Source organism: Halomonas sp. MS1 (assembly GCF_024182575.1).
In the GTDB taxonomy this organism is placed as follows: Bacteria; Pseudomonadota; Gammaproteobacteria; order Pseudomonadales; family Halomonadaceae; genus Vreelandella.
Genome location: NZ_CP098926.1, coordinates 4,425,592 through 4,483,262, shown reverse-complemented (window position 1 = coordinate 4,483,262; position 57,671 = coordinate 4,425,592). Strand labels below are relative to the sequence as shown.

36 protein-coding genes (2 of these 36 only partly in view) are annotated in these 57,671 nt (G+C 52.5%); 22 read left to right on the top strand and 14 right to left on the bottom strand.

Annotation, left to right across the window (positions count from 1 at the left end; genetic code table 11):
* Together NF683_RS20705 and NF683_RS20700 are read left to right on the top strand one after the other, a co-directional pair.
* Positions 1-767, top strand: partial view of a hypothetical protein gene (locus NF683_RS20705; protein WP_253920860.1) — the 3' portion only. The gene continues 139 nt to the left of window position 1, outside the view; 767 of the gene's 906 nt are visible here — the last part of the coding sequence; its start codon lies beyond the left edge, outside the window; its stop codon occupies positions 765-767.
* Between the two features lie 105 nt (positions 768-872).
* On the top strand, positions 873-3,113 hold the full coding sequence (locus NF683_RS20700) for a heparinase II/III domain-containing protein (protein WP_253921912.1): 2,241 nt from the start codon (positions 873-875) through the stop codon (positions 3,111-3,113).
* 43 nt (positions 3,114-3,156) lie between these two features.
* Here the strand turns inward: NF683_RS20700 and NF683_RS20695 are convergent, their stop codons facing one another.
* Positions 3,157-4,884, bottom strand: a complete 1,728-nt coding sequence (locus NF683_RS20695; RefSeq protein ID WP_253920859.1) for an SLC13 family permease — start codon at positions 4,882-4,884, stop codon at positions 3,157-3,159.
* Between the two features lie 136 nt (positions 4,885-5,020).
* Between NF683_RS20695 and NF683_RS20690 the strand changes: the two genes are divergently transcribed.
* The 14 genes from NF683_RS20690 (at position 5,021) to NF683_RS20625 (ending at position 27,397) form a co-directional block, all read left to right on the top strand.
* A complete protein-coding gene (locus NF683_RS20690; RefSeq protein ID WP_253920858.1) occupies positions 5,021-5,848 on the top strand; it encodes a helix-turn-helix domain-containing protein in 828 nt (275 codons plus the stop codon).
* Positions 5,849-5,976: 128 nt separating this feature from the next.
* On the top strand, positions 5,977-6,879 hold the full coding sequence (gene cysD, locus NF683_RS20685) for a sulfate adenylyltransferase subunit CysD (RefSeq protein WP_253920857.1): 903 nt from the start codon (positions 5,977-5,979) through the stop codon (positions 6,877-6,879).
* Positions 6,879-8,783: a sulfate adenylyltransferase subunit CysN gene (gene cysN, locus NF683_RS20680; RefSeq protein ID WP_253920856.1), complete on the top strand. Its 1,905-nt coding sequence runs from the start codon at positions 6,879-6,881 to the stop codon at positions 8,781-8,783. The genes cysD and cysN overlap by 1 nt, the downstream gene beginning before the upstream one ends.
* Before the next feature lie 98 nt (positions 8,784-8,881).
* Complete coding sequence (cysQ, locus tag NF683_RS20675; protein WP_253920855.1) at positions 8,882-9,652, top strand: 3'(2'),5'-bisphosphate nucleotidase CysQ; 771 nt, start codon at positions 8,882-8,884, stop codon at positions 9,650-9,652.
* 318 nt (positions 9,653-9,970) lie between these two features.
* Complete coding sequence (gene glmS / locus NF683_RS20670) at positions 9,971-11,818, top strand: glutamine--fructose-6-phosphate transaminase (isomerizing) (protein WP_253920854.1); 1,848 nt, start codon at positions 9,971-9,973, stop codon at positions 11,816-11,818.
* Positions 11,819-12,004: 186 nt separating this feature from the next.
* Positions 12,005-13,342 (top strand): phosphoglucosamine mutase, encoded by a 1,338-nt coding sequence (gene glmM, locus NF683_RS20665; protein ID WP_253920853.1) that lies wholly within the window; start codon positions 12,005-12,007, stop codon positions 13,340-13,342.
* Positions 13,343-13,388: 46 nt separating this feature from the next.
* Positions 13,389-15,059 carry a glycosyltransferase family A protein gene (locus tag NF683_RS20660; RefSeq protein WP_253920852.1) on the top strand — a complete coding sequence of 557 codons (1,671 nt, stop codon included), beginning with the start codon at positions 13,389-13,391 and terminating at the stop codon, positions 15,057-15,059.
* A gap of 45 nt (positions 15,060-15,104) precedes the next feature.
* Entirely contained in the window at positions 15,105-16,763 is a 1,659-nt protein-coding gene (locus NF683_RS20655) for a coiled-coil domain-containing protein (RefSeq protein WP_253920851.1), read from the top strand.
* Complete coding sequence (locus tag NF683_RS20650; protein WP_253920850.1) at positions 16,763-19,897, top strand: glycosyltransferase; 3,135 nt, start codon at positions 16,763-16,765, stop codon at positions 19,895-19,897. Before NF683_RS20655 ends, NF683_RS20650 begins: the two co-directional genes overlap by 1 nt.
* A gap of 161 nt (positions 19,898-20,058) precedes the next feature.
* Complete coding sequence (locus NF683_RS20645) at positions 20,059-21,375, top strand: alginate O-acetyltransferase AlgX-related protein (protein ID WP_232471451.1); 1,317 nt, start codon at positions 20,059-20,061, stop codon at positions 21,373-21,375.
* A gap of 36 nt (positions 21,376-21,411) precedes the next feature.
* Positions 21,412-23,724: a glycosyltransferase family 2 protein gene (locus tag NF683_RS20640; protein ID WP_089037482.1), complete on the top strand. Its 2,313-nt coding sequence runs from the start codon at positions 21,412-21,414 to the stop codon at positions 23,722-23,724.
* Between the two features lie 9 nt (positions 23,725-23,733).
* Positions 23,734-24,789, top strand: coding sequence for a glycosyltransferase (locus NF683_RS20635; RefSeq protein WP_089037483.1), 1,056 nt, complete (start codon positions 23,734-23,736; stop codon positions 24,787-24,789).
* Between the two features lie 27 nt (positions 24,790-24,816).
* Positions 24,817-26,412, top strand: coding sequence for a phosphoglucomutase (alpha-D-glucose-1,6-bisphosphate-dependent) (gene pgm / locus NF683_RS20630; protein WP_089037484.1), 1,596 nt, complete (start codon positions 24,817-24,819; stop codon positions 26,410-26,412).
* Between the two features lie 130 nt (positions 26,413-26,542).
* On the top strand, positions 26,543-27,397 hold the full coding sequence (locus NF683_RS20625) for a UTP--glucose-1-phosphate uridylyltransferase (protein WP_089037485.1): 855 nt from the start codon (positions 26,543-26,545) through the stop codon (positions 27,395-27,397).
* Between the two features lie 405 nt (positions 27,398-27,802).
* Here NF683_RS20625 and NF683_RS20620 read toward each other — a convergent pair whose 3' ends face one another.
* The 5 genes from NF683_RS20620 to NF683_RS20600 are packed head-to-tail and all read right to left on the bottom strand — an operon-like array spanning position 27,803 to position 33,048.
* Complete coding sequence (locus NF683_RS20620; RefSeq protein WP_253920849.1) at positions 27,803-28,786, bottom strand: Csu type fimbrial protein; 984 nt, start codon at positions 28,784-28,786, stop codon at positions 27,803-27,805.
* A gap of 14 nt (positions 28,787-28,800) precedes the next feature.
* The gene (locus tag NF683_RS20615) at positions 28,801-31,167 is read right to left on the bottom strand and encodes a fimbria/pilus outer membrane usher protein (RefSeq protein WP_089037487.1); all 2,367 of its coding nucleotides are present in this window, start codon (positions 31,165-31,167) and stop codon (positions 28,801-28,803) included.
* An 8-nt stretch (positions 31,168-31,175) separates the two neighbouring features.
* A complete protein-coding gene (locus NF683_RS20610) occupies positions 31,176-31,931 on the bottom strand; it encodes a fimbrial biogenesis chaperone (protein ID WP_089037488.1) in 756 nt (251 codons plus the stop codon).
* Positions 31,932-31,972: 41 nt separating this feature from the next.
* Entirely contained in the window at positions 31,973-32,494 is a 522-nt protein-coding gene (locus NF683_RS20605) for a Csu type fimbrial protein (RefSeq protein ID WP_198361442.1), read from the bottom strand.
* 8 nt (positions 32,495-32,502) lie between these two features.
* Entirely contained in the window at positions 32,503-33,048 is a 546-nt protein-coding gene (locus tag NF683_RS20600; protein WP_089037489.1) for a Csu type fimbrial protein, read from the bottom strand.
* Between the two features lie 467 nt (positions 33,049-33,515).
* Here NF683_RS20600 and gdhA point away from each other — a divergent pair, with 467 nt between their 5' ends.
* Complete coding sequence (gene gdhA, locus NF683_RS20595; protein ID WP_089037490.1) at positions 33,516-34,868, top strand: NADP-specific glutamate dehydrogenase; 1,353 nt, start codon at positions 33,516-33,518, stop codon at positions 34,866-34,868.
* Between the two features lie 128 nt (positions 34,869-34,996).
* On the top strand, positions 34,997-35,410 hold the full coding sequence (rnk, locus tag NF683_RS20590; protein ID WP_038485867.1) for a nucleoside diphosphate kinase regulator: 414 nt from the start codon (positions 34,997-34,999) through the stop codon (positions 35,408-35,410).
* 146 nt (positions 35,411-35,556) lie between these two features.
* Here the strand turns inward: rnk and NF683_RS20585 are convergent, their stop codons facing one another.
* Complete coding sequence (locus NF683_RS20585) at positions 35,557-36,234, bottom strand: IclR family transcriptional regulator (RefSeq protein ID WP_198361443.1); 678 nt, start codon at positions 36,232-36,234, stop codon at positions 35,557-35,559.
* A 204-nt stretch (positions 36,235-36,438) separates the two neighbouring features.
* Here NF683_RS20585 and NF683_RS20580 point away from each other — a divergent pair, with 204 nt between their 5' ends.
* Both NF683_RS20580 and NF683_RS20575 read left to right on the top strand, forming a co-directional pair.
* Positions 36,439-38,814: a cytochrome P450/oxidoreductase gene (locus NF683_RS20580; RefSeq protein WP_089037491.1), complete on the top strand. Its 2,376-nt coding sequence runs from the start codon at positions 36,439-36,441 to the stop codon at positions 38,812-38,814.
* An 87-nt stretch (positions 38,815-38,901) separates the two neighbouring features.
* Positions 38,902-39,963, top strand: coding sequence for a TRAP transporter substrate-binding protein (locus NF683_RS20575; protein WP_089037492.1), 1,062 nt, complete (start codon positions 38,902-38,904; stop codon positions 39,961-39,963).
* Positions 39,964-40,004: 41 nt separating this feature from the next.
* Here the strand turns inward: NF683_RS20575 and rfaH are convergent, their stop codons facing one another.
* Genes rfaH through NF683_RS20540 form a run of 7 tightly spaced genes read right to left on the bottom strand, consistent with a single transcriptional unit; the run spans position 40,005 to position 54,916 of the window.
* The gene (gene rfaH, locus NF683_RS20570; RefSeq protein ID WP_089037493.1) at positions 40,005-40,526 is read right to left on the bottom strand and encodes a transcription/translation regulatory transformer protein RfaH; all 522 of its coding nucleotides are present in this window, start codon (positions 40,524-40,526) and stop codon (positions 40,005-40,007) included.
* 3 nt (positions 40,527-40,529) lie between these two features.
* Entirely contained in the window at positions 40,530-41,864 is a 1,335-nt protein-coding gene (locus tag NF683_RS20565) for an aminotransferase class I/II-fold pyridoxal phosphate-dependent enzyme (protein WP_089037494.1), read from the bottom strand.
* A complete protein-coding gene (locus NF683_RS20560; RefSeq protein WP_253920848.1) occupies positions 41,861-49,177 on the bottom strand; it encodes a type I polyketide synthase in 7,317 nt (2,438 codons plus the stop codon). Before NF683_RS20560 ends, NF683_RS20565 begins: the two co-directional genes overlap by 4 nt.
* Positions 49,174-50,814, bottom strand: coding sequence for an LTA synthase family protein (locus NF683_RS20555; protein ID WP_089037496.1), 1,641 nt, complete (start codon positions 50,812-50,814; stop codon positions 49,174-49,176). Before NF683_RS20555 ends, NF683_RS20560 begins: the two co-directional genes overlap by 4 nt.
* A 1-nt stretch (position 50,815) precedes the next feature.
* Entirely contained in the window at positions 50,816-51,634 is an 819-nt protein-coding gene (locus tag NF683_RS20550) for an SDR family NAD(P)-dependent oxidoreductase (RefSeq protein WP_253920847.1), read from the bottom strand.
* The gene (locus NF683_RS20545) at positions 51,631-52,866 is read right to left on the bottom strand and encodes a capsule biosynthesis protein (protein ID WP_253920846.1); all 1,236 of its coding nucleotides are present in this window, start codon (positions 52,864-52,866) and stop codon (positions 51,631-51,633) included. Before NF683_RS20545 ends, NF683_RS20550 begins: the two co-directional genes overlap by 4 nt.
* A 1-nt stretch (position 52,867) precedes the next feature.
* Positions 52,868-54,916, bottom strand: a complete 2,049-nt coding sequence (locus NF683_RS20540) for a capsular polysaccharide biosynthesis protein (RefSeq protein ID WP_253920845.1) — start codon at positions 54,914-54,916, stop codon at positions 52,868-52,870.
* Positions 54,917-55,241: 325 nt separating this feature from the next.
* On the opposite strand from NF683_RS20540, the gene NF683_RS20535 reads away from it, so the two are divergent.
* Positions 55,242-57,239: a sensor domain-containing diguanylate cyclase gene (locus NF683_RS20535; protein ID WP_089037500.1), complete on the top strand. Its 1,998-nt coding sequence runs from the start codon at positions 55,242-55,244 to the stop codon at positions 57,237-57,239.
* Between the two features lie 138 nt (positions 57,240-57,377).
* Positions 57,378-57,671 carry the start of an AEC family transporter gene (locus tag NF683_RS20530; RefSeq protein WP_089037501.1) on the top strand. 654 nt of this gene lie beyond the right edge of the window, so only the first 294 of its 948 coding nucleotides appear in the window; it begins with the start codon at positions 57,378-57,380; its stop codon lies off the right edge, out of view.

The following is a 57,671-nucleotide window of genomic DNA, read 5'->3' as shown; positions in this document are numbered from 1 at the left end:
GGAATAAGAATATAGCGAATCCTAAGTGTGATTTCTGTGGCCTGGAGTGTAAGTACTGGTCAAGAAAACTTCTAATGGAGTTGAAAGAGAACAAAGTCGATACGCTTCAAGGTATATATGATGTTTTTGAGAGTCATCATCCTGAGGTATCTGTTTTTGTAGATGGATCAAAAAAATTAGATTTTTTCCATGATACTGAAGTTGACTATACGCTAATAGCCTCTAAGCACCCTGTAAGGTTATTAGCTTCTCGATTTTATAATAAGCGTGAGTCTTTAGGTGTTAAGGGGGAAGAGCTTTCCTCAGTATATAGTGCCATCCAACGTGATAAAGCTAAGTTTTTAGATTATGCAAAAGGAGAAATCAATTACCTTTATCTAGCTTACTCTGATTTTTTTAAAAATTCAGCTAATGGTATGCTCGTAAAAATGGATGAAATCGTATTTAGTGAGAAGCATAAAAATGATTTTTTAGATTTTTTAGATTTAAATTATGATGATGTTTCATTTGATGGTTTTACAAATTATGAGATTCATTCCATTGGTGGGAATAGAGCACCTTATTGGGCTAGGCTAGAGAAAAGTACGGATAAATTAGTAAGTAATCCCAGGCATGAATACTATAAAAGTGCAGAATCAGTCGGAGATTTTAAAGTTGATGATAAGTATAAGGAGATATTTGATGATGACTTTTTGTCTGAAATTGAAATGCTTGTGGAATATCAGGAGCTTTTGAAGATTCTTGGGTACAAAAGGATGCTTGTTTAGGGTTTTGATTTTTCTTTATGGTGATATGGATTCTTTTTTTTAATGTTGAACTGTCTACAATTTTAATTATATAAGGCGAGTAATGTGGCAATTAGTTTGAACTCTATGCTGAAGCGGGAGTCCAGTGTTGCTGGTAAGTTGATCTATGTTTTAAAGGCATCTGCGAATCTTGTTCTCGGCAAAGACCTTTTCATAAACCGAGTTTTGACACTAGGCCCTTTTAAACCTGTTAATTTCAATAGCTGGGGAGACTGGGAGCAAGATCCCCTTAATAACCGCAGCTGGCAGTGGCGATTAAACTGGCTGTCATTTTTATCCTATCTGATGGCTTATCATCGTGCATCTGAGAATGATGCTGTATTGGATTTTGCTCGCGAAGCAGTTGAGTCGTGGTTAGATACCTATTTGGAAACCGATACGACGTATCCTTTTGAGTTTATCTGGCACGACCATGCCACCGCACTGCGTGCCGAACAGCTGGTGTTGCTAGTTTATTACTGCCGTGATTATGCGCCGGAATGGGCAACAACGAACGCTCAATTTCTAACTTATGTTGAAAAGGCTGTCAGGGTACATGGTGAATGGCTAGCCAAGGACAGTTTCTATTCCGAGCATACTAACCACGGGTTGGAGCAAGCCCGTGTGCTGTTGTTGCTTGGCACTGTATTTGAAGGTGAGCAGGCCTTAAAGTGGCAGCAGGTTGCTAAACAGCGAATCAGCAGTGAATTGGCGTTTTCATTTACGGACGAAGGTGTCCACGTCGAGAATAGCCCTGCCTACCATATTTTTGTCTTCAAGGTTTTTCTTGGAATCATTAAGGATTATCCCGATGAGGTGCTAGGAGGGCTCGCTAGCCAGTTCGATGTATTTGCCCACAAAGCACTGCGTTTTATTACCTATATACTCCGGCCCGATGGCCTTTTGCCGCCGATAGGTGATACAGAGCAACTGCCTACTTCTAATATGTATCGCGATGCTTTCGGCCACATGCCGGAATATCAACATCTATTATATGCTCTGACCAGCGGCAAGCAGGGTGAGCCGTCAGCAGACACTAATGCTGTCTTTCCGCGTTCGGGTTACGCAGTCTTTCGTGATCAGTGGCCGTCTCGGGGGGATTATGCCAATGCGCTTCAGTGCATTATAAAAGTGGGCTGCTCCAGCCGCTATCACCATCAGCAGGATGAAGGGCATATTAGCCTTTATGCGGGTGGTGAAGATTGGCTAATTGACTCAGGTTTATATAACTACAGCGGTAAAGATCCAGTTCGCCGCTATATGCGTAGTCGGGCAGCTCACAATATCCCGCTGGTATCAGAGGCAGATTATGATGCGGACTTTGAGCATCGCCTGAGTGCCTGGGAAGTAACCGCGTTTGATGACTCGCCCTCTTTTCCATTTGTCGAAATGGCCTTGAACGTTCTTCCGCAAGTTGATCATCAGCGGCGTGTAGCCCTCAATGCGGCACAGCATGAACTAAGTGTGGTTGACCGATTCCACTGCGACGATACTCAGCCTCGTGAAGTGATTTTACAGTGGCACTTTCCGCAAGATAAGCAGATCAGTATTCAAGGAAACCGGGCGATCATCAGCAGCGCGACTGGCAGCCAGCTGTTAATGGAGATCCAAGGTGCCCAGCCTGATAGCGTGTCGGTGGTAAAAGGTTGGAAGGGCGAGCGTGTCTTCAGCGCTTTTTCTGTTAAAGCAAACCAGCTTGAGTCTAGTCAGCTATTGCGAGTTGTGTTTGCGCCGAGCAATTCATTGGAAGTGACGACTCGGTTCCATCTTTCGTTGTCCCCACTACGTAAACTTGCCGCTTCCGATGCTCAGTTGAGCAGGGGGGATTCGCTTGAAACACTCGCCGCCGTGATGGACCGAACGGGAGTGTGGCAGCACACACTGCTGGTGGGCAATGCATCCTTAGCGACTACGTTGGGCAGGCTGCACCAGGACAAGGGGCGTGGTTTTGTGACGGTAATGACTGATGATGACAGCGCTAGTCAGCAGGTAGAAGCTCAGTTGGTTGGTGAAGGGCTGGGGCTATGGGCGCAATCGTTATCGCTAAGAGATTCGGTTGATCGTGATGCGGCGGCAGGAGCTGTCTCAGACCGTGCCTTAAGTGGTCTTAAAGGCATCAGCTTGTTGATTATTGGTACATCAGATTTTTCAGACGAATATCTAGAAGTGTTACTCAGTAAGCTTTTGCCCACACTGTTGCCACGCTTAGCATCTACCGCACAGGTGTGGCTGGCGGATACTATGAATGTATCCTTAAAAGCTTTGTGTCAGCAGTGGGCAAAGCGGCATGGCTTTAAAGTAGCCGAATTGGCTAGTAGATGTGGCTAGTTAAGATGGTTAGTTGATGTCACGTACTCCTAACCAAAATACTCTAAAAAGGAAACACCATCGGGGTAATCACTAAGACTGCGGCCGAGTAGGTGATGCTGACGGGTAAACCAATCTTGAAGAAATCAGTAATCTTATAGCGCCCCGGTGAATACACCATCAAGTGGGTCTGATAGCCAAAGGGAATTAAAAAGCAGGCGCTGGCTCCGTAGGCAACAGCCATCACAAACGGCAAAGGGTCGGCACCAAAGGCCTGGGCGGTGCTCCAGGCAATAGGAAAGGCTAGGGCGGCAGCGGCGTTATTGGTGACTGTCTCGGTTAGCAGTAGTGTTAGTAGATAGCAGCCAATAAAGGCAGCGTAAACGCCGTAACCGCTAAACATCCACTGCATTCCCCCTGCCAGAACAGCGGCGGCTCCTGAGTTTTCTAACGCTTGCGCTATCCCTAAGGCTGAGCCAATAATCAGCCAAAGTTCAAACGGAAAGCGGCGGCGTAATTCTGCCAAGCTAATTACTTTTAATAGCAATAGGCCGCCCAGCAACAGTAGCAAGCCATGAAACAGCGGCAGTAAGTTGGCCGTCGCCAGTGCGATAACCGCTGCAAACCCGCCTAGTGTCATGATGCTCTCTTTTCGCGTGAGCTGCGGGCGAGTGAAACTGCCGCTAAGCAGATGAAAGTTACGGTCTATATTGCGGTGTTGACGAAAATCAGCACTCACGGCCAGGAGCAAGCAGTCGCCCACCCGCAGGGGGATTTTGCCAAGCTGCCCCTCCAGGCGTTTGCCGCCACGGCGTATGCCGACAACTCCCGCACTAAACATACTGCGGAAATCGACATCCTGCAGTGTTTTGCTGGAAAGTTCCGATTCGTGGGAAATAACCACTTCTACCAAATTGGTGGCGAGCAGGTTATCGGCTTGGTGGCCAAATAGATTGAGCCCGGGAAAGCGCTGTAGCGCCTGAACTTTGCTTACTTCTCCGGTAAACACTAGTGTATCGGCCGCTTGAAGGCGTTCATCTGGCGCAACGGGGCTGATTAGGCGGCCTTGGCGTTCAATTTCTAGTAGATACAGCCCGTTTAGGCTTCTTAAACCGTTTTCTTCAATGCTCTTGCCAATCATCGGTGAGTCGGCTTCTACATCTGCTGCAAGGAAGTAAGAGAGCTTTTCGTCGGTGTCTTCCAGGCGATGGTGAGGTAAGGCATTCGCCCTCCATAGCAGTATGCATAGCGTAATTAATGCGACAGGCACCCCCACTAAGCTGAATTGAAACATGCCTAGCTCACTACCGCTGGCGCTAAGGTTGAATGAGTTCACCACCAAGTTGGTGGATGTGCCGACTAGCGTAGTGATCCCTCCTAAAATTGAGGCGTAGGAGAGTGGAATTAATAGTCGTGAAGGTGCAATACGTTGCTGGCGTGAGATAGCCCCTAAAAAAGCCGCAACGACCGCGGTGTTGTTCAAAAATGCAGAAAGCACTGCAGTGCTGCCCATCAGCCGGGCCGTGGCTAAGCGGGGGTGGCCTTTGAGTAGGTGGCGGGAAAGCCAGTCCAGCAGAGGCGAGCGCTCTAAGGCAAGTGATACCAATAGTAGTAAGAGTAGCGTAGCCAAGGCGGGGTTGGTGTATTGCATTAGCAACGTGCTGGTATCAACAAACCCAAAAAGCAAAAACAGTCCTGCAAGGGTAACAAAGGCAATCGCAGGCTTAATTTTTCCACTAATTAACACTATCAGTAATACAGCAATTGATGACAAAACGGCCCATGGTGTCATGTTAATCCTTACAAAACATACTTCACGTTAGAAACTTGCTGGATTCTACGCGGGCTTTTATGATGGTGTCTAATAATTGCCAACGATAGCGTTATATGTTGTTTATAAATTGTTTTTAATCAAAGGTTTGTTATTGATGTTGGCCATTAAACATTTATCGCCTGAATTGCTAAATGAACGCCGTAAACAAGCGGTTAAACTTCGTTTAGACGGCCATACCGTTGCGGTAACCAGCCAGCAAACAGGGCTTTCCGCGCCGACCGTTTCGGCTGCTTGGAAGGCCTTTCGTGAAGGCGGGTGGGCGGCGGTACCCGTCAAGCCCCGTGGGCGGTTAAAAGGTCAGGCTAACGTCCTTGGGGCAGATGTCCAGGCGCTTTTGTGGCAGGTACTTTATCAGGAGCCACAAAATAGTTTATTGCCCCCTTTGTTGCACCCAGCACCAGGTTGGAGCAGTGCTGGTTTGGCTGAATGGCTTAGTACGCACCACGGCGTTGTGCTATCCCAGCGGGCGATTGAGCACTGGTGGGAAGCGCAAGGACTGAAGCATAAGCCTTGGAAACTTGAGTACTTAACAAATAGCCACTTAGCAAATAGCCACTTAGCAAAGCAGCGTTCCCAAGAAGGGCGTTGGTTTCGCAGCGCGGTGGCTCCCGTTTTTACCAAGCTGAAAGATGCGGACCAACGTTGGCAAGGTGGTGTTCGGCGGGTGGCTCATCCATCTGGTTCCGTGTACCAGATTTATTTGCATGGTCCCAGGGGGCGGTTATTAATGCGTTGCTTTAAAAAGCCGCCTGAAGCGCAAGATTACCTAGCGGTATTTGATGCATTAAATTCATCCGGTGCTGCTGCCCTGGTATTTCATGGGGCTCTGTTTTCAGCAAGCCCAGAAGTGACTGACTGGTTAGCGCGGCAGCCTTCGTTTTGGCTAGTGCCAGTGCCTGCTGATTTTGCGCTTCCCATATAGGGCTGTGTTAATAGGGCTGTGTTAATAGGGCCGCGTTAGTTGCGTAAATTGCTGAAGTTAAGGGTTTTTGAGTCAGCGCCTGAGTGGCCACTTGAGAACGATTTTTTCATATAACATTGGGATAGATGATGACATCACTCACCCATCTGCAGCGTCTGGAAGCAGAAAGTATTCAGATTATGCGCGAAGTGGTCGCCGAGGCTGAAAATCCAGTCATGCTGTATTCCGTCGGTAAAGATTCTGCGGTGATGCTGCACTTGGCACGTAAGGCGTTTGCGCCTGGACCACCGCCGTTCCCACTCTTGCACGTAGACACGCGTTGGAAGTTCCGCGCGATGTATGAATTCCGCGATAAAATGGCCGAAGAGATTGGCATGGATCTTCTGGTGCATATCAATCCGGAAGGGATCGAGAAAGACATCAATCCGTTTACCCACGGCTCGGCGATTCACACCGATGTGATGAAAACCGAAGGCTTGAAGCAAGCGCTTGATAAGTACGGGTTCGATGCGGCCTTTGGTGGTGCTCGTCGTGATGAAGAGAAGTCTCGTGCCAAAGAGCGCGTGTTCTCTTTCCGTTCTGCTCAGCACCGTTGGGACCCGAAAAATCAGCGCCCTGAGCTGTGGAAGCTATACAACACGCGTAAGAACCCTAAAGAGTCTATTCGTGTGTTCCCCATCTCCAACTGGACCGAGTTGGATATCTGGCAGTATATCCATCTGCAGAATATTCCCATTGTTCCGCTTTACTACTCGGCAGAGCGCCCGGTGGTTGAGCGCGATGGTGCGTTGATTATGGTGGACGATGAGCGCATGCCGCTGGAGCCGGGCGAAGTGCCGATGATGCGCAAGGTTCGTTTCCGCACGCTTGGCTGCTACCCCCTAACAGGGGCGGTGGAGTCTGAAGCCGATACGCTTCCGGCCATCATTCAAGAAATGCTGTTGACCAAGACGTCAGAACGCCAGGGGCGTGTGATTGATCACGATAGCGCTGCCTCCATGGAGAAGAAAAAGCAAGAGGGTTACTTCTAATGTCGCATTCATCTGAACTCATTGCCGAAGACATCGAAGGTTACCTGAAGGCCCACGAGCATAAAGGCCTACTGCGCTTTATAACCTGTGGCAGCGTCGATGACGGTAAAAGCACCCTGATTGGCCGCTTGCTGTTTGAATCCAAGCTGCTATTTGAAGATCAGCTGGCTGCTATTGAAGCTGACTCTAAAAAGTTCGGTACTCAAGGCGGCGATATGGATTTCGCGCTGCTGGTTGATGGCTTGGCAGCCGAGCGCGAGCAAGGCATCACTATCGATGTAGCGTATCGCTTTTTCTCCACCGAAAAGCGCAAGTTTATCGTTGCTGATACGCCTGGGCATGAGCAGTACACCCGTAACATGGTGACCGGTGCTTCCACGGCAGATGCTGCTATTTTGATGGTTGATGCGCGCCACGGCATCTTGACGCAGACTCGCCGCCACAGTTTTTTAATGTCATTGATGGGCATGCGGCATGTCGTCGTTGCCATCAATAAAATGGACTTGGTGGATTACTCTAAAGCGCGTTTCGACCAAATCGTTGAAGAGTACCGTACGTTTGCCAAACAGCTCGGTTTGGAAAATATTACGTTTATCCCCATGTCGGCGTTGAAAGGCGATAACGTTATTGAGCCAAGCCCGCACATGCCTTGGTATCACGGCACTACGCTGATGGGCTATTTGGAAACCGTAGAGCTAGATGCTGAGCATTTGCAGCGCTCTCCCTTCCGGATGCCAGTGCAATGGGTAAACCGTCCTAACCTGGATTTCCGTGGTTTCAGTGGCATGGTATCAAGCGGTGTTGTTCGCCCTGGCGATCAGATTCGTGTTCAGCCTTCGGGTAAGAGCAGCACTGTGTCACGCATCTACACCTTTGATGGTGACTTGGACGAGGCGGTGGCAGGTCAATCGGTAACACTGCTGCTGGACGATGAAATTGATATCTCTCGGGGCGATGTCATCTCCGGTGTAGAGCAGCCTGCGCATACGGCTGATCAGTTCGAAACAACATTGGTGTGGATGCATGAGGCACCGCTGCTGCCGGGTCGCCCCTACCTCATGAAGCTAGGCACCCAGATGGTGTCAGCGACCGTTACCGATATTAAATATCAGGTTAACGTTAATACGCTGGAACACACGGCTGGCAAGCAGCTTGATTTGAATGGCATTGGTATCTGCACGATTAGCCTCAACCGTGCGGTTGCTTTTGATGCTTATCAAGATAACCACGATACCGGTGGCTTCATCCTGATTGACCGTATGACGAATAACACGGTGGGTGCAGGTATGCTGCATTTTGCCCTTCGTCGTAGCCAGAATATTCATATGCAACACGTGGATATTGATAAGCAGGCACGTGCGTTGGCGAAGAGCCAGAAGCCGGCGGTTCTATGGTTTACAGGCCTTTCGGGTGCTGGCAAATCAACGATCGCTAATCTGGTTGAGAAGAAGTTATTTACCCAGGGCCAGCACACCTACTTGCTGGACGGTGATAACGTGCGTCATGGTTTAAACCGTGACTTAGGCTTTACCGATGCTGATCGCGTTGAAAACGTGCGTCGCGTAGCGGAAACCGCCAAGCTGATGGTTGATGCTGGGTTGATCGTTATGTCCGCGTTTATTTCGCCTTTCCGCAGCGAGCGTCAATTGGCGCGTGATTTGCTGGAAGCAGGTGAGTTCATCGAGATTTTTGTAGATGCGCCGCTTGATGTAGTGGAGGCCCGGGATCCTAAGGGGCTGTATAAAAAGGCCCGTCGCGGTGAGCTGAAAAACTTCACCGGCATTGATTCAACGTATGAAGCACCTGAGTCGCCAGATATTCATCTGAAAACCTCAGAGATGAGTGCCGAGGAAGCGGCTGATAGTGTGATTAAGGCATTGCGGGAGCTTGGCCTAATTAGCTGATCCCCAACGTAGGTTAGGTTAAACGCGTAATGTAAATACTGATAAGCCACCAAGCAGCTAGTCGCTGTTTGGTGGCTTAATCATAAGGAAATGACAAAATGATTGATCAAGCGTTATTAGATTCTGTGGAGCGTATTGCTCGTGAAGCGGGCGATGCCATTATGGCCGTTTACGCACGCGAATTTAGCGTGGAAGAAAAAGAAGACAAAAGCCCATTAACTGAAGCGGATCAAGCTGCCCATCATGTGATTATGCGCGGCCTGCAAAGTCTTCCAGTGCAGTTGCCAATACTCTCTGAAGAGGATGCAGAAGGCTTTGCCGGGGTAGACAGCAATGGCCGCTATTGGTTGGTCGATCCGCTTGATGGCACCAAAGAGTTTATCAAGCGTAACGGCGAGTTCACCGTCAATATTGCGCTGATTGAAAACGGCAAGCCAGTGTTGGGCGTTGTTACCGCTCCGGCGCTAGAAACTGCTTATGTTGCTGCTGAAGGTTTAGGTGCCTTTAAGGTTGAAGCTGACGGCCAGCGTCATGCCATTAATGTTGCGGGTCAACCGGAAGCTGCTTCCGCTTGGCGTGTGGTGGGTAGTCGTTCTCACCCCAGCCCGGACTTGGCAGCGTGGCTTGAAAAGCTAGGCAAGCACGAAATGCTGCCCATGGGGAGTTCGCTTAAACTATGCTTAATTGCAGAAGGGAAGGCTGATGCTTACCCCCGTTTAGGCCCTACTTGCCTTTGGGACACTGGCGCTGCTCATGCGGTCGTGCTTCAAGCGGGTGGCCGGGTTGAAACGTTAGAAGGCGAGCCGCTTAGCTACGCCAACCCAAGTGAAAAACTTAATCCGTATTTTGTTGTCTGGGGACAGGCGTGAAATGCATGTGTTGAAGGGCATGCTTTGAAGGCGGAACCAAGGGAAGTGTATGATGCTCCCCTTTAAGAGGCCGTTCCTATGATTGGTCTTATGATCGGTCTCTTGTAGTCGGCCCTGTGTCGCTGTTTTTTGTGACTGGTCTTTGTGGCTGGTCTTTGTGACGAGTACTTGTAACGAGTACTTGTAAATAGCCCTCTGCAAATGGCCTTTTGTTAACCGTTCTTTGTAAATGGTTCGTTGCAAATGGTTCTTTGCACATGGCTCTTTGCATACGAGTGAAAGCCATCGTCGTTATAAGTCGTTATTAAAGGATTGAGTATGTGCGGAATCGTCGGCGCCGTTGGCGCAATGGAATGTCCCCCTTTCTTGCTTTCTGGCCTGAAGGTTCTTGAATACCGCGGCTATGACTCTGCAGGGCTTGCGGTGCTAGATGCTTCTGGTGAGCTGGTGCGTGCCCGCGCAAAAGGCCGCGTAGCGGAACTGGAAGCCCGTGTTGCGGAGAAGGGGGTGTCGGGAAATGTGGGCATTGCCCACACCCGTTGGGCAACTCACGGTGTTCCTGCTGAACGTAACGCTCATCCGCATATTTCTAGTGGGTTGGCGGTGGTGCATAACGGCATCATTGAAAACTATGAAACCCTGCGTGAAAAGCTTCAGGGGTTAGGGTACGAGTTCACCTCTGACACTGACACTGAAACTATTGCTCACCTGATTCAAGCTTGCTTTAAAGGCGAAATTGGCGAACCCGCGGAAAATCTTTTTTCTGCGGTGCGTTGTGCCGTGGCGCAGTTGCAAGGCGCTTTTGCTCTGGCAGTGGTAAGTGAAGAAGAGCCAGATTGCTTAGTCGTGGCTCGTGAAGGTTCGCCACTGATGTTAGGTATTGCTGATGACGGCCACTATGCCGCTTCAGATGCCTCGGCGCTGCTGTCAGTCACCCAGCGCATGATGTACCTGGAAAATGGTGATGTGGCTCGCTTAACGCGTGACTCGGTCACCTTGGTCGATGCGCTTGGCCAACCCGCTCAGCGGGAAGTGGTTACCTCTAGCCTTTCTGCGAATGCAGTTGAGCTAGGTGAGTTTAATCACTACATGCAAAAAGAGATATTTGAGCAGCCGCAGGCGCTGGGTAACACGCTGGAAATGCTGAGTGGGGCAGGTCAGCTGCAGCCAGGTATTTTTGGCGCAGAAGCGCAAGCTGTTTTTGAGCAGGTAGATTCTGTGCTGATTCTGGCCTGTGGTACGTCTAGCTATGCGGGTATGACGGCTAAGTACTGGGTTGAGCAAGTGGCCGGTATCCCGTGCAATGTCGAAATTGCCAGTGAATACCGTTATCGCCACAGCGTAGCGAATCCTAACCAGCTAGTGGTGGTTATTTCTCAGTCGGGCGAAACCGCTGATACCCTCGCTGCACTACAGCACGCCAAATCAATGGGCCACACCCATACGTTAGCGATTTGTAACGTACCTGAATCTGCCATTGTGCGTGAAACGCTGCTGCGTTTTATTACCCGCGCAGGCCCGGAAATTGGTGTTGCCTCTACTAAAGCCTTTACCACCCAGTTGAGCGCACTGTTTTTGCTGACGCTGTTGTTGGCAAAAGCGAATCAGCGGCTAGATGAAGCAGATGAAAAAGCCTACCTGGATGAGTTGCGCCACTTGCCCATCGCGGTAGAAAAAGTGCTGGCGCTAGAGCCAAGCATCAAGGCGTGGTCGAAGCATTTTGCTAATAAGCAGCACGCGCTGTTCTTAGGCCGTGGCCGCCACTTCCCGATTGCCTTGGAAGGCGCGCTGAAGCTAAAAGAAATCTCTTATATCCATGCAGAAGCATACCCCGCTGGGGAGTTGAAGCACGGCCCGCTCGCATTAGTTGATGAAAATATGCCCGTGGTGGTGGTGGCGCCTAATGATGAGCTGCTTGAAAAGCTAAAAGCCAATATGCAGGAAGTGAGCGCCCGTGGCGGCCAGCTTTATGTGTTTGCTGATGGTGGTAGCGCCGTGAAGCCGAGTGAAGGCGTTAATGTATTGGTGATGCCGGAACACTACGGCCTCCTTTCGCCCGTGTTGCACGTGGTTGCTCTTCAGCTGTTGTCTTACCACGTAGCGCTGGTAAAAGGCACCGACGTAGACAAGCCCCGTAACTTGGCGAAAAGCGTCACTGTGGAGTAATCCAGGGGCGGCTTCGCCGCCCCCGCGGGTGCCTTAGTAGGAATGCGGAGCATTCCCACCGTTCTGTCATTCCCGCATGCTTTTAGCGGGAATGCAGTTTGGTTTAGGCATTCGGGAGTGACGGGGTTTTAAGGCATCTCTAAACCTGTCACGCGTATCATAATATTTTTTAAATGGTTTGATTTTATGCGTAAATATTTTGGCACTGATGGTGTGCGTGGCCGTGTTGGCGAATTCCCCATGACCCCAGACTTTGCAATGAAGCTGGGTTGGGCCGCTGGCAAAGTGCTGGGGGCAGAAGGTATTAAAGAGGTGTTGATTGGCAAGGATACCCGGGCCAGTGGCTACATGTTGGAGTCTGCGTTGGAAGCGGGCTTTTCAGCGGCGGGTGTTAATGTGGCGTTGGTCGGGCCGCTACCTACGCCGGGTGTCGCGTACCTTACTTCTACTTTCCGTGCAGATGCCGGGGTGGTCATCAGCGCTTCGCATAATCCGTTTGACGACAACGGTATCAAAATATTTGGGCAGGGGGGCTATAAGCTAACCGATGCCCAAGAGCAGGAAATTGAAAATAAGCTCCATATTGCTCTGGAAGGCGGTATGGAATGCGTAGGTTCAGAAGCATTGGGTAAAGCGCGCCGTGTAGACGACGCCGCTGGCCGTTACATTGAATACTGCAAAGCCGTGTTGCCCAGCACATTAAGCTTGAGCGGGCTGAAAATTGTAGTGGATAGCGCGAATGGTGCTGGCTACAAAGTTGCGCCCGCTGTTTACAAGGAGTTAGGTGCTGAGGTTGTTAGCATTCATGACCAGCCTAATGGTGTGAACATTAATGCAAACTGTGGCGCGACCTCGATGCGCAGCCTGTGCGCGGCAGTGTTAGAGCATGAAGCCGACCTTGGCATCGCGTTGGATGGTGATGCCGACCGTCTGATGATGGTTGATCACACGGGAACCGTCGTTGATGGTGATGAGCTGCTGTTTTTGTTAGCGAAAGATGCCAAAGATGCCGGTTACACGGGCGGCGTTGTTGGCACCCAGATGAGCAACTTGGGGCTTGAGCAAGCATTGGCTGCGATTGAAGTCCCCTTTGTGCGTGCCAAGGTAGGCGACCGCTATGTGATGGAGCAGCTAAAAAATACAGGTTGGCGCTTAGGCGGGGAAGGCTCTGGTCATCTGCTAAGCTTAGATCATGCCTCTACCGGTGATGCAGTGATTGCATCGCTACGTGTGCTTACCTCATTGCTGAATCAGGGCACCACGCTTTATAAGGCTAAGCAGGGTATGACAAAACTCCCGCAGACGTTAATTAACGTGCGTTTTGCTGCTAACGGAGGGCACGACCCACTAAGCACACCCTTGGTGAAGCAGGTGGTGGCTGATGTCGAGGCCAGTTTAGGCAGCCAAGGACGCGTTTTGCTGCGCAAATCGGGCACTGAGCCATTAATCAGGGTGATGGTAGAGGCGGTTGATGCTGAGCAAGCTCAGTCAAGTGCCCAGCAGATAGCAGATAGCTTGGTTTAGATAATGTGATTTAGTTAGCTACTTGTTATTGATAAGGATATATCTTTTGCCCCTGTCTTCGACACCTGGTTCTAGCTGCCCGCCAGAGCAACAAAAGCTTTCTCAAGATATTGATGACATCGAGCAAAGCCCTTGGTTTGATGCTGACTGGTATATGGCCCACTATCCTGATGTGGCGGCTTCTGGCATGTCGGCTGCTCAGCATTATTTGCTGTTGGGCGAGCCTTGGGGGAGGCAGGCAGGGCCCAAGTTTGACCCGCGGTTTTACCTTGAAAACAATCTGGATGTCGCTAATGCAGGTGTTAGTCCGTTATTGCATTTTACTCGCAATGGCGCAAAGGAGGGGCGTTGGCCGCCTGTCCAACTGAGCTCACAGCAACATGAAGAGCGGCTTTGGCAAGGGCTCGATAGTGCGTCGCAGTTGATCAGTTTGAATGACTTGCTTGTGCATCAAAATTCCTGGGAAGCCAGTTATGCGGCCTGGGCGCTGGGGCGTTGGTATGCTTGGCAAGGTGAGTGGCAGCGGTGCGCTGACGTTTTGGCTAGCCGCCACTGGCTGGCGGATATAAAACCCGCAACGGCCGCTCCTTTGTTACTGGAAATAGACGCCTTAACTAACACCGGCGAGTTGGTGACTGCTTGGCAACGTGCTCAACAGTTGGAGCAGGCGTTTCCCCGTTATCCAGATACCCAGTTGGCATTGGCGAATATACTCGCTGCGCAGGCCTATCTGTATATGCCTGACGAGCCAATATCGCCCTCTTTTTCACAGGCGGCGGCGTTAAGCGAACAGCAGCGATTGCAGCACATAAACAACTTATACCGTGCTGCTAATCTGTGCCCGCTTATTTTGAAAGACCCCTGTCAGCCCCTCTCGATGGATAACTTGACCGTTGATCACCAAGCATTGGGGAACATTACTGCCGCTGATGCGTCGGAATTGGTCAGCATTATCATTCCTGTGTTTAATGCCCAGGAGCACTTAGCAACTGCCTTACAAAGTTTAGCCGAGCAAAGTTATCGGCGGTTGGAGGTGATCGTGGTTGATGATGCCTCCACCGATGACTCATTAGGCGTTGCGATGGCGTTTAGTCAGCAGGATGAGCGTTTTACGGTGATCTCTCAGCCGCGTAATCAAGGGGCATATGCGGCGCGAAACCGTGGGTTAGCTGTCGCTAAAGGCGCGTTTATTACCGTACACGATAGCGATGACTGGTCTCATCCTCAAAAACTAGCGCAGCAAGTTGCTGGTTTGCAAGGCCACCCCGAATGGAAAGCGTGTTTTAGTGATTGGGTGCGTTGCTCGACTAATATGCTGTTCAATCGTTGGCGTCTTGAGGCGCTGGATGGCTGGATTTATCGGAATACATCATCGTTTATGTTTCGGCGTGAGGTTGTTGATCATCTAGGTTTTTGGGATGTTGTCAGAGTGGATGCGGATACGGAGTATTTTCAGCGTGTTGTCGCCGCTTTTGGCAGTAAGGCCATTGGTACGGTTGGAAGGGGCACGCCGTTATCGTTTGGGCGTAGTCTACCGACATCACTCAGCCAAGCGGGGCCTACGCATTTAGTTACTCAGTTTAACGGGGTGCGCCATAGCTATCGTCAGGCAGCGGCTCAATGGCACGCCAGTGCCGAGAAGCCCAGTGACCTCTATATGCCAGCCCATCCCGATGTCCGCCCCTTTGAAGCACCAGCCGCCAACCTGCCCAGTTAAGCTGGCGACGTTGTGATTTAACTAGTTTGTTATTAGGAAAATACCGTGAGCCAATATTCTCAATCGCCTACCAAAAATGCTGCGCATGAGCTGGCTATTCAGCCTTCTATTAGCGCATTGGCTCAGGGTTCCATGTTTTGGCAACCTGAGTACCGTCAAGTGTCGCCGTGGCTGGAACATTTGCCTTTTCTGTTTTGGTTGGTCGAGGCCTTAAAGCCAGTTAGCTCGGTCGGTATTAATGTTGATTTGGTCTCGCATTTCGCTGTATGTCAGGCCGTTTCCAGGCTTCGCTTAGGTGGCAATAACTATGTCATTGGTGAGGCTAATGCTGAGCAGGTTCATGATTTAACTGAACAAACGGTAGATAAGTATGCTGGTGTTAGCCAGTGGTTAAAGGCGAGCCCTCTTCAAGCGGTACAGCAGTTTAATGAGCACTCAATTGATCTGCTATTGCTCAATGTTGCGCCGCAAGACGAGAGCATCGACGATCTAATTGGCCGTTGGTTACCGCGCCTTTCCAGTAAAGGCGTTATCTTAATGCCAGGCATCGCCCGACGCGAACCTGGTTGCCAGACCTTCCGTGCTTTTGAAGCGCTTGCTGCTCGTTATCCTCATTTTGCGTTTTATCATGGTGCCGGTTTGGGGCTATTAGCGGTGGGGGATGATTTGCCACCGCTAGTGCATAACCTGTTAGGGGTACTTGAGTCGGCGGGTTCTACTCGGGAGGTGCAGGAGGTATTTGGTCGCCTAGGGTGCGGCTGCCAGGACAAAGTCACTCTTCAGGAGCAAGAGGCGCTGATACACCAGTTAGAGGCGCATTTAAAAGACAAAGCCGATGAGTTGACGACCGCTCAGAATTTCGCTGAAACGCTAAACCAGCAGCAAGCTCAATTTGCTCACGAGCATGAAGCGAGCATTGCTAGTCTTACTGAGCAACTTCTAGGAAAAAAACGGGCGTTAGCAGAGAAACAGCACCAAATTGTTCAATTAACAGATCGTCTGCAGGCTCAAAAAAATTCTTTGGAAGCCCGTTTTAATGAGTTGGGTGAACTCACCCGTAAACAACAGGGTTACGAGCGCGACTTGAGTGAGGCGCAGCGAGAGCTGCATAGGCTTAACGATCAGCTCAATACTAATCAACGCCAGCATGAGCAAGAGCTGCAGACGCTGAACGATCAGTTGAAGGCTAATGAGCTTCAGCGTGAGCAACTGGCACGTGAACTGAAGACAGCTGAACAGGCAGCGGCTGAAAACTTCGATATACAGGCGCAGCAAACGGTTGAGATTGAACGCCAAAACCGTGAACTGGCTCAATTGGTAAACCTGCTGGAGGCGGAGCGCTTGCCATCTGAGGCATCGTCGCAACAAGGAACGCTGGCTGGCAACAGTGTTACTGCGAAAGGCGCTAAACTTTCAAGGTGGGCCATTAATCGCCAGGTTAAGCTCATTAGGAAAAGCCAGTGGTTCGATGCCAAGTGGTATTTGGCACACAATCCAGATATTGCTCAAGATCGCAAAATGGCGAAAAACCCGGCTCGTCACTATCTGCTGTTGGGAGGATTTGAAGGGCGTAATCCAAGTCCAGCGTTTGATTCTGCATACTACCTTGAGCATAACCCCGATGTGGCAGAAACTGGAATGAATCCACTAGTGCACTATCTTAAGTTTGGTGAGAAAGAGCAACGTAGTGTAAAGAGGTTGTGATGAGAGATGTTAATCGTACGTTGCTAAACAAGCACGAGCTAGGGAATGCCGCGTTTGAAAACACCGAGGCATTAAGTGCCGAGTTGTTGCAGGCTAAGTTATTTGACGCAGGGTGGTATGCGAGCCGCTACCCCGATACTCATTACAGTCAACTTTCTCCGCTAGAGCACTTTACACGTTATGGCTGGGCGTTGGGTCGTTGTCCTGGACCTGGCTTTGATCCTAATGAGTATTGCCGCCGCTATCCCGATGTTATTGCATCGGGGCTAGATCCATTACTGCACTATCTTCGGCATGGCCAAGAGGAAGGGCGCCAGGCGTTAGTCCAAGACAGATACGCTCGCCTTAAGCCATCCCTAGCCGTTGTAGTGCATGCATATCATCTTGATTTGGTGGCGTTGCTGGGGGAGCGGCTCGCTTTCTTTAGTGAGCCTTTTGATTTGTTTATTACAACACCCCATGCGCCAGATACGCCTGAGATTGTCGCTTTACAGCAGCGCTTTCCTGGCGCTGAGGTGGTGTGTTGCCCTAACCGTGGACGCGATATCGCGCCATTTCTCCAGTTGCTACCTAGTTTGCAACGCTATGATTGGTGCTTGAAGTTACATACCAAACAGGGAGTAACGGCTGTCGCGAAGCAGTGGCGCGACGCGTTGCTGGAAAGTGTGCTGCCCGCCGCTGACGACCTGCGAAACTTAGTTGCTTATCTTCGTAGTGACTCGAGCTTACGCTTGGCTGGCCCGCGTCAGCTATTTATGAGCCAGCAGGCTATGCAGTTTGGTAATCGGCCTTGGTTAGAGAAATTGTGTCCTCAGCTGGGAGTTCCACTGCACGAAGATTGGGGCTTTTTTGCCGGTAGTATGTTTTGGTTCCGCCCCCAGGCATTGACGGACGTCGCTTCGTTGGTAAACACGTTAACATTTGAGCCGGAGTCTGGTGCTCAGGATGGGCAGTTGGCTCATGCATTGGAACGTTTGGTGGGGGGCGTTACTGTTCCTCAGGCTGATCGTGTTGTGCTGCTGGGACATGATGCTTCAGGCCGGTTTGATATGCAGCGCTGGCAGCAGGGAATGCCGTTAGAAACCACCATGCCTTCGCGGCTATTGGCGGCCTCAGCTACATCGGCTCCTGCATCTGTGAAAGCACCTGCAACAGTATCTGCAACTAAGTCGTTGGCAGGTGACCTTAACCTAGGTGGGGGCACTGCTATTCGTGGTTGGCTAGCTGATCGCTGCAGTAGTGAACCGCGTGCGGCAGTGATCCGCATTGATGGTCGCCATGAAATTGAGGTGTTGGCTAACCAATTTCGTATTGATCTGCTTGAAAATGGCCTACATGAAGGGCGGCACTCCTTCGAGGCTTATCCGCCGGTTGAGCTGGTCGATGGTCAACGGCACACCATTGAGCTGTTGGATGCGCTGACTCGTCAGCCGGTGGCGAGTGGCGATGCTTGTTGGACGTTTAAGCGCTCATTTAGTGATTTTGCGGGCTATCTTTCGCATGGGATAGTTGACCCCTATTTACCACGCCCTTTTCGTGAAGCAGATAAACGCTGTTTAGCTGCTATGGAAAATGTGGCAGATGCGTTGGTTCGTGAGGCGCAGTCACTCGAAGCCCCTCCGCTGGTGTCTATTGTGATGCCGTGTTTTAACCGGCTTGATACTATTGAAGCGGCGGTCGACTCGGTGTGCAGTCAGGTGTATGCCAATTGGGAACTGCTGTTAGTGGATGATGGCAGTACCGACGGAACACGCGAGTGGTGCGATCAACAAGCCGCTGAAGATACACGCATTCAGGTGATAGCGTTAGGCAAAAATAGTGGGGTGTCTTTGGCTCGCAACCAAGGATTGGCTGCGGCAAACGGAGACTATATTGCTTACTTAGACTCTGATAATGCCTGGGATCCTCGCTATTTGGCGGCGATGGTAGCCGCTTTTGGTCGCGAACCGACGGCGCAAGCGCTGTACTCCGGTTTGTATCATTATTCAGGAGATACCACCGAGCCGGCGGGAGTGCTGTTTGGACCTTTGAATCGCGCTTTGTTGTTTAACAAAAACTATGTGGATCTTAATGCTTTTTGTCATACGCGCGCCGCTTATGAGCGCTGTGGCGGTTTTGATGAAACGCTACCAAGGTTTGTCGATTGGGACCTGATTCGCCGTTATAGCCAGCACTTGCGCCTCTGTTCGGTGCCTGTCGTTTTGACCCACTATTACTATGGCCGTGCCACCAACACGCTAACGTCGAACACCGCCTATATTGGCTATTTAGAGCAAGTGCGCGAGACAACAGGACACCAGTGGTCCTCGACTGCGTCAGCAGAGCTAAATCGTGGGGTGTCGGTGGTCATCCCTAGCTATGAGTCACTAGAAGACCTACGCGACTGCTTGGTGAGTCTGGAGGCATTGGCGCTTGGCGAAAAACTGGAGGTGATTGTCGTTGATAATGATTCGTCACCCCCAGTCAAAACCTTCCTGGAAGAGGCTCAGGCAGCAGGGCGGCTGAAGGCGATTTTCAATACGTGTAACTATGGTTTTACTCACGCAGTTAACTTGGGCATGGCGGCAGCTAAGTCAGAGCACGATTTGATATTGCTTAACAATGACGCTCAAGTTGAGCCGGGGGCGCTGGAAACTATGCAACAAGCCTCCAGGCAGTTGCCAGAGTGTGGTCTGGTGGTGCCTCAGCAAATCCTGCCAGGTGGTACGCCAACCCTCACCACACATGTGCCATATGCAGATGCTGAACAGCCCTGCGATGTCAATTTGTCGTCTCATCATGGCAACATATTGACACCACCCCTGTTGCATGATGGTCGAGTGGTAGAAATCACTTTTGCACCGTTCTTTTGTGTTTATATTCCCCGTGAAACGTACGTGCGTGCTGGCCCGCTGGATGCGCAGTTTGGTCGCCACTATCGCTCTGACCGTATCTATTGTGATGTGGTGCGGCATTTGCTGGGCTTACGTATTTATCACGTTAGTGATGCGTGCGTGGTACATAAGCTACAGAAATCTACACGCGTACTTTCTGATCGTTCTAACAGCGAATTCGATTTGATGTTTAAAAAGAACCAATGGGACGAATCCACGCGTCGCTCCTTAGGTTTCCGTAAAGCGGTTTGGGATAATTGAAGGCTAAGTGACTTAGCCGCTTGATATGGACGGTTTGATTGAGAATTTTCGAAAATACTTGTGATAATTCTGAGCGTAAAAGCAAGCCTTTAAGCCTTCGGCTAGCACGTTTTGTTAAGCGTCTATTAGGACAAAAAAGCACTGCTTTCAATGAGTTTGGAGTGCGGTGGCACCTGGACTTTCCTGACCCTAAGCGCCCTGTTTGGTTTCTTCCTGGTGGGCGTGTTGTTCAGGGCTGGATAGTCTTGCCTGAGAATTTGGCCGAGACGCTTTCTGACGTGCGTATTGTTGCTCAGTGGCAGCCTGACTTTGAATTATGTCACCCGTTGGACGTTGAGCGTCCGGATGTTGTTGAGAGGATTCTCTCTGCGCCTACGGAGGAGGCACCACAGCGCGTAGGCGGCTTTCGTTTCACTGTCCCACCGATGCTAGCCAGCTTTCGTTTAATGTTAGTGCTTGAAGGCGAGTCCTGGTTGTTGAGGGAAATACGCGTAGATATCGGTGATGATGAATGTGGCCAGCAGCTGAAAGTTCTGGAAGGGAAGCAGGGCTGGCTGTTTTTGGATAACGACACGAACGGTAGCGTTGACCAGTTTATGGGGCGCATGCGACTCACCAAGTCAGGTTTAGAAGGGTGGGACGATTATCTACATCAGCTTGAAAATGTTGCTGATGGACTTCCTTGGGCGTTGTTGGTGGCACCTTCTAAAGAGAGCGTGATGGGGGCGAGCTATCACCCCCGGCAAGAGGGCGCTTCTGGTCCTATGCATCAGGTGCTTAGCTTAACTGCTTCTGCTGGAGTGGTTTATCCTGTCGAAGAACTGAAAGCCCTGGGTGATGGGGCGTTTATTCCTACTGATACCCATTGGACCCATCAGGGAGCGTTGGCCGCAACGATTGCGCTAGCGGTGAAGCTAGGTGTCGATGAAAACGCCTGTCGTGTGCTTTTTAAAAACGACCGTTATAAAAGCAAAACTATGTCTGGCGATCTTGGTAGTAAGCTAACCCCTAACCAGACGTCTAGCGTTGATGTGCTGGTTTCCTTTGGCTACTCTCGCTACAAGACCTACGACAACGGCTTGCCCAACTTTGGTCGATTACTGGTGGTTGAGTATCCAGAGGCCTTGATGGCAGGCACGTGTTTGATTTTCGGTTCTTCCTCTAGTTACTCCATGTTTAACTATTTATGCCGTGTGTTTCAGCGCATTGTGTTTGTGCATAGCGCGGGTAATGTGGATCCAGACCTAGTAAAAGCGGTTGCTCCAGCGTATTTAGCCACTCAAACCAATGCTCGTTTTGTGGTGCAGATTCCAACGGTTTCCCATAGCTTGGATAAGGTGATTCATCAAAAGTGTGCACAGCTGGATGAGAAGGCGTTTGAAGGCGTTCGTGAAAAGCGTATCATCGCATCAGATGAATACCTTCAAACCTTGGGGCTGCTGCGTTGGGAACAGATTGCCAGTAGCCATCTTGTGTAAGTGTTGCCTTGGTAACGGAATGGGTTAAGGATGGCGATGAGGCAGCATATTGTCGGTTTAAAAGAAATGATGGCTGCCATTGGGAGGCACAGCGCTGTGCCTCCTTTCTGGCGGCGTCATCCCACTATTCGTGTGGCAGCTGCACCTGCTTTTAAAAGCGAAGCAGCAGCAAAGGTCAATACGCCCGTAAAGGCAAGTACCTACTGTGTTAGTGATGGAGAAAAACCTCTTCCCGGCTGGAATATGCTGGAGCTGGATGGGCTAGGGTCAGATGCCCACGGCGCTGCCACGATTCTTTTCTATACCCGTAAAGGCATTATCGAAACATCGGTATCGCTGCGCCCGGGTAAGACCACTAAGCGAATTCTTTGGGTGCCGCTTGGGGTTAAAAAAATTGCGTTTTCGTTTCTAGCCAGTGAAGCCGCGTTGGCGAACTTAACGGCAGAGTGGGTGTGGTTAACACCTTGGTTCGCCCGGAGCCGTTTGGCACGACGCTTAATCAATAACCACGCCAGTTTCAAAGGCATGAGAACGCGCGACGTTGTACGGCACTTTCACATTGAGTCTGTGGCTCAAGGGTGCAATTGGCGTCGAATTGCCTTGGCGGAATATAACCAAACCCACGCAAAGCAGCATGTGTCTGAAGATTATGCGCGTTGGGTAAGTACCACCGAGAAAGAGGCTGTTGAAGATCCTCAATCGATTATTGCGGGCCTGAAAACCGCGCCGCTATTCTCGATTATCATGCCGGTTACGCTGAGTGATTTAGAGCAGGGTGAAGCGCCTTTCATTGCCACCATTAACTCTTTAAAAGCACAAAGTTACTTTTTTTGGGAAGTCTTTATTGTGCTTTCCGCTGAGATCACCGATGCGCAGCGAAAAGCGTTAGAGCGTTATATTCCCACCACTAGCCGTATTAACTTGATCCATAGTTATCATCGCACCTTGGCAAAGTTAGACCATCAAGGGTTCATTCAAACCCAGGGCGATGGGGTCATGCGGATTAGCTGGGGCGACCAGTTAGCGAAGGAAGCGTTGTGCCAACTGGCAAGAGCCTGGAATGATCATCCTGAAGCACAGCTGTTTTATAGTGATGAAGATGTACTGGGAGCAGATGGCAAGCGTTGCAAGCCAAACTTCAAACCTGGCTGGAATCCGGATTTATTGCTTTCGACCAACTACATTGGTCGTGTAGCGCTCTATAAACGGCGGTTGCTATGGCAGCTGGAGTCTGAGCAGACGGATTTGCTGTCTCATCTGACCAGCCGAGCCGCGGTTGATTATGCGTTGGCACTCACCTTTATGATGTGGAACGTGACTCATGGCAATGAAAAGTCGGTGTGTCATTTGCCTGCCATGTTGTATCACCGTAGTGAAGACTTTCCTCATCCGCTTCACCAGCAGGATGCTATTTCGTTGGTCAGTAGCGTATTGAAGCAGCAAGTGGCTAGCGCAAAAGCGGTAGTCCACCCTGGTTTGTTGGAAAGCTCAGTGCGAATTGAGTGGCCAATTCCTAATCCCGCGCCGCTAGTGAGCTTATTAGTGCCTACTCGCAATGGCGTTGATATTTTGCGGCCATGTGTGGATGCCATTTTAGAGCGCACCGCCTACTCTCACTTTGAGCTGCTGATTCTGGACAACCAGAGCGACTGTCCTGAAACCATTGCCTACATGGATGCTGTGGCAAAGCGCGATCCGCGTGTTCGGGTATTGCGTTGGGATCATCCGTTTAACTACTCAGCGATTAATAATTTTGGCGCGGCGCATTCCCATGGCAGCATCATTGGTTTGATTAATAATGATGTGGAACCGGTAAATGAGCATTGGTTAACCGAGATGGTAAGCCAGGCCTGCCGCTCTGAAATTGGTTGTGTCGGGGCCAAACTCTATTACCCAAACGGTATGCTGCAGCATGGTGGGGTAATACTTGGTTTGGGAGACGTAGCAGGCCATGCGCACCGCTTCTTCCCACGTGAAAGTGATGGTTACGCGGGGCGTTTGAAGTTGGTTCAGAACTTATCCGCGGTGACCGCTGCTTGCCTGCTGCTGCGCAAGAATGTGTTCAATAACGTGGGCGGCTTAAACGAGAAGAAATTAAGCGTTGCCTATAACGATGTTGATTTGTGCTTAAAGGTTAGACAAGCAGGTTACCGTAACTTGTGGTCTCCGTTTGCTGAACTTTACCACCATGAGTCTATCTCTCGCGGAGCTGACGATACACCGACTAAACGCGCCCGCTGGCTGAGTGAAGTTGCTTATATGCGCCGTACTTGGGGAAAGCACTTGGACAGCGACCCTGCTTACAATCCCAATTTAACGCTTGTGCATGAAGATTTTTCGCTCAAGTGAGGGGGGAGAGTGAGGAGGAGTTACTCCACGCGTTGGGTCGTTCTTAGCGATGGTGGTCTGCCGACTGAAGATATCTACTTTCTTGAGTCGGCTGCTCCGGCAATGCGAACTCAGGGGGCAATGATTGAGCGCGCTGTTACTTCGCGCTCTTTTGGTGCAGCTTGGCGTCATGGCCGCTCTTTTTTACACCAGTATGCTGGCGCAAATGTGTTGCTATGCCGCTCGCTGCCGTTGAGCTGGCTGCGCTGGCTTGAACGGCATCGCCAAGCATTCGGCTATATCGGTTATCTCATTGATGATGATATTGGGGCGGCCGCCAATGACCCTACTTTGCCGCCAGCTTATCGAAAGCGTATGGCGCGCGTTGCTAAGCTTCAACCCCGCTTAGTGGCATTAAGCAATGAAGTAATTGCTTGCAGCGCTGTTTTGGCTGAGCGTTTTCGTCCTCTTCACCGCTGCGTCTCAGTCTTAACGCCTCCTCTTATCGCTACGCTGCCAATAAAGACCCACTTTGAGTCATCTCCTTCATCCTCAGCACCGTGGCGGATCGGTTTCCACGGTACTCGAGCGCACCTGAATGACTTAATGAACATTGCTCCTGCGTTGCAGGCTATTCAGCAAACTCGCAACGACACACAGCTTGAGCTGATGCTGGGTAAGCATACGCCAACAGCTTTGGTAGAATTACCCAACGTTTTGGCACCAGACCCGTTACCTTGGCATGCTTTTCGCACTTATCAGGCTAAGTGTCAGTTGCACATTGGTTTGGCGCCGTTGTTAAACACACCCTTTAATCAGGGCAAGTCATTTATTAAGTTTCTCGATATTGCTGCGATGGGCGGAGTGGGTGTCTATTCTAACCGTTATCCTTATACCGAGGTGGTTAGACATGGAGTCAATGGGCTGTTGGTAGAAGATTCACCGCAGGCATGGCAGGCTGCCATCGAGCAGTTACTTAATGATCCAACCGCGACGGCTAAAATGGCGCAGCAAGCCGCAAAAGACGCCAGTGAAATCGGTGACCCGCAGCGTGCACTAAGGTTTTGGCAAGCGCGTGCGGGTTAGCCAAATATTAATCAGGGAGCAATTAGAATGGATGCCATCGTTAAGGCGTTTTTTGATGAAACTCCAGATGCCAACATTGCCAAAGAGCGTGTGGCATTTGGAACCTCTGGTCACCGAGGGCGTGCCACAGATCGCACCTTTAACGCTGCGCACATTTTCGCGATTACTCAAGCGGTGGTGGATTACCGCTCTGAGGCAGGCTATCAAGGCCCTATGTTCCTTGGCTACGACACTCATGCACTTTCAAAGCCTGCATGGGAGTGTGCGTTGCGGGTGCTGGCCGCCAATAAGGTGCCTGTATTCATTGAAAAAGATAGTGGTATTACTGCCACTCCACTGGTCAGTCGGGCAATTTTACAGCATAACCAGCTCAATCATCAGGCAACATCAGACACTGCGTTAGCCGATGGTTTGATTATTACGCCTTCGCATAATCCACCTGAAGATGGCGGTATAAAGTACAACCCGTCGCATGGTGGGCCAGCGGATACTGAAGCAACGAAATGGATTGAGCTGCGTGCCAATGCCTATTTGCTACGTCAGTTATGTGATATTTCGCTGGTGCCCTTAGAGCAGGCGCTGGCGCATGCGCAAGCGTATGATTTTACCGCCCACTATGTAGCTCAGTTGGGCGAGGTGGTGGACATGGCCGCTATCCAAAACGCTAACCTCACTCTTGGCGTCGACCCCATGGGTGGAACAGCGCTGCCAGTATGGCAAGCAGTGGCTGAGCACTATGGCTTGAACCTTGAGGTGGTCAATACATCAACAGATGCCAGTTTCGATTTTATGCCGTTGGATCATGACGGCAAGATTCGTATGGATTGCTCTAGCCCTGATGCCATGGCTAACCTGTTAAAGATCAAAGACCGCTTTGATCTCGCTTTTGGTAACGACCCTGACGCTGATCGTCACGGCATTGTGGATGCCAATGGTCTAATGAACCCGAACCACTTTTTAGCGGTGTGCGTGGATTATTTGATTGGCCATCGTCCTGAATGGGCAGAAACGCTCAACATCGGTAAGACGCTGGTATCTTCTTCAATGATTGATAGGGTTGTGGCTTCCCATCAGCGTGAGCTTTATGAAGTGCCGGTTGGCTTTAAGTGGTTTGTTGAAGGGCTGCACGATGGTTGGCTCGCTTTCGGTGCTGAAGAGAGTGCTGGTGCGAGCTTGTTAACGCGCGATGGAAAGGCTTGGTCTACTGATAAAGACGGCATTGCGCTTTGCTTGTTAGCGGCTGAAATTACGGCGGTCACCGGGAAAACGCCCAGTGAGTACTACCGTTCATTAACCGAACGCTTCGGCGAGCCATTCTACAAGCGCGTTGATACTGCCTGTACCGCTGAAGAAAAAGCAGCTTTTAAGAAGCTAACTGCTGACAGTGTTACGGAAACCACCTTAGCCGGTGACCCGATCACCGCGGTATTGGTTAATGCCCCCGGCAACGGCGCAGCCATTGGTGGTTTGAAGGTGACGACTAACAATGGCTGGTTTGCTGCCCGCCCCAGTGGTACTGAATCGCTCTATAAAGTGTACGCTGAAAGCTTCAAAGGCCCGCAGCATTTAGATGAGTTAATTGAAAGCGCCACCGCGCTGCTTTCTGGCGTGCTAAAAGAGTAAGCGTGACTTATTCGTTGGTTCCTAGCGAGAGTCGTTACACCGCGCTACGGTAGGTGCAGAATATTTATTTTATTGGTTTTGCAGTGCGAGGTAAGCCCACAGCGCACCCGCAATAGAAAGGACGTTAATGATGACCCAAGTGCGTAAAGCGATTATTCCGGTAGCCGGTTTTGGTACACGCCTGCTACCCATCAGCAAGGCGATTCCCAAGGAGATGGTACCCGTTGTGGATCGTCCGCTCATTCAACACGTGGTGGAAGAAGCGCTAGCGGCGGGTATTAATGAAATCATTCTGGTAACTCGGGCTGGGAAATCAGCCATTGAAGACCATTTCGACGCTCACTTTGAGCTTGAGCATTCATTGGCCAGTAAAGGCAAGAGTGCGTTGCTGGAGACGCTATCGGCCATTTCACCCAAAAAACTCAAAGTGACCAGCGTTCGCCAACCAAACGCAAAAGGCTTGGGCCATGCGATTTTCTGTGCTGCGCACCTGTTAGACAAAGACGAGCCATTTGCCGTCATCCTTCCTGATGTATTGGTAAAGCCCCAGGTTGGTAGCAATGCCTGTGATTTAGGCAGCATGGTAGAGCGCTGGGGTGCCAACGATGCTTCGCAAATTATGGTGGAAGCGGTGCCTAAGGAAGACGTTTATCGTTATGGCATTGTTGACTGTGATGAGCCTGCTGCCGGTGAGAGCGCCAACATGCGCGGTGTGGTAGAGAAGCCAGCGCCCGAAGATGCGCCTTCACGCCTTTCTGTTATTGGTCGCTATGTGCTGCCATATCGCATCATGGAGTTGCTGCGTGACCAGCCACCTGGTGCGGGTAATGAAATCCAGCTAACGGATGCCATCGACCGTTTGATGCAGGAAGGAAAAACCGTGCAGGCGTTCCGTATGCATGGCCGCACCTTTGACTGTGGTCATATTGAAGGCTGGCTGCAAGCTAACACAACGCTTGCCCGTGAAGCAGGTTATGACGTGTAAGGTCAACGGCCAATAACATTGGTAAAAGAAGCCGCTCAGCTCACCCTGCAGCGGCTTTTTTTTGCCATTAACACCAGACGCTGCACCGTTTTCTCGCCTATTGTTCACCCGCCGCGGGTGCCTCATTCGCTCGTTCCTCGCGAGATTCGTTACACCGCGCTACGGTAGGTGCTGTAGGCTGATTTAGCGGGTTTTGTAGCGCGGCGTAAGCGTCAGCGCACCCGCGGGGGAGTATGGAGCGTTGCTTACGTGGCTAATACGACGCGGGTGCCTCATTCGCTCGTTCCTCGCGAGATTCGTTACGCCGCGCTACGGTAAGTGCCGTAGGCTGATTTAGCGATGTTTGTAGCGCGGTGTAAGCGTTAGCGCACCCGCGGGGGATTTTGGATTCGAAAAGCGCCTTGGCTAAAAAATAACATCGACAACAATCATATCGGTGTAGGTGCCCGCTGGTGGTGTGTTTTGTCCCGGTAGAATGTCGCCTCGGTAAGTGAAGCCCTGGCTTGTTACGCCACTGGGCGTGTCGGCAGAGGAGGAGGGGCGTCGTTCGCTGCCGGTATTGCCCCAGCGGTCGTTACCGGTAGTGCCTTTGTAAAGTTGGTACTCCAGGTAGTGACCATTGTTCTCCATGCGGCGGATGTTGGCAGCAGGATGCTGACCATCACTCAATCCTACTGAGTAGTCGCTACCTTTTGTGCAGGTAATATCGATGGTTTGCGTCACTGGGTCGAATCCGGCGATCAGTGGGGAACTTCCAAAGTTCAGGTCGGGCGCTTGAATGGCGCAGTCTGGAGTGACGGTCAGGTTAATGGTGATGGTGTTGGTGCCCGAGCCGGTACGATAGCTGAGACACACAAGCGCGCCTAGATTACAGATGCGCCAGTTCCAATTGACAGTCAAGGTGTCAGTGTACGTGCCGGCGGCTACATTGGCCGTGGGTTGGGTGCGAAACTCCATGGGGATGTCGACGTTTTGGCCGCCAAGCAGGCCGAGTAGATCGATGAGTACCGAGTTGAAATAATTGTAGGTTGTGTTGAGAAAGATCTCTTCATTCTCTGAGGCCAGCGCGAAGATGCGAAAAGGAATGGCGTCACCGCTGGCAACATTGACCAGCTCCCCTTGGTTAGCGCTAGTGACCGTTGCGCGAATCCATTGGTCAGACACAACCGCGAGCCCTAGCACAGACCCACGGCAAACAGCACCCGCATTGGGTTGGGCGGATGTGTCGTGTGGTGTATTAGTGATGGCGAAGGAACTGATGTTACCAAAGCTAGCGCTGGTGCTTGGGCTTACCGTGCATGCCCAAGCCGTAGGCGTAATCGATAATAAAATCAGCAATATAGCTCCGGTCAGCCAGCGGTGATAGCAGCGATAAGTTGTGAGTGGCATTGGTTGGCGCTCCTCTAAGTACAGGGGTGAGGCTCTAGTCGCTGGATATCATCGATGCGGGTATCAATAGATAGGCTGAGCACGCACGCGCTACCATTGGGCAGTGTTACTTGTAGTTGATTGTCACTCTTTAGGCCTTCGAGATACGTCAGTCCATCCCAGCCCACCAGCGCGCTTGCACCGCTGTCAGTGATAACACGAGAGCCTAGCGGCAGTGGCTCGCCTTGCCTGTCTAGAATGGCCAGTGTCGCAGCAATAACACGTTCAACCGGGAAGCGCAGCAGGTAGCCGCTACCTGGGTTTACCGCTACGCGCTGCTCAATTGTTGGGACATTGAGGTTGGCGGAAAGGATCAGTGGGTCGATCTCGTATTTACCAGCGTAGTAGGCGCGGGCCCAGGGGACGAGCAGGTGGCCGCTGCCACGGGTATGGCCGACTAATTGATTCTCGTAGCGAACCGGCACGCCTGCTTGGCCATCGGTGCTGACGACGACAAATCCATCGCGCACGTAATTGGTCGCGAACCACTGGTTGTCCATGTGTACCAGCGATCCTCTGGCATCGGCATAACGTGTGTCATTGCCGCCGGTGCCGAAAATGCCACCGCGTAATTCAGTGGAGGCTCCCCGCCAAGCTACCTCAGCCTGACGGTAGCTGCTTTCGGTGTCGCGGTGTTCATAGGCGAGGTTCCAGCCCCAGCCGCCTTGTATGGGTGGGGCGTGAGCATATTGGACTCTGCTGGTCATTCCTCCGTTATTGTCTCGGCGTACGCTGGTGCTTAATGTGCCAGGACGGCTGCTTAGCGGCACTGTTATCTGGGCTAGGGTGTTCCAGCCACCGCCTATCTCACGGTTGGCAGAGAGCGAGAGATGCATGCGATCCCATAGAGAGCGGTTGTACGACAGGTTAAACAGCTGAGTACGGCTATCGTCACCGGTCTGGATGTCAAAGTAGCCGCCAGCAAGCGACCCGTGCGTGCCAAGATTTAACCCCCCGGTAAACTGGGTAACTTTCCGCTGCGTATTTTCGCGTGCCGCGTTGTGAATGTGGCGAGATAAATCGGTGAAATCAGCCTGTTCTACTTGGTGGCGCAGGGCGATGTTAAAGCGGCGACTCCGGTAGCGGTATCCGGCCGTGTAGGCATTACCGGTGACGCCTTCGCTGCGGCTTTGGCGGTAGGCTGTCTCTAGCGTGCCTAGCTGCCATAAGCCAAACGTGCCACCAGCGCCTGCAGTGGTTAAATCGTCGCTGGCTTCGGTTTGCAATTCCATGGTGAATTGATTGTTGATGCCGCGCCGATAGCTGCCGGTGGCGGCCATTCCGCTATAGGCAAAATCACGCTGGCCGAAGTGGCGGCGCGGGGCACCTGCACTGAAACTGAAGGTGCTTAAGCCGGGTTGTAGCAGTTCGCTGGAAACATAAAACGGTAGGCTAGTGGACACTCTTCGCCCCAGGCTATCGGTGGTCACAATGGTGGCTTCGCCAGCGCCGGTGACCATGGGCATATTGGTGACAGTGAAGGGACCCGGCGCTAGTTCCATTGAGGATTGCTGCGCGCCATCGATGAACAGATCGAGGGTCGTGGGAATCGCTACTTCGCCGCTGAATTCAGGTAGTGGGTGGGTGATGATATCGGGGCGAAGGGCAAAGTTCCGGGAAACCTGGATGCCGCCAAGACGCACTGCATTCGTCCAACCCAGTGGTCTGGTGATGACGTCTCCTGCGCTGTACTGAAGCATCCGCTGTTGATCTGCGTACTCCCAGCGGGTATCGAAACGCCGGTAGCCGTTATCTTGTCCACTCTCTCCTGTCACTGCCTCGCGGTAAATGCCAGAGGTGCTTAAAGTTCCCGCTGCACCAAACACTCGCGCTTCGTGCCCTAAGCTGGCAAGTGTCGCGCCACCCGGAGTGTCGCTGATATAAGCGTCGTAGTTCAGCAACGCGCCAGGGCTGGTGTTGAGTGCGAATATCTCGTTTTGAGGTGAATTAGTATGAAACTGGTGAGGTAGCCAATGGGGAGGTACTTCCAGGTATAGCCGTTGGCTGGGGCTGTGATAGCGCGCTTCTAATCCATCTAATTGGCTGATATTAATGATGTTATCTTGATGGTTCAGGTGTTCATTAGGAAGGCCTAGCTGTTGGAGTACCTCTCGCTTGATGAACAGTTCGCCGCTCTGTTGGGTAACGTGCTCGATACGCTGGGTGGAGCGTTGATTGACGATGATCTCCAGGTGGAGTTCCGAAACTGCCTGGATATCACCCGCGCGTGGCGGTGGAGGCAATGCCTGGCCGATAGCAGGAAAAGACACCACCGTTAAAAGTAAAGCGCAACTGCCCAACATGAGCCATATCGGGAGATGCCAATGGATACGTGGGAGCATGCTGGCGCCTACTCGGCCGCAATGCGATAACTGACTCCCGAAATATGAGCACGAAGCTCGCCAGTAGGTCTTATGTCTTGAGGTAGTGGCCAGCGTCGTACCTGCCCGGGCAGTACATAACCAAGCAGCCCATTAGTGACTTCGTTGCGTTGCCCTGGTTGCTCAAAGGTAACTTGGCTTAGGCGCACATGATGCTGACCCGTGTTGCGTATTTCTAGTTGCGATTGCCCCTGATGTGTTACGAGTCTCCAGGTTAGGCCGGGATAAGGTGTGTTACTGGAGGCTGGGCGTTCGGGTGGCAGTGCTCCTTCACCATATAAAAACAGTGGTAACGAGTAGCGCAGCTGCAAACGGATGGCTGCGCGCGACGCATGCTGAGCTTCGTCATCGGGGGCTAATGTTGGGATTTCGTCAACAATAATGCGATAGGCTTGCTCTTCGCCAATTGGCGAGGGTTCTTGGCGGATCAAGCGCACCATCTGGCGTTCCCCGGGGGCAATCGCCGTCATGGGTGGGCTACCCACAACGCCTTGTTGAGATTGGTAGTGATTTTCTCCTCCTGCCTGAGACCAAGAAAAAATCCGCACCTGCATATTGACCGTTTCGCTACCTCTGTTTTCCAGCCAAAGTGCACTCGCCTGTTGATGGCTTTCGATCATCGGGTAAATGGGCCAAATCAGCAGAGAGTTAGCTGAGGAAGGACCTGCAAGAAGGCTTAGCAGGATGAAAATCCCAATGATGTGGCCAAAGCGCCTTTCCAGCATAGCTGTTCTCCTCAATCGAGCTTGAACCCTTCGCTGCGATGTCACCACTCCAGCGTAAGTACGAGTTCGTCGCGGTAACTACCTGCTGGGCGGTTGCCTGGCAGCGTTAACCTGCCCCAGATGGGGAGGGTAATATCATTAGGGCTGGACGTGGTGTCTAAGGTGATGGGCTGGTCAATGCCAATCGCGTTCTGTGAAGCGGCATCCTGGTAGAGTTGGTAGGCCAGTGTTTCGCTGCCATTTTCCCGCTTGAGCTGTCGATCACTATCTGGCTGAAGTCCGCCATCAATACGCATATTTAGTGAAATTCCTGGTGTGCAGCTGAGCGTAAAAGACCCGGAGGCAAGCAGCGCTACATTGCGCGTTTCCTGGGAAAGCGCTGAGGCGGTGCCAAAGGCTAGGCTTCCTAGCACCCCAACCTGGGTGCCTTCTGAAGGAACTTCGTTATTGATTAGGCAGCCAGGCGTAATGGTGGCTGACACCATGAACGTGTCGGTGGGAGAGGCCTGCGCCAGTCCCGCCGCTATCATCATCGGGGCGACGAGTCGCAAACGCCGAGCCATTCGAGAAGCTACCAGGACAGTTCAACATTCAGTGTGTCTTCATAAGTGCCTGCAGGTAGGTTGCCAGGGTCACCAAAGGCGCGCCCGTAAAGCTCAATTGCCTGTGGAGCATTGGCGAATGCGCTGAGTACGATGGTGTCATTTACAGCCAGTGCCGTCGTTCGTGCTGTATCCGTGTACAAGGTGTAACCGACAAATGCCGTTGCGGCAGTATCTTGCATGGCATGGACAGCGGGGGAGGCTTGGTTGTCATGCAGGCCGCTGAGCAAGGTGAAGGTGGGGGTTACTCCAGGTGAGCAGAGTACTGAGATGCCTCCAGCACCAGCTACTTGAGCATCTGACTCATCAAACAGCGCAGAGTGGGTGCCGAATGCCAAGCTGCCGAAGTCGACGGCAGCACCTTCCTCGTTATTAATCGAGCAGGCGTCTTCAAGGGTGATTGAGGCATCGATGGTTCCACTAACGGTCTGGGCTTCTAGTGAGGAGGGAGAGAAAATGAGTGCAGCAATGACAGTGCCTAGTCCGGTGGCTCGAGAGTAGCTTGAGGTCAGCATAATAAACTCCTTAGAGATTAACTGCTTACAGCGTTGCCCATAGGAAGGAGCATTTCGCTTGATTGACTCAAGGTCTGACTCAAGACCTGATCTAAGACCTAAATGCTCAGTAGAATTTGTTAAATTCACACATATTCTTAAGTTAGCACGTAATACTAAAAAAGCACTGTCGGAGTATTAGGAGCTTAAAAAATGGATCGGCGACATCATTTGTGTGTTTAAACACTGATTGAACTGACTTCCCAGCAAGCGTGCACTGTTGTTTACCTGACGTTTATTTTTCGTTTATTAGCGTTCGTTAATTGCACCAAAGCGGGGCGATAAGGCTACCACTTTAGTCTATTTTTAATGTTTTTCTGGCCTATACCGAACCGGCATAGGGTATGCAGGTTTGCGTGCTCGCAGTTAAATACGTCATCGCTCTGGCCAGCAAATCGACGTTTTTAACTATAAAAGGGTGTCTGTATATGCCTTATGTTCACGATACGCTGACACGTTTAGCGAAAAGTAGCCCTGCACAAACTGAGTTTTATCAAGCCACTGAGGAAGTGCTTGAGTGTCTTCGCCCACTGTTCGAACGTGCGCCGCATTACCATCAGCACAGTATTATTGAGCGCATTGTTGAGCCGGAGCGTCAGGTCATGTTCCGGGTGAGCTGGGTGGATGATGCTGGTCGTGTACAAGTCAACAAAGGCTATCGCGTGCAATTTAATTCGGCGCTTGGCCCTTACAAAGGCGGTTTGCGTTTTCACCCCAGCGTGACGTCGGGCACCATTAAGTTTTTAGGGTTTGAGCAAATCTTCAAAAATGCGTTAACGGGGTTACCGATTGGCGGTGGTAAGGGCGGCGCTGACTTTGACCCAAAAGGGAAGTCTGACAACGAAATCATGCGTTTCTGTCAGGCGTTTATGTCGGAGCTTTATCGTCATATTGGGCCGCATACCGATGTGCCCGCTGGGGACATTGGCGTTGGTGGACGAGAAATTGGCTATCTATTTGGTCAATATAAGCGTTTAACGGGCCGTTACGAGGGCGTGTTGACGGGGAAAGGCCTAAACTGGGGTGGTTCCCTCGGTCGCAAAGAGGCGACTGGCTACGGTGCGGTTTATTTTGCCGAGAACATGCTGGCAGCGAAAGGCGAAGCCTTGCGTGGTAAAACCTGCTTGGTATCTGGCGCGGGCAATGTGGCGATTTATACGATTGAGAAGCTCTATGAACTGGGTGCCAAGCCCGTTACCTGTAGTGATTCCAAGGGGACTATTCACGACCCTAGCGGTATCGATTTAGGCTTGCTAAAACAGTTAAAAGAAGTCCAGCGTGACTCGTTGGAAAGCTACCTGCATGAGCACCCGGAAGCTCAGTATGTTTCGGCTCGGGATTACCCGCAGGATGGCCACGCGGTTTGGCGTATTGAAGGCGAGGCAGCATTTCCTTGTGCGACGCAAAACGAGCTGACCGAAGCCGATGCCAAAACACTGTTGGCGAATGGCGTTACCTGCGTGAGCGAGGGAGCTAATATGCCTTCCACTAAAGAGGCGGTAGATGTCTTTTTAGAAGCTAAGATTGCCTATGGCCCCGGCAAAGCAGCGAATGCAGGTGGCGTGGCGACGAGTCAGTTGGAGATGGCCCAAAACAGCAGTATGGAGCAGTGGCCGCTAGAGAAAGTAGACCAGAAGCTTAAACAAATTATGGCGGATATTCATCGTCAGTGTGCGGATACGGCAAGTGAGTTTGGTGAACCTGACAATCTTGTGTTGGGTGCTAACATTGCGGGCTTCCGCAAAGTGGCCGATGCGATGATTGAGCAGGGCGTTATCTAATCGCTTTTATTAGCTAAACCACATACACTGTCGTAACACAGTCCTTTCCCTCTGGGGAAGGGCTGTTTTCGTTGGTGCGTTTTATGCTCACTGACATCACTATTGATTGCTTTCCAAGGAGAGTAGAGATGGGGCAGCGTCCTCCTATTATCATTAATCGTCTTGATGCTGAACGACTTCAGCGCCTGATTGATAATGCATCTGAAAAAGACATGATGGTGGCGGAGCTACTGGAAGAGGAGCTGGAGCGCGGAGAGGTGCTTGACCCTCAGGATATCCCTGAGGATGTGGTCAGTATGAACAGCCAGATACGCTTTACGGACCTGACCCGCGAACGTCAGATGATTCGCACATTGGTGTATCCTCATGCGCTTGAAAGCGTTGAGGATGGCATTTCGGTGATGGCGCCAATTGGCGCGGCGTTAATTGGCTTACGCGTGGGCGATGTTATTGAGTGGCCGCTACCGAACAACACCGAAGTACGCCTACGCATTGATGCGATTTTCTGGCAGCCCGAGCGGGAGAAGCAGTTTCATCGCTAAGTAAGTAGTGACAAGTAAGTGGTGGCGACTCTCGGCCCTGGAGGGGAGTGTTTCAATAAAGCTATCAAGTACGAACTGATGCCTAATGGCGAACGGGTCGCAAAGCGCGCCAGTTCGCCGTGTCCTTATCACTACTGCCCTTATCACTACTGTCCTATCAGCTCAGCTAGCTGTATCGCGGAAATCTTTACCTCGCGAATTGCTCGCTCACTATCCAGGTCATCCATCGCGACGACCCCAACACACGCTTCCATACCACTGCGAGACCGGGTAGTCGGGATGTGGGTGGCTACGCCAACCGCGCCGCGTTGCAGTTGCCCCCGCGTGAGGCTATAGCCTTCAGCGCGGGCTTGCTTTACCTCAGGGCTGTCCTCTTCCTGCGGTGCTCGTCCTGCCAGAATTGCGATACCCGCCGCGCCTTGTGTTAATGGATGACGGCTGCCAACGCGATATCCCACACGCAGCATTCCTTCTTCAGGCTCAGCGACCAGCGTCACCATGCACTCTTCCCCTTGGGCTAGCGAAATAAACGCAGTCGCGCGGGTTGCTTTGGCCAGGGTTTTTAACAGTGGCAGGGCGACCGCATGGAGCTGGGGTTCAAAACGAGAAGCTAGCAAAGTAATGCCTGCGCCTAGCCTAAGGGTGCCTCCCTGTGTGCGGGTAAGCAGGGCATGTGACTCGAGCGTAGCGACGATGCGGTAGGCGATAGTCCTGTGTACTTCAAGCTCCTCAGCAAGCTTAGCAATGCTGATACCTTCATTATGCTCGGAGACTATTTTTAAGGCGAGCAGGCCGCGATCAAGCGTTTGAAGCGTGGACGACATCAGTGGAGAACCTCGAACAGACGTTTGCGTATGGGTAATGAAGGATCGACAAGTATGGCGCAGTACCTTGGGGCTGCAAACATGTATTGACGGTGCGCGACTCTTCATCTATTTTTTTTTCTCTATAATAGATTATAGTTGTGCGTTAATAGATACAAAAAATAAAACAAACAGTTTGTCGAGCGTTCCCTCCTTGGAGACATCATGACCACACCTGTACGCCAGCCCGATGGAATGGCAGAAGGCTGTCCTTTTCATCAGCCCGCTCATGCAACTAGCCATGCCACTAGCCAAACAACGCTGACATCACCGACGGGGTGCCCCGTCTCGAGTGATGCTGCTGCCTTTGATCCTTTCGGTGCGTCTTACCAGCTCGACCCCGCCGAGGCACTACGCTGGTCTCGCGAGCAGGAGCCGGTATTCTTCAGCCCTAAGCTCGGTTACTGGGTTGTCAGCCGCTATGAAGAAGTAAAAGCTGTTTTTCGTGACAATCTGACCTTTTCTCCCGCTATCGCGTTGGAGAAACTGACGCCAGCGCCACCCGAGGCGGTAAAAATTCTCGAAAGCTATGGCTTTGCAATGCGTCGCACCATGGTCAACGAGGATGAGCCAGACCACATGGAGCGCCGCCGCCTGCTGATGGAGGCTTTCCTGCCTGAGAACCTCGAGAAGCATGAGGCATGGGTTCGCGAGTTAGTGCGTAGCTATATGGATCATTTCATCGATAAAGGCCGCGCGGATCTGGTAGAGGAGATGTTTCGGGAAATTCCCATGACCGTGGCGCTGCGCTTTCTGGGGGTGCCCAGCGAAGATGCCAAAGAGCTTCGCAAATTCTCCGTTGCTCACACGCTTAACACCTGGGGCCGCCCCTCGCCAGAACAGCAACTGAAGATCGCTGAAGACGTAGGGCAATTCTGGAAAACGGCGCAGACTATTCTCGATCGCATGCGTGAAGATCCAACGGGCGAGGGGTGGATGTATGATTCGATTCGTATGCATAACCAGCACCCCGAGGTTGTGCCTGAGAGTTACCTGCGCTCAATGATGATGGCGATTTTGGTAGCTGCCCATGAGACGACGGCTTTCGCCACCACGAACGCTTTCCGCATCCTGCTATCGAACCGTGATTCTTGGAATGATATCTGTGAGAACCCGACGCTAATTCCCAGCGCCATTGAGGAGTGTCTCCGTGCCGCTGGCTCGGTGGTGGCTTGGCGACGTATCGCTACTGAGGATGCTGACGTAGGGGGTGTGACGATCCCCAAAGGCGGCAAACTGTTGTTGGTGCAAGCGTCGGCGAACCGTGACCCACGACATTTTGAAAACCCTGACGAGTTTGATATCTACCGCCATAACTCAGCAGAGCATTTCACCTTTGGTTACGGTGCGCATCAATGTATGGGTAAGAATATTGCCCGCATGGAAATGCGTATTATCCTTGATGAATTTGTCCGCCGTTTACCCCATATACATCTCATTGAGGACCAAGCATTCGAGTATCTGCCCAATACGTCTTTCCGTGGTCCAACCTCGCTTTGGGTGGAGTGGAATCCTGAGCAGAACCCTGAACGCCGTAACCGTGCGGTACTTGAGAACCCGACACATTTCCATATTGGTGCGCCTATTAAAGAGGATATTGTGCGTCGGGTTTTAGTCGCTGAGGTAGAGCGCGAAGCCGAGGAAGTCGTTCGGATCGATCTTGTCGACCCCTATGGCCGTGAGTTACCGGACTGGTCACCTGGCTCACATGTCGAGCTGGTCTCAGGCGAATGGCGGCGCTATTACTCGCTGTGTGGAAAGCGCAATGACCGGCATCGTTTGTCTATTGCTATTTTACGTGAGCCTACGGGGCGTGGCGGGTCATTACATTTTCACGAAATGATCAAACCAGGTGACGTGCTGCACATTGCTGGCCCAAAGAATCATTTTCACCTGGATGAGACGGCAGAACGCTATACCTTGATAGCAGGCGGTATTGGTATTACGCCGATTCTTACCATGGCGGATAAACTTGAGGCATTAGGTAAACCTTACACACTCCACTATTGCGGCGCCGGGCGGCAAACCATGGCCTTTTTGGAGCGCGTCGAGCGTGACCACAGCGCAGCGCTAACCGTTCATGCAAGCGATGAGGGCTGTCGGCTTGATATCTCGACCGCACTTAGTAACGTAGCCAAGGGTGACCAGGTCTACTGCTGTGGCCCTGAACGAATGTTAGAGGCGCTCGAGGTATTGGCGCAGAACTGGCCTGAAGGCGTCTTACATGTTGAGCATTTTTCGGCTCGCTCAAACATCCTTGATCCTGAGCAAGAGCATGCCTTCGAGGTAATGCTTAGCGACTCTAACGTGACACTTCAGGTCGGGAATGACCAGACCTTGCTTGAAGCACTGACAGCGTTTGGCGTTGATGTGCCCAGCGACTGCTGTGAAGGTTTGTGCGGTACCTGTGAAGTCGCTGTTGTCGAGGGGGATATTGATCACCGTGACTTGGTACTCAGCCGTGCTGAGCGGGCTGCCAGTGATCGTATGATGACCTGCTGTTCGAGAGCTAAGGGGGATCGTCTTGTACTCGCTCTCTAATCGCTAACAATTTACCAGCAACAACTAACAACACTAAAACGCAAGACGTTGCACGCTAATCCTGTAATCAAAGAGAGGACATTAATAATGAAAAAACTCGCCACACTGACAACACTGTCTGCCTTGATGGCATTAGGCACTTTACAGCATGCCACCGCCGCGACTGAATTGCAGATTAGTACTTGGGCGGGCCCTAATCACGGCGTTAACACTATTGTTTGGCCAACATGGGGGAGTTGGGTTGAGGAAGCTACCGAAGGGCGCGTCACTGTTAACGTTGTTCACGATATGGGGCCGCCAGGCTCACAAATGGAATTAATCGCAGATGGCGTTGCCGACGTTACTTGGCTTTTTCATGGCTTAATGCCGGGGCGTTTCGAACTGACCAAACTGCCCGAGCTACCCACGTTTGAGGATTTCTCGTCCGAGTCTGCGTCGGTGGCTTATTGGCGCACCCATAACGAGTTCCTAGCCGAGGCTAATGAGCACCGAGGGGTTGAGGTGATCGGGGTTGGGGTACATGGGCCGGGTGCGCTTTATCTTGGCGAAGAGATTGATAGCCTTGGCGACCTAGACGGTAAGCGTGTTCGCATTGGTGGCGGCATTATGGCAGACATTTCGAATGCACTTGAGCTGACCGGCGTAGCACTACCCCCCGCCAGCACTTATGAGGCTGCTACACAGGGCGTTATTGATGGCGCAATGCTAACACTTGAAGGGCTCAAAAGTTTTCGTCTAGCGGAAGTGTTGCCCTACACCGTTCAGATGCCGGGTGGTTTTTATCGAGGCAGTTTCTCGCTGGTTATCAACCCTGATACATGGGCCTCGCTTTCTGAAGAGGACCGCACAGCCATTGAAAGCGTGTCGGGAGAACGACTTTCTCGTTTGTTTGGCTATATGATGGATGTGGTGGATGAGCGTGGCGTCGAGTTCGCGCAACAGCAGGGCAACACGTTTGTGGAACTGCCCGCCGAAGAGCTTGAGCGTTTCCAACAAATAGCCGCAGATCTTCCAAGTCAGTGGGAGGCCGAGGCTAATGAGCGTGGTGTTAACGGTGAAGCCGCACGCAGTTTCTTCCTGGAGCAGCTCGACGTTATAGATAGTGAAGAAGGGTTGAGTGCTGAGGAAGTGGTTGACCAGAGCATGTGATGTGTCCCTGCCCGAGGCGCTGTTGTGCTTCGGGCAGCGGGTTATTTTTTCTGTAGGTTATCGACAGAGATCTCGACATCCTGAGGGCGTTGTAGCACGTTAAGCAGCACGATAGCGCGTTCTTCGCCTTTGCAACGTTTGAAAACGGCTTCTAGATCTTTGAAGGGGCCGTCGGTGATCGTCACTTTTTCCCCAGCGCAGAAGTAGCTGTGGCTGCCTTCTTGATGATGCGGCTGTGCGCGAAGGGTATCTACCAGGGCATTCGGTACGGCGATCGGCGTGTTGCCAAAGGTGAGTAGGCGCAGCACGCCGCGGGTAGAGCGAATTGGCCGCCAGTTGCTGACGGTCTGATCCAGCCGAATAAACAGGTAATAGGGGAAAAGTGGCTCGGTTACCAGCGTGAGTTTGCCTTGGCGCTTACGTTTAGCGTTTAGCACTGGGTGGAACACCTCGTACCCTTGATTGGTGAGGTGTTCTGCGGCGCGAAATGATTCGCCGCCTTTGCATTGAATCACATACCAGCAGGGGTTAGCCCGCTCTGCTTGGGTTTCGAACTCCTCCATAAATCACCCTTTGGCGTTTGCGAGCAGTAGCGCGAGTGCATCCAGCGTTTGGTCAACATGGTCTTTCGTGTGTTCACAGGAAAGAAAAAAGCGTAGTCGAGCACTTTTTTCAGGAACCGCAGGATACAGAATAGGCTGCACGTTAATGTGCTGTGCAAACAGCGCATGGGAGAGGTGTGCCGCGAGCGGCGAGCTACCCACAATAACGGGTACGACGGCAGAGCCAATGCTATGACCGGTGTCCATTCCCCTGGCTTGAGCCTGCTCCAGGAAGTAGTGCGAAATTGCCTGTAGCTGGGTAACGCGCTCGGTTTCCTGGGGCATTAATTCCAGTACTTTAAGCGAAGGCGCGGCCACTTGGGCGGGCATGCCGACACTGTAAAGAAAACCGGGTGCAAAGTAGCGCAGTGTTTCAACCAGCGCTTTATTGCCGGCAATATAGCCCCCGCAGCCTGATAGCGTTTTGCTCATAGTGCCCATCCATATATCAACATCGGCTGGGTCAATCGCAAAGTGTTCTCGTAAGCCTAGGCCAGTGTCGCCCATGACGCCAAACGAATGCGCTTCGTCGACCATCAGCCACGCCTGATGGCGCTGCTTTAGTTCAATAAAGCGGGGTAGGTCGGGGATGTCGCCATCCATGCTGTAAAGCCCTTCAATGACGATAAGAACGCGTTCAAATTGATGGCGATGGCGGCTTAACAGAGCATCGAGTGCGGCGGGATCGTTATGGCTGAAGGATATACGCTTGGCGCCGGAAAGCTGTGCGCCGACTAACGAGCTGTTGTGGATGTACTCGTCGTGAAGCACAAGGTCTTTAGGGCCCAATAGGTAGCCAAGGGTAGACACATTTGTTGCGTGACCGCTGACAAAAACAACCGCGTCTTCAACACCATAGATGTTGGCGATTGCTTGCTCTAGTTCGCCGTGAATAGGTCGTTCACCCGAGACGACGCGACTGGCAGAAACGGAGGTGCCGTAGTGAGCCGCTGCGTCGGATGCCGCTTGAACCACCCGTGGGTCACCGGAGTAACCCAGGTAGTTGTAGCTGGCGAAATTAATGCACTCATGCCCATCAATCACGCTGGTGGCACCGGCGAGGCCGTCATGGACTTTAAAGAACGGGTCTATCAGCCCGAGCTGTTTAGCGCCCTGGCGCATCATGACTAGCTGCTGATAACCCGGGTGGGCATCAAATCGTGTAAAGCGCTCGGGAACAGTCCGAGTTGCCTCGACGCCTGAGATAGCAGGGGCCTGGGTGCTGGTGGCACGGGGCGTTGGGCGCTTGCGTGCCTGTTCCAGCAGCTGTCGTTTCAGTTCAGAGCGCTTCACGGTCATGGTGTCTCGGTGGTAGATGTTGAAGCCGACTCATTGTTGAGCCCGTCCGCCCCGTGGCGAGCGGCCAGAGAGGCTAACGCATCTTGTGGCGCTTCTTCAACATCATTGTCATGCTGATGTAATTTTTGAATCAGCACACCTGCCAGTTTGCTAAGTGTTGACGCTTCACTCAACACCATCACCGGTACTTGCACGTTCAGGCGGTTCTCGATGGCGGTCATCAATTCAACGCCCATGAGCGAATCAAACCCCATATCGTACACCGAGCGATTGATGTCGATTTTCTCTTCATCAATCAGCAGGATACTAGCCAGTTCTGCGCGCAGTAGGTCGGTAATGGTGCTGTGCAGCTCTTCCGGTGAGAGGTCGGCCAGTAGCGCGCTGATATCGTCATCGTGGTCAACGCTGCCATCATCATCGCTGGTGCGGGCAATTTCGTTAAATCGTGGTGCCTGGGCGGTGGGCAAGAAACGCGCCAGTGCTCCCCATTCAAGCTCAAGAACACCAAGGCTTGGCCCAGGCGTCAGCAACATTTGTTCGAGCACCTTGAGGGCGTCATCAGAGCGCAGCGCAGAACCGCCTAAGCGCTCTTGCAACGCATCGCGGGTGCGCGTGTTGCGCGCCAGGAAACCGACATCTTCAATAGCCCCCCAGCGGACGCAGGTAGCGGGTAGTCCAGCGGCGCGACGGCGGGCAGCAAAGGCTTCTAGCCAGTGGTTGGCGGCAACGTAATTGGCCTGTCCTGGGTTACCAAATAGCGTGGTCGCCGAGGAGTAGAGCACAAAGAAGTCGAGTGAGATATCCTGGGTGAGAGCATCCAGGTGACGGGCACCGTCAATTTTAGGAGCCAGCACCTTTTGAATACGCTCGGCATCTAAGTTGCGAATCAAGCCGTCGTCGATCACTGTGGCGGCATGCACGATGCCACGCAGCGGGCTAAGTTCGCGTTGCACGCGCGCCATAACGCTTGCTAGCGCGTCGTAATCGGTAATATCACAGGCTGCAGCCAGTACCTTCACGCCTTGGGCTTCAAAGGCCGCAATAGCGGCTTGGGCTTCTTCGCTAGCGGGGCCGCTGCGGCTTAGCAGGATAAGCTGACGTGCACCTTTGCTGACTAACCATTGAGCCGTTTTTAGGCCAAAGCCACCCAAGCCGCCGGTCACTAGATAGCTGGCGTCGGCTGAGAGTGTCATAGCGCCGGTGCCTAATAGCTCGTTACGCGGTGGAGCAATCGGCTGTTCGTAGGTGACTACCACTTTGCCGATCTGGCGTGCTTGCTGCATATAACGGAAGGCATCAATCACTTGGTTGTGACTGAACGCCGTGAACGGCAGCGGGCTGAGTGTGCCATCGTTAAATAGCGCCATCATTTCACCGAACAGGCGCTGGGTGAGGGCAGGCTGCACTTTCATCAACTGGTCGGAGTCGATGCCGAAGTAGCTTAAGTTGTTGCGGAACGGGCGTAGGCCAATATGCGTGTTTTCATAGAAGTCCCGTTTACCTAATTCCAGGAAGCGACCAAACGGACGTAGTGCGCGGAGGTTTTGGTTAATCGCTTCGCCTGCCAATGAGTTCAGTACGACATCCACGCCTTCGCCTTGCGTATCCTCTAGGATCTCTTCGGCAAACGTCAGCGAGCGGGAGTCGTAGATACGCTCTTCACCCATAAGGCGCAGGAAGTCGCGCTTCTCTTCAGAGCCAACGGTGGCGTAGATATCGGCACCCAGCCACTGGGCAATTTGCAGCGCGGCAATACCCACACCGCCAGCGGCACCGTGAATCAGCACTTTCTCACCGGGCTCCAGACGTGCCAGATGTTTTAGCGCGTAGTACACGGTGAAGAACGTGGTCGGTATCGTCGCGGCGGCAGCATAGCTGACACCTTCAGGCAGAGGTGCGACAGCGTGCTGGCTGGCAATCAGTTGGTCGCTGAAGCTAGCGGGTCCAAAGCCCACGACCGCCTGGCCAGGAATGACGTGTTGAACATTGGCACCAACAGCAAGCACCTCGCCCGAGAACTCAAGCCCCAGGGTCGGGCCAGCGAAGCCATTTTCAATCGCTTCATCAGACAGTAAGCCCAGGGTGTACATGACATCGCGGAAGTTGAGTCCCGTCGCTTTAACGCGAATTTCTACCTCATCCGCGCCAAGTTCAGGCAGTGGGCGTGGCCGCCACTGTAGCTGACGCAATTGCCCGGGTAGGGCAAAGCCCAGCGTCATTGCCTGATGAGGCGCAGTACTTGCCTGCTTGACCGGGTGAGGAGCAGGCAGGGTGCGCAGGCGGGTAGCAAACCGCTCGCCTTCAACCGTTATTACCAGCTCGTTTTCGCTATCTGGCGTAGCAAGTGACGCTGCAAAGGCGTTTAACGTCGCATCGCTGGGCGCGTTGGGTAGATCGATCAGCGTGACGCTATGGCCAACCGCTTCATTGGCGAGCGAACGACCAAAGCCCCATAGCGCGGCGTCATCGCCTGTACTGGCAGCCTGGGTCGGTAGCCAAAGCGTGACACGGCTGCCTTGGCTTTCCAGCCCACTGGCTTCTAATGCCAGTGACCACTGTTGTGCCGTGTGGCAGCGCTGAGTTTGAGCAGCGGTTGTACAGCCCTTAAGCCCACGCAGATCGATCACATTGAGTGCGGCAGGTACGTCTTGGCGTTCACCTAACGCTGTATTTAACAGGGCTTGCGGGATTGCGTCGCTGACGGTTAGCCATGTATTGGCGGTGCCTAACCGCTCTGCGAGCTGGGCAGCAAGTGCTTCGTGCTCAGCGTCAGAGACAATCAAATGGTAGGCCTCTGCTGGCGTTGGCGTCAGCGAGTCATTGTTTGCTGTGTACTGGCCATGCAGTAGGTAAGCACCATTCTCTTCCAGCTCAACCGGCGGCGAAACGCTGAGACCTTGTTGCGCTAACCATTCGACTAGGTTGTCTTGTTCCAGGGCAGTTTGGTCGATGCCGGGAGTGGCCAGTAAGTCATCAAGCCAACGGCTCGGGTGAACACCAATCAGCATTACCTGGGCGCCAGGCGCAAGCTGGCCAGGCAACGCCTCAATCAACTGGCGGGTACGTTCAGGCTGGGTCACGTCCACGCTGATAAACGCCAGCTGGGCTTTCTCAGCAGGGCTAAGCGTCGGCAGTGAATCTTCCAGTGGCTGAATATCCATCAGCGGGAAACGCTCTTGCAGCTGTTCCGCCTGATGGCGAGCCGTGTCGCTGGTAGTGATGGCACGGTAGTGGTGCGCATCTTTAGCGATAGCCGTATTCGCTAGCTGTTCAAGCAGTCGCTGGCCAAGAGCGGGGGTGCAGGGGCCGGCTTCTAACAACTGCAGCCGCTGACCGGCGGGCAGCGTGGCTAGCGTAGCTTCCATTAATGCGCCAAGCTCGGCAGCTAACACTTGCCAGCCGCTTTCGCCGATAAGGACGCGATTAATGCCTGCTAGGTGCTCAGCGGTAATGCCTAGGCTTTCAAGCGTGTCGTTGCCGCTGGTCAATTGCTTACGGTGTAGCCCTAAGCGACCCACCATATGAATCGGGGCAAAATAATCGGGGTAATCCTGCACCAGTAACTGCCAAATGGTTTCCGGTGCGAGCTGATCTTCGCCAGCGTTAACATTAACACCAGCAAAGGCTTCGCTAAGGCTATCGAGCAGCGGTGATACTTCTTGGGCATAGCGTTGACCGGTACTGGCGGTAAACGCATCGCTTAGCCCAGCCAACCGGGCGATTGCACTGCCTGGCAGTGAAAGCGTCGCAGCGTTTAGCGGAGCAGGCGTTAACTCTACATCCAGGTAGCTAAAATGCTGGTGATGGGCGCGGTTTAAGCGAATCGCCTTGAAGCGGGTTTCGCTAAGCACGGCCACGGCGTTACCGGCAGCGTCATACAGTTCGAAGTCGGCGGTGAAGGAGTGGGGCGCGCGCTTACCCATGACTGCTCGCGCCAGCACCGGGGCACCGGCTTCAGCGTTCACCTGGATGCGTCCAACACGAACCGGCACGAAGGCTAGCTGGGCTGCAAACTCGCTGTGCTGAGCCAGCAGCGGAATGAACATCTGAAAAGCACTATCCAAAATGCCCGGATGAACGTGCAGCGTATCGAGCTGCGACTGGACACTATCGGATAGGGTAATTTCACCAATAACGCTGTCGCCTTCAATCCAGCCACGGCTAATGGCTTGGAACGCAGGTCCGTAATGCAGCCCGATACGTTCGGCCATCTGCAAGTGCTCGGCCAGGGTATAGTCTGGCGCGCGGCTTGGCAGGCTTGGTGCTTTTCTGTTGAGCAAGAAGCCGCGGCTTTCGCGCATGCGGCGGGCAACGGCATTTAGCTGCCATTCGCTACCGGTGGCTGGCTCGCGGGAGTGGATGGCTAAGCGGCCGTCGTCTGGATCCAGCGTTAAGCGCATGGTGCGCCCGTTGTGGCCATCCAGCAGTAGCGGAGCGCGAATCTCCAGCTCTTCAATGTCCAAAAGCGGTGTGTCTTTCTGCTGCAGGGCCGCTGCTAGCGTTAGCTCGACAAACCCCGCGCCCGGGAAGACGGCGCCTTCGCCGACGACGTGGTCGGCCAGCCATGGCTGGCGCTTGGTATCCAACTGGCTTTCCCAGGTGTGATCCTGCTGCGCCAATGGGTAGCCAAGTAGCGGGTGCTGATAATAGCGGGAAAGCAACCCTTGACCATCGTTGGTGCCTTGCACCCAAAGCTGGGTGCGTTGCCAGGCGTAGTGTGGCAGCAGGACGCGCTGGCCTTCTACGGGGAAGAAGTGGTGGCTATCGAGGCTTAAGCCGCTTAGCAGCACTTGGCCGAGGCAGCGGATTAAACCATCTGCGCCTGACTTATGCCGTTCAATGGTGCCTAGCACTAACCCGCTGCGCTCTTGCTGGCGTAAAGAGTCGTTTAGATAGCGGCGCAGGATGGGGTGTGCACCGACTTCCACAAAGACGTTGTAACCCTGCTCAATAAGCACCGTAGCGGCGTTATCAAATAGGACGGGCTCACGAATATTGAGCCACCAGTAATGGGCATCCAGCTGTGTGCCTTCACTGATGGTGCCGGTAACGGTGGACACATAAGGAATCTGCGTGGCGCCTGGACGAATGTCAGCCAAGGCTTCCACGACGCCTGCTTTGATGCTGTCCATGGCGGGGCTGTGGAAGGCGTAGTCCAGTGGCAGGCGCTTTGCGAAGGTGCTCTGTTCGCTAAGGGCTGCTTCAATGGCGCTTAGCTGGTCACGGTCACCCGCTAACGTAATGCCTTTGGGGCTGTTAATGCCTGCCAGGCTAATGTTGCTAAATTCGGCTTTTTCAAGCCAAGGGGCGATCTCTTCCGCGCTGATGGCGACAGCAGTCATTTCCCCAAGGCCACGGGTTTTGCCCTGGTAGAAGCTGCGGTAATAAATAACTTTAACGGCGTCTTCTAACGTTAATGCGCCGGATGCCCACGCGGCAGCAACTTCGCCAACGCTGTGGCCGAATACGGCGGTGGGCACGATACCCTTGGATTTAAGCCATTCGGTTAACGCGACCTGCAGTGCGAACAGGGCGGGTTGAGCGATTTCGGTGCGCTCAAAGCGGCCTTCTTCGCTGGATTCTTCCTGGTTACGGCCCGCAAGCTCGTCACGCAGCGAAAAATCACCATGCTTCTGGAACAGCGCATCCACACGATCAATGGCGTCGCTAAACGCGGGTTCGCTGTCTAGCAGGTCATGCCCCATGGTTTCCCATTGGCAGCCGTTACCGTCGTAAACAAACACCGGACCCCGGGCGTTAGCTAAGCGCTCCAGTGTCACAACGCTGTTGGCTTCACCTTCAGCAAACTGGCTGAGCGCGCTGGCGGCGGCTTCCGGTGTTTGGGCGAAACACAGCGCGCCAAAGGTGTGTTGTTCGCGGTGGCTGTTCAGCGTGTGGGCGATATCATAGAAAGCATGGTCGCTTTCGCGTAGGAAGTTAGCTAGCCCACGGGCATTCGCCGCCAAAGCTTCCTGGCTTCGTGCGCTAACGCGAACGGGTAGCGCAAAATCGGGCACTTGGCGGGGTGCTGGTGCTTTTTCGGGGGCACTTTCCAGGATGACGTGAGCGTTGGCGCCACCAAAACCAAAGGAGTTAACGCCAATGACCAAGCGGCCTTGCTTTTTGAGCGCTTGGGCTTTGGTGACAACGCTAATGTTCCACTCATCAAATTTGATGCGTGGATTAAGATTGCGTATGCCAATCGTAGCGGGCACTTCACGGTGCTGCAGGCTGTACAGCGCTTTAGCAAGCCCGGCAACGCCTGAAGCCGTTTCTAAATGACCCAGGTTGCTTTTCACTGAGCCTATCAGCAGTGGTGTTTTACGATGCTTGCCGAGTGCTTCGCCGATAGCTCGAGTTTCAATGGGGTCGCCAACGGCGGTGCCGGTGCCGTGAGCTTCAAGGTAGTCGATCTCGTCCGGCGAAATGCCAGCCTGTTCGTAGGCACGGCGCATTAAATCAATTTGGGCGCTGGGGTTGGGCACCGTCAGGCCAGATTTGTGGCCGTCAGTGTTCACCGCTGAGCCTGCTACCACGGCCAGGATATTGTCGCCATCGGCCACGGCTTGATCATAATCTTTTAGCAAAAACAGCCCGGCACCCTCGGAGCGCACGTAACCATTACCGGCCTCATCGAAGACTTGGCAGCGGCCGGTGGGCGAGAGCATGCTGGCCTTAGAGAAAATAATAAAACCATAGGGGTGCAGGTGCAGGCTGATGCCACCTGCTAGCGCCATATTGGTTTCGCCGCTGCGAATCGATTGGCATGCCTGGTGGAAGGCCACCATGGAAGAGGAACAGGCGGTATCCAGCGACATGCTGGGGCCGTGTAGATCAAAGACGTAAGAAAGTCGGTTAGAGGCGATACTTGAGGTATTACCTGTCGCGGTCGAGGCATCAATCGCCGCCATGTCATCGGCAAGGCGATAGGAATAATCAAGGCTGGCGATGCCAAGGAAAACGCCGCACTGGCTGCCGCGCAGGGTGCTGGGCACGATGCCCGCGCTTTCCATGGCTTCCCAGCTAAGCTCTAACAGCATGCGCTGTTGCGGGTCCATGTTCGCCGCTTCACGGGGCGAAATGCCGAAAAACTCTGCGTCGAATCCGCTGATATCGCCTAGGCTACCCGCGGCAAAGGTGACGCTGGTGCCGGGATGGCGTTTGTCCGGATGCTGGAAAGCATCGAGGCTCCAGCGGCCGGGGGCCACTTGGGTGACGAGGTCTTTTTCGGCTTGCAGGTCCTGCCAGAACGTTTCAGGTGTGGTGCCGGGGAAACGATGGGCGGCGCCGATAATGGCAACGCGTTTAGTCATTCTTGCTCCTGAGGTTCTGGTTCTGCCTTGATCACATCGCTACTTATATCGCGTCCAAACGCTCGTTTAAATAGGTAGACGCCAAGTTCGTTTGCTTCCAGCGTGCACGACGTGCGCTCAATAGGCGTCTTATCATGCAAATTACGATCTACTTCCGTTGACCATATCATGTACGGGGTGCTGCTAGCAGGAGGCGAATAGTGCCTATATGCGGCAGGCAGTATGGGTACGTGGTCACCGTACCAGCCCAGCAGCCCTGGTCTTATAGCAGAGTTTAGCGCTGCTTTAACGCTTCCGAGCATTTTATCTGATTCACCCAAATGGTGCAGGTAAACAGCCAAATCGCGTAAATGATGCGGTAGCGGCCACGGCGCTGCTGGCAATGTTGACGCTACACTGGCCTTTTCCGGTGCTTCTAAGTGTAAAGGGCCGTGATTCTCCATGGTAATCACAAACACAAAGAGAGGCCTATTATCGTTATCTTCAAGCAGGCGTCCAACTCTTCGTGCAACGGCTTGGTCGCCAATGTACTGACCATGCTTATCCTGGCTTTCGAATGCGCTAATGTCGATAAACGTCTCAAACCCCAGTTTGGGAATAACGCTGTCTCGCATGTAGAAGGTAGCGGGATAAGGATGAACACAAACCGTTCGATAGCCTTGGGCTTTGAATGCGCTAGCAATGCTGGGCAGTGTGTGGCGCGACAGCGTACGGTAAGGATTAAACTGGCGCGGTCCCCAGGCATCAGGCGCTAGGCCCGTTAAGACAGCGCATTCGGTGCGCACCGTGTTTGCGCCCCATGCGGGCACATTCAGCGCTCCCTGCACGACAGCTTCCTGGCAGGTAGCATCATAATTCGGCAGTAAGTCAGCGGCAATCTCGCTACACCATGGGCGAGGATCAAAAAACGATTCACTTTGTACCAGTACAACGTTTGGCTTGGCCGCATCGGCGTCTAGCTCAAGGCTGTGCTGATCAAGTGACGTATGTTGAGCAAGTGGCTGAAAGGGCGATGCATCGGCTGTGGGCGGTTGTGAGCGCATCAGGGCAATGCCGTATGCCCACAGGCTGGAAAATAGCCCCAGTCGATCTAGGTCAACGGTAGGGGTAAGCGTGATAGGCGGCAGTTTGCGCCACCCTAGCCAAACGAGCAGCGTACCGGTTGCTATCAGCATTAGGCTATTCGCTAGAAACGCTGTGCCGCCCCATTGGCGGACCAGTGATGGTTCAAAAACCAAAAAGCTACCAATGGCAACCGCACCGGCGCTGCTGGCCGCAATGGCGAGACCAATGCCGAAAAAAGGCACATACAGACGCGGATGCAAAATAGCATCCCAGAAGTATTCAAAATCGTGACAGATAAAGGGTTCGTTCAGCGTGCGTGATTTAGTGTTGCTGGACTGCACGACCACAAGTTGCAGCGATAAGATGAAAACAACAGCAAACCAAGGGCGTTGCAGAAGCAGCATAAAGGCGCCAAACAGCAGTAACCAGCTACCAAGGTGCAGCGTGTTTGCGGCTATGCCGCGTTTCCAAAATGGTTGTGGGCGAGGGCTCAGCAGTGCCTCGAACAGCACACTACCTAACAAGCCTACTAAAAGTGGGCTAATAAATGTGGATGATAGAAAGAACGCCACGCTACGCGCCCCCGGTATGATTAAAGCCAAGGCGTTTGATGAGCCATTGAGAAATGCTCGCCGGTAGCACGGCCAGCCACCAAGTACCGAAATTCAGCGGGAAGGGAAAACTGATACGGGCGCGGTTAGCGGTGATGCCACGTTGTATGGCGTTGGCGGCCCGTTCTGGCGGCCATTCCCAAGGCTTGGGGCCAGGCATGGCATTACACATGGCGGAAGTGACGTAGCCAGGCATTACCACGGTCACACCAATGCCATGGGGTTCGAGTAAGCCTCTTAGGCCTTCTCCATAGGCTTTGATGCCCGCTTTGCTGGCGCTGTAGCTTGGCGTTGTCGGTAGGCCGTGCCAGCCCGCCAACGAGCTAATAAACACCAATTGACCGCTGCCGCGTGCTTGCATGGCGGGAACCAGTCGTTGGGCCATTGCAATGGGGGCTTTCAAGTTGACATCGAGTAGCGCTTGAACCTCGTCCCACGGTTCTAGCGTGCTTGCGCTTGGGTGAGTATTGATCCCCGCGTTGGCAATCACAATATCTGGAACGTGCTCAGCACACAGCGCATCAAGCCAGTCGTTGAGTTCGCTTGCGTCGGTCAAGCTGGCTGATGATAGCGACACCTGTGCGCCTTTTTCTCGACACGCCATCGCCAACTCTTCAAGCGCCTGCTGGTTGCGGCCATGTAGCACCAAGTGCGTAGCAGGGGCTGCATAAGCTCGGGCTAGCGCCCCGCCTATTGCACCGGTGGCACCGGTAATCAATACGCAGCGGGGTGCATTAGAAGGGTAAGAGGTCGTTACATCAACATTCACACCAACGCTCACAGCAACGTCTCCAGTGGTGAAGGGCAGGCTTCTAGTATACGCGCTGCATTGTTCACCGCTAAATCGATACTGGGTTGGCAGTAAAAACCACCATTAATTTGCGTCGTGTACATCACCGTGTTGCGAAAATAGCCAAACAGCGCTTGGCTGGGCCGCGGCGGTTGGTGCCAAAACTCATCTAAAGAGCCTTCGTAGGTGAGGCCCGCTAAATTGTAGATGGGGTCGCTGAGCGCAAAGGTAGGGCACTGTTTTTCAAGAGAAACAATGCCGACCGTGCTGTTTACTGTGACGGTGCCCGTGGCGTGTTTAAGCAATGGATTGAGATTGCCTGACTCTAGGTAAACGATGCGTCCTTGTAGGCCGTAAAAATCTTCCAGCCTTTTAATGATGTTCGGGTAATTAACCAGCCCCATATCCAGCGGGTGGTTTTTTATACACAGTAGCGCATCACTAGGGGCGTGTAGCGCAAATGATCCCATAACGTGATCCATCACCTCTTCCATATTGGTATAAGGTGAGTGGTCGCGAATCTGCGCATCGGTGTTGAGCTGCAGCGGCAACATAAAATAAGGCTTTCCGCCTTCTATAAGGTTTTTAATCCGCGCAGCATCACGCTTTTTCCAGTACCTGAGTAAGGTGAAGCGTTTGGCGTAGCCCGCATACTCCACCGGCGCAGTGATGGGCGCATGGTTACGATAGTGGGGAGCCACTAGGGGATTCGCTAACCCCGCTAGGTGATAGCACATGTCGTGAGCGGCACGGATTTTAAAAGACGAGCGAAAGCGAACCGGTGCAGGGAGTTTGGGCAGTGCTTTGCCAGTTTCAAAAAACCACTTGGGGTCTCTGGGCAGCAGCGAGTGACCATTAACACCCTCGCGCTCAAGGGTGACCCAGAAAGGGCGAAAGTAGCCTTCTTCAAAGACGTGGGTACGAATGCCAGCCGCGGATGCTAAGTCAACCGCAGGGCGGTGAATCGGACGCCGGTCACCAAACAGCACCTGATCGGTAATGTCGTAACGTTGCCACAATGACTGGATATAAGCCGGTAGCTCGCTAAGCGGGCCGCGAAACAAATGGTTTTGGCTGTGGGTGCGCTGCCAGTAGACGATATCGCCAGCGTTGAAGTTAACCTTTACCACGCGGTGACCATCGTCGGTTAGCCGACGGGCGAGACGCTGGTAAAAGGGCGAGCAGACGCCTTGGAGAAATAAGAATGCACGCTTTTGCTTCAACTTAATGACTTCCAATGAATAAGTTACGATAGTAGCGATATAGCCGCTGCTTCCATGTAAGCATATGTTTTTGAGACTTAACTTGTTCTAATTTAGCCTGCTCCAACAGGCTGACTACCGTTTCAGCATTACACAGCTGCCGAGAGCCGGGATCGACATAGCTTGGGTATAAAAGCAGTGTTCCTGCGACAAGCGCATCCAGCGACAGCGCCCGGTTGCGTCGCGGGCAGTGCATGGCATCCTGGGTTAGCCCCCAGCCGGCGTAAAACGGCAGGCCATAGGTGCATACCTGGCGTCGACGAAGTAGCGCTTCAAAGCCAGTGAGCGAGCTCATGGTATGCACTGCATCAACGCGTGCTAACAATACGGTGATATCGATATGACTAGCGTCGAGATCATACAGGCGTTTGGCGTTGGTATCGAGTGCTCCGATACGCGCGCCGGAAATCACGTCAGGGTGGGCTTTGTAAACGATAAAAGCATCGGGGTTGGTGTCCCGTACGGCTTTTAACAGCGCACTGTTAGTACTTATCTCTGGCGACCCTGTGGCAATTGACGCATCGCTTTCTACCTGGCCAGGCACCAAAATAATGTGTTTGTTGGCGGGCAATTCAATGGCTTCTTTGCCCGGTACATTATATTTGGAAAGCTTCAATGCGACCAACCGTTCGCGCAATCGTTCCGCTCGCTCTAATAAGTCATCGCTGAAATCAGCGGTATTGAGTAACGTTTCTAGCTCGCTGGGCTGGCTTGGGTCGTAGTAAATGCCCTGTCGATCAATGACCAAAGAGAGTGGCTGAGTGAGGTCTACCCCCAGGCCCACGGAGCGTATAAAGCCGTCCTCCATTCGCCATAGTGCCGCTATATGGTCACGGTGGCGGGCTTTAAAGTCATCGTTAATACGGCTGGACCACACCAGTAGATTGGGCTTTTCAACATCCGTTGAGAAAGCGGCTGGCAACTCTTTTTGATATTCAATGCGTGCCGCTGGGCCAAGAAAATGACCAATGAAGCGCTTCTTCCATGAAGAGAAGCCACAGGCTAACCACTCACCACGCAGGCGCTCTTGCTGACGCTTTTGGTCGGCAATCAGAGCAATCGTTTCTTCCAGCGTCGCGGCCTTGCCCGTGTAGGGGTTGGCATACCGGGTGTAACGAAGATAGGCGGCGGCAAATACCTCTTCCAAACGCCGAGAGACCCTTCTACGTGTACAGCTGAGCTGATCATGCGTTAATCCCCATCCCGCATAGAAGGGCAGGCCAAAGCAGTGCACTTGCTTACCGGCCATCAAGGCTTCGAAGCCTAGCTGGCTGGTGACGACATAAACGGTTTTGACTCGGTCAAACAGTGCCCAGGGGTTAATGTTATCGCTGATGATATGGCAACGAGGGTGATCGTGAGCGTCTGCTAGATGCCCCTGCTTTTTGCCTGCGATAACGTCAGGATGTACTTTAATAAAAATATCGGCATCAGGGTGGTTGTTTAAAGCGCACGCTAACATTTGCCGAAAACTGTCTGCGTTAGCGCCGCCATAGTGAATAGAGGCATCGCCTGCCGTTTGATCCACGACTAATACATTGTCATTCCCAAATACAGTGTCAGTTCCAGCAACGGGAAGCGAGTAATCAGGCGCGTGGTTGTATTTCGATAGGCGATAACGCGATAGTTGCTCAATGCAGCGCGTGGCCTGGGCAAGCTCTTCGACGTCAAAGGTGGCATGATTGAGCCAGTTTTCTAAATCACTAGGTCGAGAGGCGTCATAATAGATGCCCGTGTAATCGACGACCATGCTATGCGGCTGATAGCCTTCGACGCCTAGTCCTAAAGAACGAAGAAAGCCATCCTCAAGAGCGACATACGGTAGGCCATGACGAGCGGCATAATGGCGAGCACCATCACTTGTGGGTTTGAGCCCCCAGCCAATCACCGCATTCGGTTTCGAGCTCAGTGGCCTAATGCGTGAAAAATGCGAGTATTCAGGCAAAAAAGAAGCAAGCGCGTTGATCTTGGTAATACCGGGAGATGTATAGCCTGCTATTAGTTTTGCCATGAAAGAGCCGAAATAGTGTCAAAAACAAGCGGAAATATAAACGCAAACAATTAAAGCGGCGAACATACGTGAAAAGGTCTAGCTTATCAATTAAGCCTAAAGTGGTCTTACGGTAAGAGGGTTCCTTGTTACATAATGATACATATCAAAAGCACAACCACGTTGAATTTCACCAACGCGCACTTCTTCCTCCATTTTGGTAAGTTGTCGGTTTGTAACGCGATTGGGGCAGGCTCATTGAACGAGGACGTAGCAAACGTTAATAAAATGGTGGTGATTGGTGCGTCTGGCTGCTGCCTGCAAACGATCGATGTTTAGGAAATCGATGCTGAGTAAATCAATCCTTAGTTCTTTAAAAGGCCGGCTGCTGCTGGGGCTTTTGTGTGCGCTGTTGATACTGGCTGGGTTGGTATTAGGGATGGCGTGGCAGGTGGGGAAAACGATGGTGCAAGAAGCGAATATGGCCCACATGCGTTATGAAGCCGACCTGATTGCGGACGAAGTTACCCAGCAAATCGACCACCGTTTTCAAGCGCTAGAGCGACTAAGCGACATCCTTGGAATGTCGAATGACCCTGAATGGCTTGGCTATGAGCTGCGCAAAAACGATGCACTATTGGCATGGTTCGATGCAATCGTTGTCAGCAATAGCAACGGCAGAATTGTATCTGATTGGCCAGCAGTGGCGGGGCGTGTAGGCCTTGAAACAGCAGAGCTTGAATACTTTAGAATGCTCAGAGGCACGCGAAGGCCTTATGTGAGCGAGCCGTTTGTTGGTCGGGCTAGTGAAATGCCAATGGTGTTAGTCAGTGTGCCCCGGCTAGACAGCGATGGGCGGTTCGGGGGCATGATTGGCGGGGTCGTCAGTTTAAATAGCAGTGGATTATTCAAACGCCTAGCAACCATTCGATTGGGTAGTGAAGGTTATGCCGCGGTTTCTACTGCCACTGGCCGAATATTATATCACCCGAATAGGGCGCTCATTAACAACGATAGCTTTGATGCAACGTCTATCCCGTTGTTGGACTTAGCGCTCGATGGCTGGCAGGGCGATGGCGTTGGTAAGTTGCTTGATGGCCGAGTGGGTCTACAGTCCTATGCGCAGGTATGGTCGGCGAACTGGGTGGTAGGGCTTTACCTTCCTCTAAAGCAAGCTCAATTACCGCTATCTGGTTTTATCCATAAGCTATGGTGGATTTGGTGCGCCGCTGCGGTCTTAATGATGCCTGTTTTATGGTGGTTGCTGGCACGTATTTTAATGCCATTAAATCTGCTTGAAACACAAATTGATGAAGTAGGGCTTGGCCGCCGTTCAGGCGTTGATCTTGCGACCAATATGCAAGAGCTAAAACAAGTAGCCAGTACCTTTAATCGTGTTGAGAACGAGCGTCAGCTGCTAGTAGGGCACCTTCAAGAGCGTGAAGCATTTTTGGATTCGGTGCTCAATGCCTCGCCCCAAGGAATGTTTGTAGCTGACTTTGGCGGCGACATTACCTATATGAACCCCGCGCTATTAGATATCTTGGGTATTGAGCCTGATCTGCCTATGGAAGCTTGGCTTGAGCAAATCCATATAGATGATCGTTCCGGCGCGAAAGATATGTGGATACATAGCTTAAAAACCGGCAATGACTACGTGCGTCAACTGCGCTTTATACGCAGTGACAAAGAGATGCTTTGGCTTGAGATTCACGCCCGTGTGGTCATGCTTTCCCAGGGGGGGAACTCGCTTGGCTTGGTGGGTGTGGTAAAAGACATTACCGAACGCCGAGAGCAGGAAGCGCTTCAACGTTGGGAAGCCGAGCATGATCCATTAACTGGTCTGCTCAACCGCCGTGGTTTTGAGCGTCGTCTTGAAGAGGCCTTTGCCGACTTCCGGAAAACCAGCACGCCGTCAGCGCTGCTACTGTTCGACCTTGATCACTTCAAGCCGATTAACGATGAAGGTGGACATGCGTTAGGGGACGAAATGCTGCGACGTATTGCCCAGGTAGTCGCGTGGGAGGTTCGCCGCAGCGACCACGTAGCACGCCAAGGTGGCGATGAGTTTGGGGTGCTGCTGCCGAGCTGTACCTTAGGCCAGGCAGAACGCATTGCTGAATCGCTACGCCAAGCGGTGAGCGAAGTGTCGGTTTCCCATGAAGGCAAAGAGTACACCGTGACGTTGAGTATTGGTGTGACCAGCTTCGATGAGAACGACACTAACTACAACGTGGCACTTTCCCGAGCGGATGCCGCCAGTTACGAAGCCAAAGCGCATGGACGTGACAGTGTGGTGGTCAAACTGCCAAAGGCACTAGACCCAATGTCGTTATTTGAATAACGGTGACATTTGAAGTGCCTTTGGCCTTTGCGTCTTCGGGTTAGTCTTCTACTAAGACCCTTATTTATTCCCATCAGTCGACAAACCCCGAGTGACGGTAGAATATAAGCGCCTGCTTATTCGAATGAGAGTGCTTTCGTGAACCTACTTGAGCTATTTTCCCGCACGCTGGATATCACATTACCTGTTTTTACCATGGTGTTCGTCGGCATCGGCTTAAAGCGCCTAAAGTGGATCGACAGAGAATTTGTTTCCACAGCGTCCGCTCTCGTCTTCAAAGCAACGCTCCCCACGCTGATTTTTTTGAGTTTAATAAAAGCTGATCTAAGCGTTGCGTTAGATGTGCCGTTACTGCTGTTTTTTGCCGCCGCGACACTTGGCCAGTTCCTGATCAGTTGGCTATGGGCGAGCTATCGGGTGCCTAAAGCCGAC

Bases quoted from the DNA above. Each gene is read 5' to 3' on its own strand.
- cysQ (WP_253920855.1), top strand. From the start codon at position 8,882: ATGATTGATCAAGCGTTATTAGATTCTGTGGAGCGTATTGCTCGTGAA.
- NF683_RS20535 (WP_089037500.1), top strand. From the start codon at position 55,242: ATGCTGAGTAAATCAATCCTTAGTTCTTTAAAAGGCCGGCTGCTGCTG.
- NF683_RS20600 (WP_089037489.1), bottom strand. From the start codon at position 33,048: ATGCTGACCTCAAGCTACTCTCGAGCCACCGGACTAGGCACTGTCATT.
- pgm (WP_089037484.1), top strand. From the start codon at position 24,817: ATGGATGCCATCGTTAAGGCGTTTTTTGATGAAACTCCAGATGCCAAC.
- glmM (WP_253920853.1), top strand. From the start codon at position 12,005: ATGCGTAAATATTTTGGCACTGATGGTGTGCGTGGCCGTGTTGGCGAA.
- NF683_RS20640 (WP_089037482.1), top strand. From the start codon at position 21,412: ATGAGGCAGCATATTGTCGGTTTAAAAGAAATGATGGCTGCCATTGGG.
- NF683_RS20540 (WP_253920845.1), bottom strand. From the start codon at position 54,916: ATGGCAAAACTAATAGCAGGCTATACATCTCCCGGTATTACCAAGATC.
- NF683_RS20585 (WP_198361443.1), bottom strand. From the start codon at position 36,234: ATGTCGTCCACGCTTCAAACGCTTGATCGCGGCCTGCTCGCCTTAAAA.
- NF683_RS20580 (WP_089037491.1), top strand. From the start codon at position 36,439: ATGACCACACCTGTACGCCAGCCCGATGGAATGGCAGAAGGCTGTCCT.
- NF683_RS20620 (WP_253920849.1), bottom strand. From the start codon at position 28,786: ATGCCACTCACAACTTATCGCTGCTATCACCGCTGGCTGACCGGAGCT.
- NF683_RS20700 (WP_253921912.1), top strand. From the start codon at position 873: ATGCTGAAGCGGGAGTCCAGTGTTGCTGGTAAGTTGATCTATGTTTTA.
- NF683_RS20560 (WP_253920848.1), bottom strand. From the start codon at position 49,177: ATGACTAAACGCGTTGCCATTATCGGCGCCGCCCATCGTTTCCCCGGC.
- NF683_RS20650 (WP_253920850.1), top strand. From the start codon at position 16,763: ATGAGAGATGTTAATCGTACGTTGCTAAACAAGCACGAGCTAGGGAAT.
- NF683_RS20625 (WP_089037485.1), top strand. From the start codon at position 26,543: ATGACCCAAGTGCGTAAAGCGATTATTCCGGTAGCCGGTTTTGGTACA.
- cysD (WP_253920857.1), top strand. From the start codon at position 5,977: ATGACATCACTCACCCATCTGCAGCGTCTGGAAGCAGAAAGTATTCAG.
- NF683_RS20565 (WP_089037494.1), bottom strand. From the start codon at position 41,864: ATGACCGTGAAGCGCTCTGAACTGAAACGACAGCTGCTGGAACAGGCA.
- gdhA (WP_089037490.1), top strand. From the start codon at position 33,516: ATGCCTTATGTTCACGATACGCTGACACGTTTAGCGAAAAGTAGCCCT.
- rnk (WP_038485867.1), top strand. From the start codon at position 34,997: ATGGGGCAGCGTCCTCCTATTATCATTAATCGTCTTGATGCTGAACGA.
- NF683_RS20610 (WP_089037488.1), bottom strand. From the start codon at position 31,931: ATGCTGGAAAGGCGCTTTGGCCACATCATTGGGATTTTCATCCTGCTA.
- cysN (WP_253920856.1), top strand. From the start codon at position 6,879: ATGTCGCATTCATCTGAACTCATTGCCGAAGACATCGAAGGTTACCTG.
- rfaH (WP_089037493.1), bottom strand. From the start codon at position 40,526: ATGGAGGAGTTCGAAACCCAAGCAGAGCGGGCTAACCCCTGCTGGTAT.
- glmS (WP_253920854.1), top strand. From the start codon at position 9,971: ATGTGCGGAATCGTCGGCGCCGTTGGCGCAATGGAATGTCCCCCTTTC.
- NF683_RS20690 (WP_253920858.1), top strand. From the start codon at position 5,021: ATGTTGGCCATTAAACATTTATCGCCTGAATTGCTAAATGAACGCCGT.
- NF683_RS20605 (WP_198361442.1), bottom strand. From the start codon at position 32,494: ATGGCTCGGCGTTTGCGACTCGTCGCCCCGATGATGATAGCGGCGGGA.
- NF683_RS20575 (WP_089037492.1), top strand. From the start codon at position 38,902: ATGAAAAAACTCGCCACACTGACAACACTGTCTGCCTTGATGGCATTA.
- NF683_RS20615 (WP_089037487.1), bottom strand. From the start codon at position 31,167: ATGCTCCCACGTATCCATTGGCATCTCCCGATATGGCTCATGTTGGGC.
- NF683_RS20695 (WP_253920859.1), bottom strand. From the start codon at position 4,884: ATGACACCATGGGCCGTTTTGTCATCAATTGCTGTATTACTGATAGTG.